The sequence below is a fragment of the Photorhabdus hainanensis genome (assembly GCF_018448965.1).
In the GTDB taxonomy this organism is placed as follows: Bacteria; Pseudomonadota; Gammaproteobacteria; order Enterobacterales; family Enterobacteriaceae; genus Photorhabdus; species Photorhabdus akhurstii.
This window is the reverse complement of sequence record NZ_RCWD01000006.1, coordinates 1-57671: the sequence shown is the minus strand read 5'-3', so window position 1 is coordinate 57671 and position 57671 is coordinate 1. Positions and strand designations below refer to the sequence as shown.

The 57671-nt window shown below is 43.4% G+C and carries 47 protein-coding genes and 2 pseudogenes (1 of these 49 running past the window's edge); 32 read left to right on the top strand and 17 right to left on the bottom strand.

Features of this window, described 5'->3' with window-relative positions; genetic code table 11:
• The 5 genes in view from EAE92_RS05385 to EAE92_RS05365 are tightly spaced (at most 43 nt apart) and all read right to left on the bottom strand, a layout consistent with a single transcriptional unit that may run on beyond the window.
• A protein-coding gene (locus EAE92_RS05385; protein ID WP_214067318.1) for a non-ribosomal peptide synthetase crosses the window boundary here: on the bottom strand, window positions 1-861 show its 5' portion. The gene continues 5271 nt to the left of window position 1, outside the view; only the first 861 of its 6132 coding nucleotides appear in the window; it begins with the start codon at window positions 859-861; the stop codon falls past the left edge of the window.
• Between the two features lie 43 nt (window positions 862-904).
• Window positions 905-2752 carry an ABC transporter ATP-binding protein gene (locus tag EAE92_RS05380; RefSeq protein ID WP_246545021.1) on the bottom strand — a complete coding sequence of 616 codons (1848 nt, stop codon included), beginning with the start codon at window positions 2750-2752 and terminating at the stop codon, window positions 905-907.
• Entirely contained in the window at window positions 2652-4451 is a 1800-nt protein-coding gene (locus EAE92_RS05375; RefSeq protein WP_246545020.1) for an ABC transporter ATP-binding protein, read from the bottom strand. The genes EAE92_RS05380 and EAE92_RS05375 overlap by 101 nt, the downstream gene beginning before the upstream one ends.
• A complete protein-coding gene (locus EAE92_RS05370) occupies window positions 4444-5691 on the bottom strand; it encodes an MFS transporter (RefSeq protein ID WP_214067317.1) in 1248 nt (415 codons plus the stop codon). Before EAE92_RS05370 ends, EAE92_RS05375 begins: the two co-directional genes overlap by 8 nt.
• A complete protein-coding gene (locus tag EAE92_RS05365; RefSeq protein WP_214067316.1) occupies window positions 5688-7694 on the bottom strand; it encodes a TonB-dependent receptor in 2007 nt (668 codons plus the stop codon). The genes EAE92_RS05370 and EAE92_RS05365 overlap by 4 nt, the downstream gene beginning before the upstream one ends.
• A gap of 297 nt (window positions 7695-7991) precedes the next feature.
• Here EAE92_RS05365 and EAE92_RS05360 point away from each other — a divergent pair, with 297 nt between their 5' ends.
• Window positions 7992-8969, top strand: coding sequence for a helix-turn-helix transcriptional regulator (locus tag EAE92_RS05360; protein WP_214067315.1), 978 nt, complete (start codon window positions 7992-7994; stop codon window positions 8967-8969).
• A gap of 79 nt (window positions 8970-9048) precedes the next feature.
• Here the strand turns inward: EAE92_RS05360 and EAE92_RS05355 are convergent, their stop codons facing one another.
• A complete protein-coding gene (locus EAE92_RS05355; protein WP_214067314.1) occupies window positions 9049-10902 on the bottom strand; it encodes a polyurethane esterase in 1854 nt (617 codons plus the stop codon).
• Between the two features lie 1013 nt (window positions 10903-11915).
• Between EAE92_RS05355 and bla the strand changes: the two genes are divergently transcribed.
• The 6 genes from bla to EAE92_RS05325 all read left to right on the top strand — a co-directional run bounded on the left by bla (window position 11916) and on the right by EAE92_RS05325 (window position 17892).
• Window positions 11916-12800, top strand: a complete 885-nt coding sequence (gene bla / locus EAE92_RS05350; RefSeq protein WP_214067313.1) for a class A beta-lactamase — start codon at window positions 11916-11918, stop codon at window positions 12798-12800.
• 101 nt (window positions 12801-12901) lie between these two features.
• Window positions 12902-13156 (top strand): type II toxin-antitoxin system prevent-host-death family antitoxin, encoded by a 255-nt coding sequence (locus EAE92_RS05345; RefSeq protein ID WP_214067312.1) that lies wholly within the window; start codon window positions 12902-12904, stop codon window positions 13154-13156.
• On the top strand, window positions 13156-13572 hold the full coding sequence (locus EAE92_RS05340) for a type II toxin-antitoxin system VapC family toxin (protein ID WP_105395527.1): 417 nt from the start codon (window positions 13156-13158) through the stop codon (window positions 13570-13572). Before EAE92_RS05345 ends, EAE92_RS05340 begins: the two co-directional genes overlap by 1 nt.
• Window positions 13573-14009: 437 nt before the next feature.
• Entirely contained in the window at window positions 14010-14738 is a 729-nt protein-coding gene (locus EAE92_RS05335) for a tail fiber protein (protein ID WP_214067311.1), read from the top strand.
• 679 nt (window positions 14739-15417) lie between these two features.
• Window positions 15418-17520: an amidase gene (locus EAE92_RS05330; RefSeq protein WP_214067310.1), complete on the top strand. Its 2103-nt coding sequence runs from the start codon at window positions 15418-15420 to the stop codon at window positions 17518-17520.
• A gap of 33 nt (window positions 17521-17553) precedes the next feature.
• Window positions 17554-17892, top strand: a complete 339-nt coding sequence (locus tag EAE92_RS05325; RefSeq protein WP_321192522.1) for a hypothetical protein — start codon at window positions 17554-17556, stop codon at window positions 17890-17892.
• Window positions 17893-18154: 262 nt separating this feature from the next.
• On the opposite strand, the gene EAE92_RS05320 is transcribed toward EAE92_RS05325, so the two are convergent.
• Window positions 18155-18409, bottom strand: a complete 255-nt coding sequence (locus EAE92_RS05320; protein ID WP_036806027.1) for a hypothetical protein — start codon at window positions 18407-18409, stop codon at window positions 18155-18157.
• 690 nt (window positions 18410-19099) lie between these two features.
• Here EAE92_RS05320 and tssB point away from each other — a divergent pair.
• The 18 genes from tssB to EAE92_RS05230 all read left to right on the top strand — a co-directional run bounded on the left by tssB (window position 19100) and on the right by EAE92_RS05230 (window position 43374).
• On the top strand, window positions 19100-19651 hold the full coding sequence (tssB, locus tag EAE92_RS05315; protein ID WP_214067309.1) for a type VI secretion system contractile sheath small subunit: 552 nt from the start codon (window positions 19100-19102) through the stop codon (window positions 19649-19651).
• 7 nt (window positions 19652-19658) lie between these two features.
• Window positions 19659-21140 (top strand): type VI secretion system contractile sheath large subunit, encoded by a 1482-nt coding sequence (gene tssC / locus EAE92_RS05310; RefSeq protein WP_214067385.1) that lies wholly within the window; start codon window positions 19659-19661, stop codon window positions 21138-21140.
• 56 nt (window positions 21141-21196) lie between these two features.
• Window positions 21197-21691 (top strand): Hcp family type VI secretion system effector, encoded by a 495-nt coding sequence (locus EAE92_RS05305; protein WP_214067308.1) that lies wholly within the window; start codon window positions 21197-21199, stop codon window positions 21689-21691.
• 51 nt (window positions 21692-21742) lie between these two features.
• Window positions 21743-22186, top strand: coding sequence for a type VI secretion system baseplate subunit TssE (gene tssE / locus EAE92_RS05300; protein ID WP_105398665.1), 444 nt, complete (start codon window positions 21743-21745; stop codon window positions 22184-22186).
• A 4-nt stretch (window positions 22187-22190) separates the two neighbouring features.
• Window positions 22191-24002, top strand: a complete 1812-nt coding sequence (gene tssF / locus EAE92_RS05295; RefSeq protein WP_214067307.1) for a type VI secretion system baseplate subunit TssF — start codon at window positions 22191-22193, stop codon at window positions 24000-24002.
• Window positions 23993-24949 carry a type VI secretion system baseplate subunit TssG gene (gene tssG / locus EAE92_RS05290; RefSeq protein ID WP_214067306.1) on the top strand — a complete coding sequence of 319 codons (957 nt, stop codon included), beginning with the start codon at window positions 23993-23995 and terminating at the stop codon, window positions 24947-24949. Before tssF ends, tssG begins: the two co-directional genes overlap by 10 nt.
• Window positions 24950-24973: 24 nt before the next feature.
• Window positions 24974-26980 carry a type VI secretion system Vgr family protein gene (locus EAE92_RS05285; protein WP_214067305.1) on the top strand — a complete coding sequence of 669 codons (2007 nt, stop codon included), beginning with the start codon at window positions 24974-24976 and terminating at the stop codon, window positions 26978-26980.
• 34 nt (window positions 26981-27014) lie between these two features.
• On the top strand, window positions 27015-27611 hold the full coding sequence (locus EAE92_RS05280; RefSeq protein ID WP_214067304.1) for a DUF6931 family protein: 597 nt from the start codon (window positions 27015-27017) through the stop codon (window positions 27609-27611).
• The gene (locus EAE92_RS05275; protein ID WP_214067384.1) at window positions 27611-27910 is read left to right on the top strand and encodes a PAAR domain-containing protein; all 300 of its coding nucleotides are present in this window, start codon (window positions 27611-27613) and stop codon (window positions 27908-27910) included. Before EAE92_RS05280 ends, EAE92_RS05275 begins: the two co-directional genes overlap by 1 nt.
• 16 nt (window positions 27911-27926) lie before the next feature.
• Window positions 27927-29006 carry a type VI secretion system protein TssA gene (tssA, locus tag EAE92_RS05270; RefSeq protein ID WP_214067303.1) on the top strand — a complete coding sequence of 360 codons (1080 nt, stop codon included), beginning with the start codon at window positions 27927-27929 and terminating at the stop codon, window positions 29004-29006.
• A 16-nt stretch (window positions 29007-29022) separates the two neighbouring features.
• Window positions 29023-29682 carry a type VI secretion lipoprotein TssJ gene (locus EAE92_RS05265; RefSeq protein ID WP_214067302.1) on the top strand — a complete coding sequence of 220 codons (660 nt, stop codon included), beginning with the start codon at window positions 29023-29025 and terminating at the stop codon, window positions 29680-29682.
• Window positions 29683-29685: 3 nt separating this feature from the next.
• Window positions 29686-31083 (top strand): type VI secretion system baseplate subunit TssK, encoded by a 1398-nt coding sequence (tssK, locus tag EAE92_RS05260; protein ID WP_214067301.1) that lies wholly within the window; start codon window positions 29686-29688, stop codon window positions 31081-31083.
• Window positions 31080-31703, top strand: a complete 624-nt coding sequence (locus EAE92_RS05255) for a DotU family type IV/VI secretion system protein (protein ID WP_246545018.1) — start codon at window positions 31080-31082, stop codon at window positions 31701-31703. Before tssK ends, EAE92_RS05255 begins: the two co-directional genes overlap by 4 nt.
• Window positions 31704-31718: 15 nt before the next feature.
• The gene (locus EAE92_RS05250; protein ID WP_214067300.1) at window positions 31719-35222 is read left to right on the top strand and encodes a type VI secretion protein IcmF/TssM N-terminal domain-containing protein; all 3504 of its coding nucleotides are present in this window, start codon (window positions 31719-31721) and stop codon (window positions 35220-35222) included.
• The gene (tssH, locus tag EAE92_RS05245) at window positions 35215-37797 is read left to right on the top strand and encodes a type VI secretion system ATPase TssH (protein ID WP_214067299.1); all 2583 of its coding nucleotides are present in this window, start codon (window positions 35215-35217) and stop codon (window positions 37795-37797) included. The genes EAE92_RS05250 and tssH overlap by 8 nt, the downstream gene beginning before the upstream one ends.
• A 71-nt stretch (window positions 37798-37868) precedes the next feature.
• Complete coding sequence (locus EAE92_RS05240; protein WP_246545017.1) at window positions 37869-39116, top strand: diguanylate cyclase family protein; 1248 nt, start codon at window positions 37869-37871, stop codon at window positions 39114-39116.
• A 16-nt stretch (window positions 39117-39132) separates the two neighbouring features.
• Window positions 39133-39759, top strand: coding sequence for a response regulator (locus tag EAE92_RS05235; protein WP_214067297.1), 627 nt, complete (start codon window positions 39133-39135; stop codon window positions 39757-39759).
• Window positions 39760-39762: 3 nt separating this feature from the next.
• The gene (locus EAE92_RS05230) at window positions 39763-43374 is read left to right on the top strand and encodes a transporter substrate-binding domain-containing protein (protein ID WP_214067296.1); all 3612 of its coding nucleotides are present in this window, start codon (window positions 39763-39765) and stop codon (window positions 43372-43374) included.
• 152 nt (window positions 43375-43526) lie between these two features.
• Here the strand turns inward: EAE92_RS05230 and EAE92_RS05225 are convergent, their stop codons facing one another.
• Window positions 43527-43832: a CcdB family protein gene (locus EAE92_RS05225; RefSeq protein ID WP_046395409.1), complete on the bottom strand. Its 306-nt coding sequence runs from the start codon at window positions 43830-43832 to the stop codon at window positions 43527-43529.
• 1 nt (window position 43833) lies between these two features.
• Complete coding sequence (locus tag EAE92_RS05220; RefSeq protein ID WP_040150771.1) at window positions 43834-44073, bottom strand: type II toxin-antitoxin system CcdA family antitoxin; 240 nt, start codon at window positions 44071-44073, stop codon at window positions 43834-43836.
• Between the two features lie 247 nt (window positions 44074-44320).
• Between EAE92_RS05220 and EAE92_RS05215 the strand changes: the two genes are divergently transcribed.
• The 3 genes and pseudogenes from EAE92_RS05215 to EAE92_RS05205 form a co-directional block, all read left to right on the top strand.
• Complete coding sequence (locus EAE92_RS05215; protein WP_052105690.1) at window positions 44321-44734, top strand: Exc2 family lipoprotein; 414 nt, start codon at window positions 44321-44323, stop codon at window positions 44732-44734.
• Between the two features lie 46 nt (window positions 44735-44780).
• Complete coding sequence (locus EAE92_RS05210; protein WP_214067295.1) at window positions 44781-45032, top strand: type II toxin-antitoxin system Phd/YefM family antitoxin; 252 nt, start codon at window positions 44781-44783, stop codon at window positions 45030-45032.
• A pseudogene (locus tag EAE92_RS05205) lies at window positions 45019-45120 on the top strand (type II toxin-antitoxin system YoeB family toxin); the annotation flags it as partial. The gene EAE92_RS05210 and the pseudogene EAE92_RS05205, both read left to right, overlap by 14 nt.
• Window positions 45121-45268: 148 nt before the next feature.
• On the opposite strand, the gene EAE92_RS05200 reads toward EAE92_RS05205, so the two are convergent.
• The 3 genes from EAE92_RS05200 to xylA all read right to left on the bottom strand — a co-directional run bounded on the left by EAE92_RS05200 (window position 45269) and on the right by xylA (window position 48161).
• A complete protein-coding gene (locus EAE92_RS05200) occupies window positions 45269-45640 on the bottom strand; it encodes a VOC family protein (RefSeq protein WP_214067294.1) in 372 nt (123 codons plus the stop codon).
• Window positions 45641-45863: 223 nt separating this feature from the next.
• On the bottom strand, window positions 45864-46412 hold the full coding sequence (locus tag EAE92_RS05195; protein ID WP_246545016.1) for a hypothetical protein: 549 nt from the start codon (window positions 46410-46412) through the stop codon (window positions 45864-45866).
• A gap of 429 nt (window positions 46413-46841) precedes the next feature.
• Complete coding sequence (xylA, locus tag EAE92_RS05190; protein ID WP_046395416.1) at window positions 46842-48161, bottom strand: xylose isomerase; 1320 nt, start codon at window positions 48159-48161, stop codon at window positions 46842-46844.
• A 329-nt stretch (window positions 48162-48490) separates the two neighbouring features.
• Here xylA and EAE92_RS05185 point away from each other — a divergent pair, with 329 nt between their 5' ends.
• Window positions 48491-49675, top strand: a complete 1185-nt coding sequence (locus EAE92_RS05185; RefSeq protein WP_214067293.1) for a XylR family transcriptional regulator — start codon at window positions 48491-48493, stop codon at window positions 49673-49675.
• 54 nt (window positions 49676-49729) lie between these two features.
• Here EAE92_RS05185 and EAE92_RS05180 read toward each other — a convergent pair whose 3' ends face one another.
• Both EAE92_RS05180 and EAE92_RS05175 read right to left on the bottom strand, forming a co-directional pair.
• Window positions 49730-51172, bottom strand: a complete 1443-nt coding sequence (locus EAE92_RS05180; protein WP_214067292.1) for a 6-phospho-beta-glucosidase — start codon at window positions 51170-51172, stop codon at window positions 49730-49732.
• A gap of 26 nt (window positions 51173-51198) precedes the next feature.
• Window positions 51199-52512: a glycoside hydrolase family 30 protein gene (locus tag EAE92_RS05175; RefSeq protein ID WP_214067291.1), complete on the bottom strand. Its 1314-nt coding sequence runs from the start codon at window positions 52510-52512 to the stop codon at window positions 51199-51201.
• Window positions 52513-52800: 288 nt separating this feature from the next.
• Here EAE92_RS05175 and EAE92_RS05170 point away from each other — a divergent pair, with 288 nt between their 5' ends.
• The gene (locus tag EAE92_RS05170; protein ID WP_214067290.1) at window positions 52801-53709 is read left to right on the top strand and encodes a PhzF family phenazine biosynthesis protein; all 909 of its coding nucleotides are present in this window, start codon (window positions 52801-52803) and stop codon (window positions 53707-53709) included.
• A 177-nt stretch (window positions 53710-53886) separates the two neighbouring features.
• Window positions 53887-54165, top strand: a complete 279-nt coding sequence (locus tag EAE92_RS05165) for an antitoxin of toxin-antitoxin stability system (RefSeq protein WP_214067289.1) — start codon at window positions 53887-53889, stop codon at window positions 54163-54165.
• 141 nt (window positions 54166-54306) lie between these two features.
• Here the strand turns inward: EAE92_RS05165 and EAE92_RS05160 are convergent, their stop codons facing one another.
• Complete coding sequence (locus EAE92_RS05160; protein WP_214067288.1) at window positions 54307-54768, bottom strand: helix-turn-helix domain-containing protein; 462 nt, start codon at window positions 54766-54768, stop codon at window positions 54307-54309.
• A 125-nt stretch (window positions 54769-54893) separates the two neighbouring features.
• Here EAE92_RS05160 and EAE92_RS05155 point away from each other — a divergent pair, with 125 nt between their 5' ends.
• A complete protein-coding gene (locus EAE92_RS05155; RefSeq protein ID WP_040150746.1) occupies window positions 54894-55802 on the top strand; it encodes a LysR family transcriptional regulator in 909 nt (302 codons plus the stop codon).
• 57 nt (window positions 55803-55859) lie between these two features.
• On the opposite strand, the gene nemA is transcribed toward EAE92_RS05155, so the two are convergent.
• Window positions 55860-56972: an alkene reductase gene (gene nemA / locus EAE92_RS05150; RefSeq protein WP_214067287.1), complete on the bottom strand. Its 1113-nt coding sequence runs from the start codon at window positions 56970-56972 to the stop codon at window positions 55860-55862.
• Between the two features lie 469 nt (window positions 56973-57441).
• A pseudogene (locus EAE92_RS05145) lies at window positions 57442-57671 on the bottom strand (hypothetical protein); the annotation flags it as partial.

Sequence of the window (57671 nt, the reverse complement as noted above, 5' to 3'; positions counted from 1 at the left end):
CCAGAATACCTCTGCTTCTTGTCGAGCCTGCGCAAATTGCGCCTGATATTGCGCCAAGTAGCTGCAAAAATCGTAATCAGAAGGGATAGCCGGCAGGTTACGTTTGACAATTAATGCCGCCAGTTCAGTAAAGAACAGGCTAAAACTGGCGGCATCCATGATCAGCAAATCAATATTCGCGTGCAACCGATGCTGATTCTCACCAAACAGACTGAGTTGAATATCGAACGTTTCCCCTTGTTCAACCTGTAATACCCGATGGCTTAGTTGTTCACGTACATTGTTCAGCGCTTGTTGCTGTTCGTCCGCTGTCAAGTCGCGCAGATCATGAACCGTTAGTTTTTTCCAATAAGCGTCGGTCATACCTTGCTGGCGACCATCTGGCAAAAACCGTACTCGTAACATCGGATGTCGCTGAATCAACCTATGGATTGCCGCTTCCAGTCGTTCAGGTTCCAGCCCGACACCGTCAAATTCTTGATATAAATGGCAACCGACTCCTCCCAACGTCTGTTCCGGCGAACGCCCAACAAAATAAGCATGTTGTACTGCGGTCAGTGGGAACGGACGCGCATCTGCAATCAGTGGTTGCGCCGCATCAGATTTAGGAGCTGTGTGAGTAACAGGCGCATGACGTTGCAGAAGTTGGCTCCAGGCATACAGTGTGGGTTTTTGATAAAGTTCACGAAGAGTGACGCGATATCCCTGACGTCTCAACTGGTTTAACAATGCCATCATTTGCATTGAATCCAGCCCCTTGCGAATTAAATCATCGTTATCATCCACCAGTGTATTTTTTGGAGTAAACAGGTCAGATATGATCTGACGCAGTGAATCTGGAGAGACAAGATCCGTGTGCATGAAGATATCCTATAAATAATGACGGTTACGAAGCGATGGGGGGTTACACCTTATTCGGCTTATTTGGATGTAGATGCCAGTACTCTTCTGAGCCGAGATGGTTTTCCCAAAGAGATTGATAAAGTGAACAACGTCCTAACAATTCGTCGTGGGTGCCGCTATCACAAAGAGTTCCATGATCCATCACCAATATTTGGTCAGCGCGGGTTATGGTGCTTAGCCGATGAGCGATAACAAAGACTGTTTTATTCTGGGTAAGAGAATCAAACGCCTGTTGTATCAACTGTTCGTTTTCGGGATCGAGAGAAGCCGTCGCTTCGTCGAGGAATAAAACCGGAGATTGCTTTAAGATAGCACGGGCAATGGCAAGACGTTGACGCTCGCCACCAGACAACGTACCGCCATCCACGCCTAGCGGTGTATCGTACCCTTGTGGCAATGCCATAATCGTATCGTGAATATTGGCAAGGCGAGCAGCCTGCTCCAGTTCTAACTGGGTCGCATTGGGATCACCTAACCGGAGATTGTTAGCGACGGTATCCTGAAATAGTGCGGTTTCCTGAAATACCATAGTCACGGTGTCATACAGTGCCTGAGTTTGGTAATGATGGATATCATTTCCACCCAGACGGATTTCCCCCTTATCCAGTTGATAGAAAGAGAGCAATAGATAAGCCAGTGTGGATTTCCCACTGCCACTGGGACCGACAATGGCGGTCATACTGCCTTGCGGCGCATAAAACGACACATTTTGAATAGCGGGTTGATTCGTACCTGGATAACTAAATGAGATGTTATTCACTTCAACATCATATTTGTCTGGCGCGGTTAATGGCCCGGAAGCTTGCGTGGCAACAGCTTCTATTTCTGCAATATGGGTTTCACCTACTTGCGTTAAAGCCGTGATATTGAGTAGGGGGATAATCCCACGTAGGGGGGTAATGGTGGCAAACAACAGCAGAATCGTGATAAGCATTTCCGAGAGTGTTAATGCTTCTGGTGAATTAAAGCGCAGGGCGCCAGCCAGAATACCAACAACCACGCTGGTATCAATGATGATGTAAAACAAGCTCAGTAGCGGAATACTTCTGAATACTCCACGGCGGAACGCGACCCGTAATTGGTCGATTTCGCGATCAAAACGCTGTTCTACCGTAGTGGTCGCCGCCGCGGCACGAATAAAGGACATACCTTGGGCGTACTCAACGATAGCTTCGGATACATCAGCCATCATAGCGGCACGCAAGCGCAATATTTCATTCAGTTTTTTACGGATAGCCCCCAGGATGAACATCCCAGCCATCAGCACCAATAATGCACTGCCGCCAACCACCCAATCGAACCAGAATAAAGCCAGATAGATAAGAGTCAGCATCATCACCTGACAGGCGATTTGCGGTGTGGTATAGGCTGATTGATTTTCCTGCCATTGCACATCTTCAGATAATGTCAGCGCTATTTTTCCGGCACTCAATCCTCGAATCGTGGCGACAGACATACTAACAAGGCGTTGTAGCAGAGCGCGACGGATTTCTATACCCAAACCATAGGCGGCAATGGTGAGTTTACGTAATGCGCGTGCCATAAAAGTAAATCGCAGCAACAGCAGAATAACCAGTAACCCCAAAGTGATAAGCGGCAGCATAGCATTGTCGCTTTCCCCCAGATGGGTAATAGCCCAGGCAGCAATAGCAAGTTGAGCCATAATCGCAACGGTATCAAGCTGTTTATATAGCAACCCCTTGAACCAAACTCTTTGCAGTTTTGGTGATAGATGTTGCTGGAGACGATTAAATAGCCCCATGATAATTTGCTCCTGTCCCGGTTTTTTCTCCCCGCCAGGCTGCCCACTGTCTGGCGTATGCACCTTGCTGTGCGACCAGCTCCTCATGGGCGCCTTGTTCGATAATCTGTCCTTTATCTAAAACCAGTATTCGATCAAGATGACGGATTGTCGGTAGGCGATGAGCAATGACAATCACTGTCTTATTGCGGCATAAGGCATTGAGCGCCTGTTGCATCTCTTTTTCACATTCTGGATCGGCATAGGCTGTAGCTTCATCCAATACAAGAATTGGTGCGTTTTTCAGAATAGCGGCAGCAACGGCAATACGCTGTTTCTCGCCTACCGATAAGCTCACGCCACCGTTCAGTACAGTGTCGTAGCCTTGTGGTAATTGCTGAATAAATTGATGGGCTTGCGCTGCGATAGCAACCGCTTCAACTTCTGCCTGTGAAGCATCAGGACGGGCTAACCGTATGTTATTAGCCACTGTATCATTGAACAGAAACACACGCTGGAAAACAAAAGAGACGTTATTGCGTAGCGTCGGTTCATCCATATTACGGATATCAACACCGCCAATCGTCACCTGACCCTGTTGAGGGTCCCAAAGACGTGCGATAAGACTCGCGACAGTCGATTTACCCGAGCCACTGGCGCCAACTAAGGCTAATGAACTTCCCGCCGGTATAGAAAATGAAATGTTATTCAATGCATTTTCCTGTTCATCCTGGTAGGAGAAACTGACATTGTGCAGAGCGACACTGCAATCCGTCGGTGTTTGGCTTTGGGTACAAGGCGCCAGCTCAGGTTGATTCATTAACCAACGATAACGTGTGATTAACGCCTCTTGCTGTTGCAAACGTGTCATCACAGCAAACATAGATGAGGCAATATTGCCGAATGCCATTGCCGCCAGAATAAAGAAAGTGAATTCGAATAAAGTGATCTCTTGTCGGTTTAATAACCAGACCGCCAAAGGGAGGACAAACAACAGGTTAGCACTGGATAACACAAAAAACCGGCTGGATTTGACCTGTACTTTCTCAACCCAGACATCAATAATCCGTGTCAGAGCGGTGAAAGCCTCCTCAGCGCGTTGCAACGCAACCTTGCCGCCTGAATAGGTTTTAACCACCGGAATCGCATTAATAACTTCACCCATTGTTGAAGCAATACGGTTTTGGGCGGCATAAAAACGCTGAGTTGTCGTTTGCACCTTCATCTGGATATAGACGAATAACAGGCAGGCCCCCAAAGTTGGAGCGAATGCCGCCAAGGCTAACCGCCAATCAATGGCCAGCATGACGCTCAATGCGATCAATGGCCCAAACAAAGTAGCAGACATCTCAGGAATGATATGGGCAATACCATCTTCAAGTTGCTCGACGTCATCTAGCATCATCTTTTTTATTTCGGTGCTGTCAGTCAGCATGAAAAAGCCCAAAGGCACAGACTTCAACTTGCTGCTGATATTGCGGCGAACATCAGCCTGTACATCAGCGGCAATCAAATGAGCAAAAAACGTTGAACCACTAAAGGTCAACATAGCGGCAAACGTGAATCCCAATAACATGACGCCATAATTCAATAGCGTGTCATATTGCCCATCATAGATAGACTGGGTGATAAGCCCGGCAACCGCCGCCGGTAACATTTGCAGACCGGCGGAAAGAATGGCAAGTGCGATAGCGACGTAACTCAGCGTACGGTATGGGCGCATCATACACCATAACTCTTTAATAACGCCGGCATCAGCCGCACGCTGCTCCGGTGAGTTCTGAACAGAAGAATCATGGCTATGCATGCACATTCTCCCTTTGGAAATCATGGAATTTATGCAATGTCCAGAACAGGGCAGTGAAGGTGAAAATAAGTGCTAGCATGAAAAGGGTAGCGTAACTTACTTTAGTCACTATCAATCCCCCCAACATGGAACAGATAATTGCAACGCCCATATCCGTGGATTGCATCAACGCAAAATCCACACCAGACTGAGCACCTGCTGCAAGCGACATCATCTGGGTATACAGCGCAACAAATTTGGCGGCAGTGATCAACGTGATGAAGACATATGCGGCTGAAAGCAGGGATAACGGCGCTTCTGGTTGCTTGGCAAGCCAAAAAATGCAGGCTAATACGATAGATTCAAGCAGCATAATAGCCAGTAATGTCTGGACAGCGCCGAATTTACGTACAATGACACCACCAAGCAGCACACCAGATAATCCAGCTAATGCACCACCACTGGCAGCAATGATACCGAGTTGAGTTAAATCCACACCGCGATCGATCAAAAAGGGCGACAGCATACCGAGTGAAAGGCGCGTACCGATCATACACAACAATATCAAAACCAGTGCTTGTCTAACCGGCGCCCGGCGGAGGGCATTTTTGAGAGAAGGAGCGGCAACCGGGGCTTTTAAAACCGTCGGCGCTTTTTCTACCTGTGTTTCCCGTAAAAATAGGGCAGGCAATGACATCAATAGAATCACTATGGCTAACACTCCGGCGCCAATGTGCCAACCATACAGTGAAACAAGGTATAGAAACAGACCGCTGCCAATGATGGAGCCCAAATAACCGCCGCCAACTTGCATAACATTACACCAAGGGCGGTGCTTTGGTGGTAACCGGTCAATAGCGTGACCATCGGTGGTGGTATCCACCACAGTCAGGCAAATTGTGATCAGAAACAGACCGACAATAATCAGCGGCATATGTTCGGCAGGTCTTGCCAATGACATTGAACAAAAAAGCAATGTAATTAGCAGATTACCGCAGATCATGATACGGCGGGGGTTTGTATCCCCCGAACCAGATTTACGATAGCGCTCTATAATAGGTGCCCAAAGGAATTTGAACGCCCAAGGCAACATCAGCAAGTAGAGCAAGCCGATTTTATCTGGGGTTACACCGTGGCTGCGTAAAAACGCCGGCATACTTTGTAACGTCAACATACCGATAGTACTTTGGAGGGTGTAAACCCCCGCCAAAGTTAGCAGTAATAACGATATATGACGGGGATGGGAGATATTATGCGTCATAATGCGACACTCACATCCAGCCCAACATTCAAGCCTTTATTGATCATACTGAGCGTATTTGGCCCCACGGTGAAACTGGAGACGCGATACTTTTTATCGCCCAGATTTTCGCCATAGAGTTTTACGTTAACCCCATGCGCCATCTCTAAACTTAATGAAGCGTCGTAAAGGGTATATCCTCCCTGTTCAAGGGTATTCGCTTCATTAAAATAGCTTTTTGAATAGTAACGGGCGCCGGCATTTAAATAGAGGTTACCGGGTAACAACGTTTGATCAATCAAGTAGTCAAAACTTGCATTGAGCATGACATCCGGCGCATAAGGCAGACGTTTATTGTCATAGCTTATGCCATTTTCTGTATCGGTCGCATCAGTGAAGTTTGATTTGCCTGCACTTCCCCCAAGAGAAAATTTCAGCCCTTTCATTGGCTTAATCTGGCTACTCAACTCAATGCCTTTGCTCTCTGCTTTACCCACATTGCGTATAAACTGCGCACCGATCGGACCAACATAAATTTGTTTATCTTTAGAACGAATGTAGTAAACAGCGCTGTCTAATGTCACTGCGTTATCAAAGAACGAGGTATGCCAACCAAGCTCATAATTATCTGAGGTTTCAGTATTGTAGGGTTTTCTATCATTGGCGGAGGAGACAATGTTATTGAATCCACCGGGTTTGTACCCTTTAGTAGCGGAGATATAGAAACGAGTATCTGGCGTCAATTGCCAGCCTAATGCAGCCTTAGGTGTGAACTCATTGCTGGAAACCTGGTTATCAAAAGCTTCGAGCGCCATCATGCCAGAACGGCCTGCATAATCTATCTGCGATTTTTCATGGGACAAACGACCGCCCAAAGTCAAATCCCACTGAGAAGCAAAGGGCAATTTCACCTCACCAAACAGTGCCAGCGATTTTGCTTTTATTGTGTTAGCCGCATCGCCATAGTAACCGGGATAACCACTGGTATGATGTTTATTCTTTTCATCTGAAAACCAGCCGCCGAGAACGCTGGTAATCCCATTTGAGAAATTGGAGTTCAAACGCAGCTCTTGCGTGGTGGCGTGGTGTTTCTCTTTCCATTTACCCCCGATGAAATCACGGTAAATATCGCGATCCTGATAAGAAGTCACACTGGTTAATACACTGTCGCCGAAATCATATTCAGCCTTGAATGCATAACTGTTAACCCGCCGGGTTAAATCCGGGATAGGGCCATCATATTCTTTCCGACGGAATTGTTCGTCGTTTAAATAGAGCTCTTCATGGGAATCGAGATCTTCATGAGCGAAGCTAAGTTCAGCACTGAATGAAGAATCTTCTGGGGCAAATGTCAGCTGCCCTCGACCAAGCCAAGTTTTGCTGGAATCAACATTTTTATTACCGCTATTAGGCGCATCAATTTGTCCAGGCTCTTTTACCCAACGCAAACTGGTACTTCCATAAAGGATATCTTCAATAAGCGGCATTGATCCGCTGAAAGAACCGCCTTGTTTCAGCTTGGAGTAATTACCGGAAAGGTTTAGCCAAGGGCCTTCTTGCGGCGAACGTGTGACGATATTGATAACACCCGCTTGCGCATTTCCGCCATATAAAGTCCCTTGCGGACCGCGTAATAATTCCACACGCTCCACGTTGATTAATTCTTGTGTTAAGAACTGGTGATCCTGAGGAACGCCATCGACATAAATTCGAACAGAAGGAGAATAGAAATCCGGCGAACTAATACCTCGAATGGTTGTTGCTGAATAAGTTCGGTTCCCCCGTGAACGAATTTGTAAGCCGGGAAAAGCCCGCTCAAGATCTTGCACCTGAGTGATACCGGCCTGAACAAGTTCTTCGCCCGTCTTAACCAGAACGCTACCATCCACTTTATTTAACGCTTCTTCTCGTTTATTGACCGTTACAATCAAAGAATCTTCTGTCGCGCCAGGCGAATGTTCTGCCCATACAACAGGCGAAATTAAACAACATAAGACAGACGCCTTAGCGTATTTTTTTTTCATATAAATAACTCGTTATGCACTGTTTAAGATCATGTTTTACAAAATTTAAACGTGGTAAAACAAAAAACATAACGGGAGATTATCGATAATATTCCACCAAGGCTAACGGAATAGGGACAAAAGTAGCGCATTACGCACTATTGATAATGATTATCATTAATGATAAAGTGAGTGACATTCACAATATGCATATATATATAAAATAAAAATATAATGTCTTTAATATGCAAAAAACACTGTTTTAAGTGAGAAAACACTTTTTAACCGGTATCCGATGCTAATTTTACAGGGGATCTCATGAAGACGATCTATAGCAAGAAATTAGGAGTTTTCACGGCTGACCATTGCAATTGCATGCATTCACAAGCGGAGAAAAATAACACAAATACTCCCTTATTGATTGAGGAATTATCTGACGGGATTCATATAAACCGAATTCGCTTTGAGCTCGACAAGGATGTCACAGAATATTGTGAAGGGCCGCCAACGGTATCAATTGCGTTTATTTTAAACGGGAAAGGGAAAATGGCGATTGAAAATGGTGATGTTTTAGATATCAATTCGGGAATGATGATATTTTTCCATTCACCTAAAAAGACGCGTGGCATGAACTTCTTTGGCTGCGGATCATGGCATATTCTCGATATTCGTTTTTCATTGAACGAAGTGGAAGCTCAGGAATTACCCCCTTTTACTCAATTAGCGGCAGGTTTCGAGAAGAACGCTAGCTACAGTGATGTATTGATGATGGCATGTCCCATTTATCCACCATTTATGCAGATAGTGAATCAAATAGAAGAGTGCCAATTAAGTGGTAATATCAGAAAGGTTTATTTAAAAGCAAAAGCGTTAGAAATACTCGCTTGTGTAGCATCTCAGGTTTATGATTGTCAATATAACGTGATCAGCGGGTCGCAACGCCGTGCTGTTTATAATGCAATAAAAATAATTAACAGTGATTATCATTCCCCTTGGACGATAAAATCATTATCAAGAGCAGTTGGTTTGAATGAACGGAAATTAAAAGAGGGATTTCGTGCGGTTGTTTTTCGTACTTTCCATCAATATCTGGAGAATGTCCGTATGACAACCGCAGAAGATTTACTCAAAAAAGGAATGAATGTCATTGATGTTTCTACCGCAGTAGGTTATTCCAGCCCAAGTCACTTTTCTAAACGCTTCCGGCAACATTATTTGATCAATCCTAAAGCATGGCAGGCGAAATATGCCGTTGGTCACACTTTATTAACAGAAAATATCGTAGCTGGGAATTAGTTATCCAATTGACTCCTAAACCAAGATGGCCATTTTAACATGGCCACTTTACAGGTAGGGATATCGCATAATTTATATGTTACGCCAGTATTATATTATCCACCAACAAACTGTCCATGCTGACGCCAACCAAAGTGACTGAGTTTTGACCGAAGGTAAATACCAAATCATTGTCCACCATAGAGGCATGATCCAGATAATTACTTTTATCACTGCTGCCTTCGGTACCCATGAACACGAGTTTATCAGTCTTATTGTAGCCATAGATGATATCTTGTCCAAAATCACCGTTGAACAGGAAGGTGTTGTTATTACCCTGACTTTTCATGACATCGTTACCTTCACCACCGACAAAAACATTATTATTGCCGAAGCCGATCAACGTATCATCACCATCCAGACCAAACAGCCAACTACCGGAAGTTTTAGACGTCAGTGTATCATTCCCATCATTGCCTGTTACTGAATTGGCATATTTCGTCTTCAATCCGTTGTTGGAATACAAACCATCGGCTCTGACTTGAGAATCCACCTGTTTAGTCAGAAACAGCCAGGTACTTTCCTTACTTCTTATAGTCGAGATATCCGTAGCAATGGTGATACCGCCTTGTGCATCACGCACATACAATGTACCTGCCTGGTCATAGGCTATTTCCGCATTTTTTAGTGACTTCTGTAAGTCAAAAGTATTATGGCCTTTCCCGCCGGCAATCATGTTAAATCCGCCGTCATCGCGGAATATATCATTGCCGTCGCGTCCTTCCAGATAATCGTTTCCTTTACCACCTTTAATCAAGTCGTTGCCGTCGGTACCAATAATAAAAGTACTGCCAGTGTGTTTTTCAGCATTCCGGTTTAAATCCTGTACCCAAGTCTTTTCTCGGGTGACATTGGAAAGGTTGCTGACAACAATAGTCGAATCTTTATGTGTTAGATCGTAGAACGTTGAATCCATAATACGTTGCATGCCGCTCTGGTAAAATGGCGTCACATGCGAAACCCAAGTTGACAGATTAGCAATAGAGAAGGGCAGTACATTCCACCAGTCTGATGCATAGTGATCGTTAAAATTAACAATATTATTTGTAGCCGAATCTCTTGGTACATCGTGCACGCCCGCAGAGTTCGCATCAACACTGGTGCCGTTGAGCACGCGGAACACAGGATCATTTTCATATCCTACATTCAGCACCTTGTTACCTTTCTCATACTGTGATGGCGAAGCGAAAGTGATATAGTTCGACTGGGAGTAGAATCCCCCCCATTTCGTATCGCTAGACTCCGCCATACTATTCACAGCCAACCCACCCAAACTATGGCCGCTGACCACAACGTCATTGCCCGTCAAACCGTGAGCTTTGGCATAATTGGCCACATGGTCCAGCAGCCGGCCAAAAGCGTTTGGCGCATAGTCATTCGAATAGTCTTTCTTACCTAAAGCCACCAGCACATTATTCATAATGTCGCCCAGTGTATCGGTAATAACTGATTCTCGAGGACCACTCGTACCGCGAAACGCAATGCCAATAGAAATCAAATTACCATCAGCATCATATTTTCCCATTACCTCTGCCTGAGCAGTGGAATGACTTGCTTTTTCGCCAAAAAAAGTACCGCGGGCATCAGTTCTACCCTGATAGCCTAACTCATCGGCACTGATAGTAAACCACCCTGATTCATTGAGTTTATCTTGTGCCTGTTTTTCCGCGTCCGGGTTCCAAGGCAATTTAGGCGTGATGCCCTGCGATGTCGTGCTGCCGAGAATTGCGGTCAGCAACGTTAATGGCATCCCTAAACCAAAACCATAATTGTAATATCCCTCGGCAAATCCGCTGCCCAGATTATGGTAAGCATACCCGGAGATCGTTTTTGCGTCGGAAAATAACTCTTTGGAAGTAGCGCTATCAAAGTCTTTGTACTGAAAAACACCCATGATGCATATCCTTGTTAAGTTAAAATAAGGTTAAAAAAGTGTTCTAAAAATATTAACCAGCTAGGTAAGTATAGATTGATGTAGATCATTTAAAGAGTAATTGTCTAAAAATTTATAAATTAGTGAGCCATAATGAAAATTTAATATTTTTACAAATCTTTAATTGAATAAATTAAGTTTATATGCTAATGATCTCGCGGGTGAGAATAAACATACTAAATATATCTATATCATTGTTGATAGTTTTTAAAAGTAACTAAATTAATAGATAGTTATAGTCCACAATATTATAAAGGGAGATCGGTTAGTTCCATTTAATACATATAAAATAAATATGGATATTTAAATTAAAGGAAAAAATTTATCGCTGGTTCACTTAATTGGTTGGAAAAATAAAATTAAAACCCATTCAAATTAATTCATAATACTGACATTTATTTCTTATTGATTAGAATAGTTGTTATTACTCTTTCAATATAATTTCTTTAATAATCAATTCACAAATACAATACATTGATTTTTTATTTAAAAACAAACTTTAAAATAAGATTATAATTGCATTGTGTTAATAATTATATTTATTAAATTGCAATGATAAATCTGTATTTATATTTTTAATACTTACTATTTTAAATTAGTTTTCTTTGATAAAATTTTAATTTTATATCCATACGCCAAATTAAATTAAAAACACTTAAAAATCAATAAAATATTACCATTTCATTGACGTAAAATCACAGCCATCAGTAATGTATATTATTCATAATAAGTTATTGAATTTAATTTTTTACACAAGGTATAAAATGAACCAAAGATAACCAAAATAATTTTAAATCTTCTGATTACAGTTACCACAGCATTAAATGAAATATTATTTAACATTATATCGCAGATTAAACACAATGCTTATCATGATAGAAATCGCCATAATAAAATATTATTAAAAATAGTGCGACATTACTTTTTTCTCTCTATAATGTACTTTTTTATTATCTATATTACGAGATCCAAATATGAAACACTCTCCATTGCGGCGTTCATTATTATTAGCCGGTATTACCATTCCATTGGTCAACTTTGCGTTTCCGGCATGGGCTGGCGTTATTCCCTCATCCCTGCATAAACAACTTACCGAACTGGAAAACAGCACAAAAGGCCGTTTAGGAGTGGCGCTGATTAATACGGAGAATGGTCAGGAAATTCAGTACCGAGGGGATGAACGTTTTCCTTTTTGTAGTACTTTCAAGCTGATACTTGCTGCGGCGGTGTTGCACAAAAGCATGTCCCAGCCAGAATTATTAGCAAAACATATTCATTATCTTGAGTCCGACTTACTCTCTTATGCTCCTATTGCGCACAAGAATTTAAATCAAGGGATGAGCATTGCACAATTATGTGCGGCAACAGTGCAATACAGCGATAACACCGCAGCAAATCTATTGATTAAAGAATTGGGGGGATTAGAGGCTGTAAATCGCTTTACTCAAGGTATAGGTGATCCTGCATTTCGACTCGATCGCAGGGAACCTGATTTGAACAGCGCCATTCCCGGTGACCTCAGAGATACCACAACACCCGCGGCAATGGCGGCTAGCGTGAAGAAAATCGTGCTTGGAGAGGTACTTGGAGCATCACAACGTGAACAATTAATCGTTTGGCTTAAAGGAAATACCACGGGAGATGCCAGTATTCGCGCCGGTGCTCCAGCCGGTTGGATAGTTGGTGATAAAACCGGTGCTGGCGATTATGGCACCACTAACGATGTCGCGGTACTTTGGCCGCCAAAGGGAGCTCCTGTGGTTCTGGCAGTTTACTTTACCCAACCTCAGCAAGATGCCGAATCACGCCGTGATGTACTTGCTGCGGCTACGCGGTTGGTGATGGCGCATTTAGCCTAATTTTTCCTGGGATGCTAAGAGGGTGAATGACTAAAATTTGCACCCCTTAGCAATATGTAGTAACGTACCTACATAAATTAGCTATTATATCGAGGTGCACCATGTCAATCACAACCTTATCGAGTCGGCAGCTCAATCAGGATGTCAGCGGGGCAAAAAAAGCAGCTAAAAGCGGTCCAGTGTTCATCACAGATCGAGGCAAACCGGCACATGTCCTGCTAACCATTGAGGAATACCAACGAATCACCAAGCAGAGTAGAAACATCGCTGATGCTTTAGCAATGCCCGGTGTTGAAGATATTGAATTCAATCCACCACGTGTCGCGATCAATAGCCGTCCAGCCAATTTTTCATGATGTATATTCTTGATACTAATATTGTCTCTGAACTTCGGAAAGTTCGAACGGGTAAAGCTAATGCCGGTGTGGCTGCATGGGCTGAAAGTGTTGATGCAACGGAGCTTTTCCTGTCAGCCATTACTATTATGGAGCTGGAAACCGGCATCTTACAGATTGAACGACGAGACATAACCCAAGGGGCATTATTGCGCTCATGGTTCAACCACCATGTAATACCGGAATTTACTGGTCGGATCTTGCCAGTAGATACGGCTGTAGCTCAGCGGTGTGCCCGGTTGCATGTCCCTGATCCATGCTCAGAGCGTGATGCACTAATCGCCGCCACCGCGCTGGTTCATGGTATGACTGTCATCACACGAAATGTGATTGATTTTGAATTGACCGGTGTACCAATATTAAATCCCTGGGTTTAAGGATGATGAAATATTTAAATATGCATGCTTATATTAAATAAGATAAGAAATGAACATGCATATTGATATATTTATTAAAAATAAAATCAAAGCAGAATATTGAAATATAATTTTGAAAATTCACAAAAACACTTACCAAAATCATTGCCATCTATTTCATCCTGTTTTTCTTTTCGTTATCACTCAAATAAAAAATTCATATTTTAACTTTATTATTTTATGGGTTTATTTTTCATTAAAATAGAAAGGCAATAGCTCACACACGTTAATCTGTTTACTCCCCACTTATATAAAAACAATTAACCCTGTAAGTTATAAAAACAATCCATTATTATTTTTTTGAACTAGACTATGATTGGCGCCAATGGTTAGAGTTATCTACACGATAATTTAATATATTGATTGCGTAATAAAATTATTTTATTTAAGAGGGACATATGAGTCAAAAAAATGATTTCAAAGCTTTTTCTATTAGTGATAATGCTAATGTGATAGTTCAAAAAAGATATGAAGAATATGAGCGTTTGCAGGAAGGATTTCTTCCAGATGACATCCCTACTCATGTATTAAATAAGGTATTACGCCAATCGTCAACAATATCATCTGTTGTAGCTGATTTTATTGCAACACAGTCTGGTGAGAACGTTTTGGATGATGGTGATCTAACTAAACTTACTTCCCAACTAAATCGAGCGTTAAAACAAATAACTCGAGAAGAAGTAGATAGACTGGTTAAAACAACCAATAACATTCCTGTTGGCGCTCCTATTCCCTGGCCGTTAGCGAATCCACCTATCGGTTATCTCACTTGCAACGGTTCCGTTTTTAGTAAATCACAGTACCCGAAATTAGGAGAAGCTTATCCTGATGGTAAATTACCCGATTTAAGAGGCGAGTTTATCCGTGGTTGGGACGATGGACGTGGTGTTGATAATGGGCGAAAACTATTATCCTGGCAGGAAAGCTCTACCATAGCTTCATTTGCTGGCCTTTACACAGATAAAATAGCACATGCCTTAACGGACACGGACGGTACAGCCTACCATGTAAAAGATTATTACCAATATCGCGCACCAGAAAAAGCACAAAGCGTTTCTGTTGAAATGGACTATTCACGGATCAGACCACGAAATATCGCATTTAACTACATCGTAAAAGCAGCATAATAATGACACAATATATTAGATACTGAAATATAATAGCGTTAAAGTTTTACCGATTTTAAATGTTGATAAAAATCTTTTTTTAATCAGTATTTTTACTTAATAAAAGCTCGTATAAAAACGAGCTTATCGCTATGCTATGAATAATTGGTATTTAATGATAGAGGTATTAACCCCGTTTAATGAGTGCAAAATATACCTGCTAACTGTACAGAATTGGTTACCGTGCTACAGATTTAAAGGAAAAATGGGTAAATTGGATAGGATAAATGGCAGTCATATTCATGACGCTAGTTGTGTGAAAATTTTTCAATAGATGAAATGCAATTGTCGCTTCATTTATCGAGCGGATAGGTGAAATTTATCGCGTGGCATCATCAGGTATGTGTCCTTAGCAAAAGAAGCCAAATAATGATTATATAAATCAAAATAAACATAACTTATTTATCTATTAAAAAATTAACGAATACTTGCGATCACCCATTATTGGAGATTAATTATGGACTTAGAAAGCATAACTGCCGTTCGGTCAGGTCGACCTATTACATGTAATGCATGGTTGTTCTGGTTAAGGAAGTTCACCGGGAACATACCCAACAGCGTGCTAGTAGTGATGGGCTCATTATTCATGAGCGTGGTATTTATGCCAACGACTGATGCATCCAACACGAGGATTTTTTCGTTGCAAGAAGCAACCATCAAACAGATGCAGCAAGCGATGGAGGCTGGTGCGTTGTCGAGTGTCGAATTGACGACAATGTACCTGAACCGTGTATATGCCTATGATCTCAATGGTATAAAACTGAACTCTATTCCTGTCTTAAATCCAAGAGTGCTTGAGGAGGCTGCGGAGGCAGACCGTCTGCGGTCTGAGGGCATAATACTCGGGCCTCTTCACGGAATCCCTTACACTGTTAAGGATAGCTATATGGTTGCTGGTCTCACCGTAGCCGCGGGTTCTCCCGCTTTCAAAAAGCTGATGGCAAAAGATGATGCCTTCACGGTTAAAAAGATTCGGGAGTCTGGTGGAATTCTCATCGGAAAGACTAACATGCCTCCGATGGCAGCCGGCGGCATGCAGCGAGGTGTTTATGGTCGTTCGGAAAGTCCCTACAACGCCGACTATCTCACGGCCGCATGGTCTTCCGGTTCATCGAACGGTTCGGCTACTGCGACGGCCGCAAATTTCGCGGCTTTCGGGATGGGGGAGGAAACCATATCGTCTGGCCGTTCACCTGCTTCTAATAATGCTCTGGCGGCCTATACTCCTTCACATGGATTGATCTCAACCCGAGGCAATTGGCCTCTGTACCCTATACGTGATGTGGTTGTCCCGCATACACGTACTGTTGAGGATATGCTTCGAGTCCTGGATGTGGTAGTGGTTGATGATCCAATCACAGAAGGAGACCTCTGGCGTCATCAGAAAGTTGTCAAACTACCTGCCGTGACTTCAGTACGCCCTAAAACCTATCTTGAACTCAGGGACCCAAATTCGTTGAAAGGACGAAGAGTTGGCGTTCCAAAGATGTACATTGGCAAAGATTTTGGCGGCAGTGATCCTGTTCGCGTCAGGCCGTCTATCATTGAACTTTGGGATAAGGCTGCTGCCGACCTTCGTACGCTTGGCGCTGACGTGATTGAAATCGATTTCCCACTCCAGAATAATTATGAAGGGGACCGTGTAGGTACTAGAACAATGGAAGAGCGCGGACTTATTCCGCTCAACTGGGTGGAATTGGAGTTTAACTACATAAATTCCTATGCGGCCGAAGAGTTCCTCAAGAGCGTAGGAGACCCGAATTTCTCTTCTTGGACTAATATTGACCCAGCGACAGTATTTCCGACCCCGCCAGCATCCGTCGATGCGTGTCGCGGGTTTAGTCGAAATTCAGATTATAAATTGCTCATCGACACAATCAAAGCTGGAGTCCAGCCCATCGAGAAACTACCGGGTTTTGCGACTATGCTCCGCGGCCTCGAAGAAATGCGAAAGATAGACCTTGAGAACTGGATGAAGGCGGAGAAACTTGATCTCATTGTTTTTCCCGCAAACGGCAACATCGGTAAGGCTAACGCAGATGTCAATGATGTCTCATACGAAGAAGCATTGCAGAACGGCAACCTGTACTCGAACACCAACTATATTCTCCGCCACTTGGGCATCCCAAGTGTTTCAGTGAGCATGGGGACCATGAAGGACACGGGTATTCCCGTTAACTTAACATTCATTGGCCCAGCTTACAGCGACAACGATCTGCTTCGGTACGCATACGCTTATGAATTCGCCACCAATAACAGAACCATAGCAACCCGGGTTCCCCCATTGGCCGACGAAATACTGGACTACTCAGACGGGAAAACAGTACCACCGGTGCAACGCACAGATAAGCTGCCCCCGGTGTTAGTATTGAATGCATCTCTTGCCGGTACTACGCTTACAATTTTTGGTACGGCGAAGGACACAAGTAAAATTGCGACAACGCGTATTTATGTCAATGGGATAAAGATACCATTTGATGGCGACTTGGTTAACTGGCAGGCGAAAGTTGACACCAAAAAATACTACAACATCACAGCGTTAGCCGCAGAAGCACTTTTCGTGGTTGTTATTTCTAAAGACGAATATGGTAATACTGCCGCGGCAACCAAAAGTATCAAATTGCCGGTAAGCGAGAGTAAAGCGACAATACAGATCGACAACGAGACTACGCCATCATCTGTACGTCCGCCAACAGTCATACCTGCGTGTATACCTGGCGGCGCTCCACAACATATTGGTTAAACAGACGGACACCTATACCCTATGGATTTCAAGATGGATCGCGACGGCAAGGGAGTGATTAGTAATAATGCTAATGTGGTAAGTCAAGAAAAATATGAAACAGATAAGAGTTTACAGGAAGGATTTCCACCAGAAAATATCTCTACTCATATATTAAATAAGGCATTACGCCAATCATCAACAATAGCCTCTGTGGTAGCTAATTTTATCGCGACACAATCTGGCGATGATGTTTTAGATGATGGTGATATAGCTAAACTTACCGCCAAATTAAATCAAGCGTTAAAACAAAAAGTCACCGCAGAAATTCCCAATGCCTCAACTTATTGCGTGGGAATCTTGATGGTAAAGTCTCCAATAGCCGTAAAATAAATGGTAAAGCGTTGACTGAGGATATTAATCTGAATGCGAGTGATGTAGGGGTTAGTTATGAATAATATCATCGTTCATCATGACACGTGGCTCTAGCAAAATCATTTTCACGGATAATAAAAGCTCATCAGGTAAGATGAGCTTTTATTGCTTTCTAGACACGCTCGAAGTTTGGATTGAGCATCGTCATCATTTTTGGAAAACCAGATGGACAAGAATACAGTTCCTATGTTCTGAAAAAGTAACTTTCCAGTTCAGTATGTTATCGATGAACAAGTTCATCATCAGTGCGAGGCGCTTCTCCACCTGTCCGGAATAGAATATCCCGGAATGCTTTTATATCAGCAGCTTTGGCACGGTCTGAAAAAAATTGCTCAGTTTCCAGAGCAGAAATTTTTTCCGCAACTGCGATAGCAATAAACTGGTTAACGCTGGTACGATCACGCTTTGCCACTCTGGTGACTTCCTCTCTTAGAGATTTCGGTAATCGCAATGGATAGGTTGATGTTTCACTCATTTCTCACTCTCCTAATGGCAATGGCCGGTGTCAGAACCTTCAGTATTAACCGTTCCAAATACAGTACCATAATAACCATCTCATATAATCCCTGAAAATCAAAGAGTTTGCTTAAAGTTAATGGTTAATATAAATCAGGTTGATATTTCATTAGCGACAAACTTAATTAGCCTAAAAAGACACAAAATCAAATATTAATAAAGCGCTGTTTCTTAATCAGCGCTTTGATGCAATAAAAACTCAAAAAGTATTTTATTTCCATAAAAAAGTTAACCACAAATTAAATCAAACTCTAATTCCATCTATATTTCTATTTTTCTGACTCGTCAGATTTTGATTATTAAAAACAGTGGCATGAAAAATAAGACAAGTATGAAAATGCATTTTGACCACAATGTTCTTTATTGATTTTTTACAATAAATACAATCAATTACAACATAACATAAAATCACATATATTATATTTCACCCTGACACTATTGCATTAAATTAATATCCATGAGAACTTATTCACCGCCGAAATACGGTGGGTTTTGAATATCATTAAATGTGTCACAGCATATTAACTTGCTATCAATAGTGTTAATTGATCTCTTCATCTATCTCTCATCTTATTCGGCTATTTAATCAGGTTTGGTGCGGTCTAATATAAATTTGCACTTCCTGTCATATATAAAGGTAAAAGGTGCCATGAATACTCAACGTAAGCTTGATAAAGTCAGACCGCCCCGAGTTCAGATTACTTATGATGTTGAATTAGGTGGCGCGGTCGAGAAAAAAGAATTGCCTTTGGTTATTGGTGTTGTTGGGCAATTTGCTGAGCAATCTATTCCGATGCGTGAACGTCGTTTCATGCATGTTGATAAAGATAATTTTAATGCGGTGATGGAAGGTTTGTCGCCTTCATTGGAATTACAGGTTGAAAGCGCGCTGCCGGGTCAGAGCGGATTTATGAATGTCGATTTGCAATTTAAATCAATGGCTGATTTTACCCCAGAGAATTTGGCGAAACAGATAGAACCGCTTCGTCATTTATTAGAGGTACGCAGCAAACTCAGTGATTTGAAAGGCCGTGCATTGAGCAATGAAAAATTGCGTGACCGTCTGGCGGAAATTCTGGCTGAACATGCGGATAAATTACCGCAGGTAAATGAAGAAGCGGAAACCGCCGCCACAGAAAATAGAGCAGATGACGTCACCCCGGAAAATAGCAATATCCCGGAAAATAACAATGCACAGTGAGGGCAGTATGGAACAGAGCGTTGTTGAACAACAAGAATTGAAAACGACGGAAACAAATGGTGATTTTCTTGATCAGATTATTGATAACACGCAAGCCATTCGTCGGGAAGCAGATCGTGATCGGGTAAAAGGCCAGCTCGACCAGTTTTTGGCCGAAGTCACCTCAGGTTCACTGGTGGTTTCCGGCGATTTGGTAAACAGCATTGACGAACGTATCGCAGCGATTGATGCGCTGATGTCCGCTCAACTGAGTCTGGTATTACACCACCCGAAATTTCAGCGTCTGGAATCCTCTTGGGTGGGACTTAAAGGATTACTTGACCAAAGCGAAACGGATAATACCCAAATCCGCATGTTGAACGCGACGAAAACCGATTTAATTAAAGATTTTAAATCGGCATCGGATTTCGATCAGTCAATGCTGTTTAAAAATGTGTATGAATATGAATACGGTACCTTTGGTGGTGAACCTTATTCCGCGTTTGTCGGTGATTTTGACTTTGATAACAGCCCGGAAGATCTCTATTTGCTAGAACAGATTTCTCATGTGGCCGCGGCAGCCCATGCGCCGTTTATCAGTTCAGTCAACGCGGGCATGTTAGGGCTGAATGATTTTAGTGAACTACCACGTCCACGTGATTTATCCAAACTGCTTGCAACATCCGATTATCTGCGTTGGAAACGCTTCCGGGAATCTGATGACTCCCGTTATGTCGGCTTGACTTTACCACGAGTGATTGGTCGTTTGCCTTATGGGGCAAAAACCATCCCGGTTGAGCAATTCTGCTTCGAAGAGCAGGTGAAGGAAGGGGATAGCGGCAGTTATCTGTGGATTAACGCCGCCTATGCACTGGCAGGTCGTATGGTGGCGGCATTTGAACAGTATGGTTGGTGTGCGGCGATCCGTGGTGTGGAAGGGGGCGGATTGGTCGAAGCATTGCCTGCGTATCATTATGTCTCTGTGTCCGGTGAAAATGTGCTGCAATGCCCGACTGAAGTGGCTATTTCTGATCGCCGTGAAAAAGAGTTAGCAGAATTAGGGTTCATTCCTCTGGTTTATTATAAAGGAACTGACTACGCCGCATTTTTCTCGGTACAGTCACCGAATAAACCAAGGAAATATAACTCTGACCTGGCAAACGCTAACGCAAAATTATCAACCCAATTGCAATACATTATGACAACTTCTCGTTTTGCACATTATCTGAAAATGATTGTGCGTGACAAAGTGGGTAGTTTTATGTCCCGTGAGGAATGTCAGTCTTATCTGCAAAATTGGATCAACCAATATATTGTCGGCTCTGATACCGTTGGCGCGGAAATTAAAGCGAGTCACCCATTACGTGAGGCAAGAGTTGATGTCGTTGAAGTCCCCGGCTCACCGGGAACATATCGGGCTGTGGCTTATTTAAGACCGCATTTCCAATTAGAAGGATTAAGTATGTCTTTACGGTTGGTTGCTGATTTACCACCGTCATCGGCTGCCTAATTTTTCTATTTATTAATATTTATCCTATTTATTACAACTAACTGGAGTAGTTAATTATGAGTTCTTCAATCTTTTTACAAATCGATGGTATTAAAGGTGAAAGTACCGACAGCAAACATAAACAGTGGATTGAGCTGAGTCATGTCAATTTTGGCGCGTTCAACCATGCGCGTATCGCAGACAGCGGTAAACGTAAAATTACCGTTGGCGCCGCGGATTTCCGTACCATTGACTGTGTGAAAGTGATGGATTCCAGTTCAATTGGTTTGCTGTCCGCTGTGGCGCAAGGTACCGCGATTAAGAAAGTGAAATTGGAAATTTGCACGATTTTCAAAGGCGAAATGCATCCTTATGCGGAAGTAGAAATGGACGAATGTATTATCTCTGACGTTCATGAAACGTGTTCACGTGGTGGTGAATTCCCACAAGAACAGATTTCTATCGCCTATTCCAAAATTAAGTGGACATTTACGCCACTCAAAGAAGATGGAACTAAAGGAGATAAGGTGGGGCCGGAAGGTTGGGATCTTATCGAGAACAAAAAACAGTAACAATTACCGTTTACTGCCGACCTTTGGTCGGCAGTTTCTAGCCGGAAAAATATGATGATTCAACCTTCATTTCTCCATCGCCTGAAAGATGATTATCCACAAGATGAAAAACGGGGTGTCGCACTGGTCTGGTCGCGTCAGGAAGTTGTACAAAGCCTAATTTCTGATTTGAATATGTTATTTTCATCAAGACCGATTTCTGAAATTTCCCCTTTGTTTAGTGAGTTACCGAAATCAGTTTTAAATTATGGCGTTTCCGATGTCATTAATGTGGATATTTCCGATGATGAACGGATTGATGCACTTAGCAATAATATTTACCAGGCTATTTCCTGGTTCGAACCGCGTTTAAAAAATGTCGTTATTACATTACAAAAAAATACGCCAGAAAATATAACTTTCTGGGTGAGTGGAATTTTCTTCAACGAACAAGTGGTGTTTTCTATCTCATGGAACAGTACCGCGTATACCTATTCAATTTCATGGGATAAATAACAACATGATGTTATTACCACAAAAAATACTGACTTATTACAACCGGGAATTAAGTTATTTAAGACAATATGGCGCTGCTTTCTCTCAGCGTTTTCCCAAAATTGCTAAACGTCTTGGGTTCGCGGAAGGTGTTTCGGAAGATCCGCATGTAGAACGTCTGGTGGAATCTTTTGCGTTTCTGACGGCAAAAATCCACCAGCGGATTGATGAAGATATGCCGGAGCTGAGTAATGCTATGTTGGAAGTACTGGCGCCACAATTTCTACGTCAAGTACCCTCGGTATCGTTGGTGCAGTTCCAACAAGACCCATTAGCATCCGGCGTGACCGGAATGATGACGGTGGCGCGGCATACCCCGTTGATTTCTCAACCGGTAGGTGATGTGACCTGTCGTTTCCGCACGGTATACCCGCTCGAGATGTTGCCATTGGATTTAACTCACGCAGCATTGATACCAGACCCTTACGATCGGGACTTTATCTTAACGCTAAATTTTACCCTGTGGCCGGGCGCCAGCTTTCAGGCGCAACATATCCGGTTGTACTTACATGGCGCACCGGTGTTAACCCATTGTTTGTATGAATTGTTGTCGGCGCAAGTTAAGCAGCTGGAATGTCGGTTAGGTGAGCGTACATTCAACCTGAATAGCCGAGATGTTCAGGTGGTGGGCTTCGATCCGCAAGATAACTTATGCGCCGATGATTCATTGATAAACCCGGTTCATCACCTGTTTCGTGATTATTTCAGTTTCCCGGAAAAATTCTTATTCCTGGATATTCCGCTACCGGATGCCGGTGTGATTACCAGTTCATTAGGTGAGCTGCAATACCGTTTTCGGCTTAAAGATTGTGTCGCATCGCGTCGGATTGAACGTATGAGCGATAAAGTCAGCAACGAAACTTTCCGACTGAATTGCGTGCCGATAATCAACCTGTTTCCTCATCAGGCGGAACCGATTATTCCACTGGAAACAGAACACGAATATCTGGTTCAACCGGATGCTCGTCGTCCACAAAGTATGGAAATCTATACCATCGATCAGGTCGAGATTGTCAGCCGTCAGCAGGAACAATTAAGTTCCAAACCAGTACCGTCATTATTTGGTATTGAACATACGCAGTCTGATGAACAGTTCCCGTTATTTTGGCAGGCAACGCCGCGCCCTTCAATGAGACATAACGATCTGGGGATGAATATGTTCATCGGTTTTTCTGATAGCGGCGGCGAACATCTGAAACCGGAAACCGATGTAGTGATCCTGAGCCTGACCTGTACTAACCGTGATATACCGCGGCAGTTGAACAACGGTCATCCTGATGGGGATTTCGAATCAGAAAGCGCACTTCCGGGCGTAAAAATTCTGGGCCTGATCCGTCCTCGTTTGCCGGTGCGTCCACAACCCAATAGCGCCTTGAACTGGCGGTTGGTATCGCAACTCAATTTGAACCAAATGCTACTGAGTGGTCCGCAGGGTGTTCAGTGCTTAAAAGAGACGCTAGAACTCTACAATTTGCTTGGTGATCCGGCCATATCGCGGTTGATTGCACAATTACAGCAGGTTGCTATCGCGCCGGTGAGTGCACGCTTGAATTCCGCCGATCCCTATTCTCTAGCGCGTGGGCTGGAAGTGACATTGACATTTCAAGCACAAGCGGGGGAATTTGTGGATTTTTATCTGTTTTGCAGCCTGTTAGAACGTTTTATCGCCATGTACGCGCCGATTAACAGCTTCACGCAGACCGTAACGCAGCTAGAGACGGTTAATAACAGTACCCGTCGTTGGCCGCGTCGCAGTGGGAGACTGACATGGCTTTAGAAAATAAGATACGTTTAGCTGGCGGCCGTTTTTATCAAAATGTACGTCGTCTGCTTAAACGTTGTCGCCAACGAGAAGAAACAACAATCGCCCCTGATGATGTGGTGCAATTTAGCTCTGTACTCACATTGGATGCGCCGGAAAGGGAAATCGAGTCTCTATTGCCACCGCAAGAGGGGTACGAGCAATATCGCATGGCGGTACATCACTTTGGCCTATTAGGAACCCTTGGCGCATTACCGTTGCGCTATACCGAATGGCTGATTGACAGACGTTACCGCTATGGCGACGAATCAGCTCAGGCATTTATTGATATCTTTACTCATCGTTTGCTTAGCCTGCGTTTTCAGGCATGGCAGAAATACCGGTTATATGTCAATGCCGAGTTACAAACCCATCGGGCTTTACCGGCGGTTATTCCAGCGGTTGCCGGCCAGTTGATGGCGGACACCACACAACGCTCTCATCCCGCCTGTGTCGGATTGCTGGCAACACCGGTCCGCTCAATGGTGAATTTGCAACACCTGTTGCAACGAGAATTTGGTATGGAGGTCAACATCCAGCCTTTTAAAGGGCGCTGGCAATATTCTGAACAGGCTCATCGTTGCTGTTTAGGTCGTAGTTTGTTAGGCGATAACCCGATGTTGGGACATGTTTATTGGGATATTCAATCAGGATTTCATGTTCAATTAGGACCGTTTGCCGCTCGGCAGCGCACCGCCTTTATGCCGGGAAATGAACAATATCGCAGACTGACACAATGGGTGTGGCAATTTGCCGGACCGATGCTCTCCTTTTCACTGGAATTATTGGTACAGCATAGTGGGCAAGGCAATGTACTAAATGGCAGCCGCCAATTGGGGTGGGATGGTTGTTTGGGCAATACCGGCGAGAACAATATTCAGCGTATCTATTTGGCTGAATGTACCGGTCCTTACGCAAGTTAAACAAAAAACGCAGGTAATAAAAAGATGCTGTTAGGGCAAAAGAATCGTTTTTTACAGGTTATCGGTAGCCTGTCAGATATTGTGGCATTGAACAAAATAGAGGGTGAAGAGCGCCTGTCGCGGCCTTATTCATTTTCTGCTCAGCTCTATTCCAACGCAGACTGGGATAAGCTGGAGTCTCATATCGGCAAGCCTTTGGCATTCCGTCTTGGTGAAGCGCCGAATCATCGCATTGTGCATGGCATATTGACCGAATTGCAGCAACAAGGTTTTAGCGACGGCCAGTTTTGTTATCAGGCACGTATTGAACCCTGGCTAAAAATGCTGACATTAACCCATAATTTGCGCGTCTATCAGCGCATCAGTGTGCCGGATATGGTATGTGATATCTTCCGTAAACGTGGGTTTAACGACGTTGAACTGGCGTTAAAAAGCCGTTATCCAAAGCTTGAATATTGTATGCAATACAAGGAATCAGATTTTGACTTTGTGACACGTCAGCTGGAACAAGCGGGGATTTTCTATTTCTTTCGCCATGAAGAGGGACGTCATGTACTGGTATTGGCGGATCACCCTTCGACGTTTATTAACGCGTCCTTAGCGGTATTGCCATATCAATCGAAGATAGGTGATCAACAGGGCTATGGACTACGCGCCTGGCAGATTCATCGCACAATGATTCCAGGTACCGCGGAAATGAATGGTTATAACGTTAAAAGTGCTGTGGCAATCAGTGCCAGCGCCAAAGCGAACAGCGGCTATTCCACCAATCCCAAGCTTTCTATCTATGATGATCGACGTCAGGAGGAGCGTAATCAACTGGAAGCACAGGCAACACTGTGCATGGAACAATGGGAATCACAGTCTTATTATGCACGTGCCGCTAACAGTTATCCCGGTTTACAAGTGGGGCATCAGTTCACCCTGAAAGGTCACACCAGTGCCGATGGCCGTTATGCCGTGGGCCACCAGCGATTAAAAGCGGAGAACAACCTGGAGGAAGGCGAATTACTGTTTTCGTCTCAAGTGACCTTATTCCCGGCGAATAAAGCGTTTCGCCCGCGTTCTTCTGTTACGCGCCCCTACATTTCCGGCGTATTGTCCGCGCTGGTGGTGGGGCCGAAGTCAGAAGAGATCCACACTGATCAACAAGGGCGCATCAAAATCCAGTTTCACTGGGATAAAGAACATAAAAAAGATGATGACAGCTCCTGCTGGATACGTGTCAGCCAGTTCTGGAATGGCGCAAAGTTTGGCGCACAATTTGTACCACGTGTGGGCAGCGAAGTATTGGTGAGTTTTATTGATGGCGACCCCGATAGCCCGCTAGTAACCGGAACGGTTTATAACGGGGTAAAAATGCCGCCATTCGCGCTACCGGGACAAAAAACCCAAAGTGGTATCGCTACGCGCAGCAGTGCAAAAGGCACAGTGGAGCAAGGACATCAATTATGTTTCGAAGATAGGAAAGGTGAAGAGTTTATTTTGCTTCACTCACAAAAAGATATGCGCCTGAAAGTGAAAAATGATTTTTCGGCGCAAATCGATCGCAACGTGTTATGGGAAATCCAAGAAAAGCGCGATACCCAAATTAAAAAGGGCAATGACACGTTAATTCTGAGCGAAGGCAATGCCTTAACTGAGGTGAAAAAAGGCGACAAGAAACAGACCTTGGATCGCGGCAATTTCACCACTACCGTCAGCGCCGGCAGTTATGAGCTGGAGGTATCCAGAGGTAACGCCAAAATCAATGTAGGTCAACAATGCACAATTACGGCAAATCAGGGCATTGAACTGAAAGTCGGCGCCAGCAAATTATCGATTACCCCGTCCGGGATTACCATCAAAGCGCCGTCCGTCACAGTAGAAGGATCGGGAAAACTGGCGTTGAAGAGCGGCGGCATGGCGGAGCTAACCGGCACCACAGTAAAAGTAGAAGGCAGTGCAATGGCACAATTAAAAGGCGGCATTGTTCAGGTGGATGCGACCGGTATTGCTATGGTGAAAGGAACTTTGACCAAGATTGGTTAATAGCAGGATCAACGAACAATAAGAGTTTGCAGTCATGGTTAAATTACGACACTGCCAGTTTTCGCCACAGGCGGAATTGGCACTACAACAACACGCGGCACATGAACAGAATCTATCGGCGCTCAATAAGGAAATGTTGTGGCAAGACGCGGTGTACTACACCATTTTTATGTTGCCTTACACTCAAGCCCTTGAGCTGGTACTGACATTTATCTCCTGCGTTTACGAACGCGATCTGATGCAAGGACAACGGTCGTTATTGCAACAGGTGCGGCGCTGGCGGGTTGATGGCGGCGATCCTTTGCGTCATGAACTGTTCGAACAGGCGCAAACAGTCGGGTTCGATAACCCAATCTCATGTCTGGTGCTTTCCGTCTTTTGGAGTGAAGGCAGCATGACCACGCCGGATCTGGAAGCGGTCTATCCACAACCGTGGCAGTCACCGACGGTATTAGCCGATACGTTGTGCCTGATATTGCACCTTTATAGTGAACAGCCGGAACAACAAACGCGGTACGTTGAGCAATTTTTTCAACTAGCGCACGGACAACTGAGGCAATTATCCCCGTCACAAGATCAGGGACGCAAAAACTATCTGTACCATGAAGCCACATTATCAGGAGAGCAATGATGCCAATGCCAGCCGCCCGTGTGGGTGATATGCATATTTGTCCAATGGTATCGCCTGCGATACCGCCGGCGCCACATGTAGGCGGACCGATTATGCCGCCAGGTGTACCGACAGTGCTGATTGGTGGATTGCCGGCGGCGACAATGGGTTCAATGTTGGTGTGCGTCGGGCCGCCGGATACAGTGGTCATGGGCAGTCCAACGGTATTGATTGGCGGACGGCCTGCGGCCAGACTCGGCGATCTGTGCGCACATGGCGGCACAATTACTACCGGTTATCCATTAGTGATTATTGCTTGAAATGGAAGTCGTCACCGTGAACTTAGCCCAGACAGATATCGCGCGTTTTTTACAGCCCATTACGGCTGACAAACCAGCGGGATGCGATATCGAATACGAACCTATTTTTGAGCAAATAAACGCCGCGCGGGAAACTGACGACGATTTTCTCCAGGACGATGCATGGGGTTATGAAACCCGTCAGGCTGATTGGATGAAGGTTTCAGCGTTGTGCCAGGAAGTACTGGAAAAACAGAGTAAAGACTTGCAGATAGCCTGCTGGTTAACCCAGGCACAAGGGGAACTGTATGGTCTGGAAGGTATTAGTGGCGGTATCACATTACTTTCTCGTCTACTGGAAACTTTTTGGCCGGTACTTTATCCGCCGCTGGATGATACAGAGGCAAACAGTGCAGATGCCCGTCTTGGACGATTGAGCTGGTTGGATAAACAATTGGTGAAACAATTGGACAATCTGACATTGACCGATGATAGCAAATTGAGTCTGGGCGTCTGGCAACGAGTGCAATATTTTGAACAACGGGTTGCTGTTAATAGTGAATTACGCAGCGCCTTGATCAGTGATGGTTATTTCGGTATTGCTGAATGTGACGGCAGTATTCGCACTACGCCAGTCGAACAATTTAACCAACTGCTGGTGCAAACTGGACAGGTCAGTAAGACGTTGGCGGAACTGCAACAGATCATGGCGAGCCTGTTGCCAGACGCTGGTAACAGCATGAGCGCCAGTACTCAGCGATTGCAAGATCTGGTGGCCTTAATCGAACGATTTCGTGAAATGGCGGCGCCAGGCTCAAGCCAGGAATCCAGCAATAGCAATGAAGCAGTAGCGGCAGGGGGAGATGCGCCAAACGGCATGAATACGACTTTTTTAACAGAAGATCGGGCGCACCATGAAATGCGCACTATCGCCATAGGACAAATGATCAATATCGCCAATTACTTTCGTCAAAATGAACCTACCAGTCCGGTGCCCTATTTAATTGAACGTGCAGCGCGTTGGGCAAATATGGGTATGGCCGAATGGCTGGAAGAAATGATGTCAGAAAACTCTTCCGCGCTACAGGAAATTATGCGCGTGATGAAAGGACCATAAATAAACAGAGAGCCAAATGAATAACATAAATTTTTATAGCGTCATTAAACGCCATTTTTTAATATTGACAGCAATTATTTTAATAAGTGGTTGCAGTCATTCTATCTCCAACGATGAAAAACGCTTGCAGGCAATTGAACAAGCCAAACCGGTTTATGCCAGCAATGCCATTCGGTTAAAAATAACCTCGGTTCCGCAACTGAATGTTTTTAATAATACGCCGAACAGTTGCACAATATTAATTGCTCAAGCGGAGAAACGTGAACAATTAGATAAATTACTGGCTAATCCGGTGTTATTACGCAATTTATTTGCCGGCACTGGTGCGACAGAGCAAATATTACAGTTGGATAATTACGTGATGATACCGGGACAATCCGTATCTTTACATATCGATAGAGCGGAACAGGCGCGTTATATCGCATTAATCGCCGGTTACTACCCAGCGCCGGATAGTACTCATACGCGAGTATTATCACTGCCGCTGCGCCTTGAGCAACACGGTTGGTGGAATAGTTCCTGGAGCGCTGAATTTGTTCCCGTGCGCATTAATCTGACGCTAGGACGTTACGCCATTACCCGCAGTGATTTCTCAGCAGGTAACACGGGAGATGAGGTAGTTTTCCCCGGACAAACGGCAGAATCCGGCAGTGACGAAAATGTGTTGAGGAAGTAACCCATGTTTGAACATAAACCGATGTATTGGTATTCAGGCTTGTATTTACAGCCGCAACACTTTCAGGCTCATGAATTGCAACAACAATACTGGCAAGGGCGCTATCAGTTACTGACTCAGCCTTATGCTTTTGGTGTGGTGAAACTCGCATTCAATCTGGCCGCACTAAGTGATGAAGTGCTAAGTGTTCATCACGCCGCGTTCATTTTTCCCGATGGTTGCTACGTGGATTGTGATGTCAATGGCGTGCTCAGTGCCCGATCATTACGGGATTGCTGGTTAGTGCGTGACAAACCGCAGCGCATCTATGTTGGCTTGCGTATGTTCAGTCACAATCAGAGTAACGTCACCGGTATCACGGACGCCAACAGTGTCGGTAATATCACCAGCCGTTGGGTAACATGGCCGCAAGAACAGCGTATGAGGGATGCCTTTGGCGAGGGCCCGGAAGCGGAAGTGCAACAACTGACCTATAACTTACGTTTCTTCTTGCACGATGAGATTGCTCAGGCAACGGGTTATACATTATTACCGGTGGGCCAACTGCATTGCACCAGTGACGGTATTGTGCTGGATAACCGTTATCTACCGCCATGTTTAACGCTCTATGCTGTGCCGCAACTGGGCCAGCGCATTGATCAACTGTGTCAGGAGTTAACCGGGCGAGTCCATCAATTGGAAGAGTTGAAACGCCCGCAAACGTTGGAAGGGGAAATTTATACCCAAGAAAAAAGCACATTATTGCTGACACTACGGACTCTGGCGCGTTATGTCGTGCAATTGCGCCATTTTCAGGAAGCGAGAGATGTTCATCCCTTACAGATTTTTGGGTTATTGCGCCAACTGATCAGCGAACTTGCCTGTTTTACCGACCGTTGCTCCTTTTTAGGCGAGTGGAACGGGCAGGAAACAGTACTGGAAAAATATCAGCATCTGGATCTGGCGCTAACTCTTGATAGTTGTGAACGAACAATTGCCGATTTGCTTAATGCACTGGTGCTGGAACCAAACACCGTGATCCCTCTGCAACAAGAAAGCTACGGTTATTATCATGCCGCCTTCAATAGAACCAGCATCAATGAACAACAACGGCTCTATTTGGTGCTGCGTTCTGACAGCTTTAGCCAGCGTGAGCGTGAAATTCCTGACGATCGCCTGATTAAACTGGCAGCGGCGGAACAGATCGACAACATTATTAACCGTGCTTTGCCCGGTGTGCGTCTGTACTACCAGGAAATTGCGCCACATGGTTTACCTAACCGGACAAATACCCGCTATTTCCGGGTAGAAAACCGTGGTGCGTTATGGCGGCAGGTAGAAGATAGTGAACGTGTGGCGGTGCACTGGGCAGATGCGCCAGACGATTTACAAATAGAAATCGTTATAGTGAGAGCATCATGATGCAGTTGTTGGATTGTTATATTCCGGTATTCACCTGCGTATTACGCATGATCCAGCAGCAGGTGAATCAAGCGGAAACACTGCGACAAACCTTATTATCTGAGTTGACTCAAGCGCAGAATAGGGCGCGTTTGCAAGGTTACGGGGAGCAAGATATCGAAGAGGCAAATTTCGCCGTGGTAGTTTGGGCAGACGAAGCCATTTTGTGCGCAGGTCAGAAAGAATTGAGTATTTGGCGCCAATCATCGTTACAGGCAGAGCTTTATGATGCCGAACTGGGCGGAAATACGTTTTTTGATCGCCTTGCCGCGTTAGTGCCGGATAATTATCAGGTTCGATTGGTCTATGTTTTTTGTCTGCTTGCTGGATTTTATGGTCGTTATGGCAAACGTGATAATCTGGAATTACACAATATTACCCAGCAGGAATTAGATAATCTTCCTGATACTTTGCGTGGTTATCTCGCTTTAGAAAATCACCGATTAATGAATAGATGCGATAATAAATTAGAAAATAAGCACTCCAATAATAAGTGGCGCAGAAAATTAATATTATTAATGTCATCTCTTACATTAATTTATATTTTTATTACCATCTATTTATTAAGTATTGGCCGGTAAACTCGGAAATTAAACATGAAAAAATTATTTTATGCCATTGGCTGGCTTAGCGTGATGGTTATCCTGTTATTACTCAGTTTAACTATTGCTGTGGTATTTTCGTGGCCGACAATAGGTGGCCTGTTACTATTTCTTTGCCTATTTCTGTTGTTATTACTGCTACGTGGGGCAATTGCATTCATACCGCAAATAATGAATAAACTGCGCTGGATAAATAAATTCTGGCGGAAAGGAGATAACCGTCTGGAATATTTACTATACCAGCACTGGTGGCAGGGAGGACATTTACAAAGTTGGCGTCGATTCCGTTCACTGTTACACCGTAACGGTCCTGTTCCACCGTGGTTTCTGGTGGTAGGAGAACGGGGCAATGGTAAACAGAAGCTGTTAACACGCTGCAATGTAGCGCCCATGACGGGGAAAAATCTGCCATCGCTGACAGAAAACACCTTTACCTGTCGCTGGTGGTTCTTCCGTCAGGCAATGTACATGGTCGTTTCCGGCCGTTATACCGAAGGTCAATCCCTGTACCGGCAAGCTTGGTTACGTCTGATACGCTGGATAGCGCAGGGACGTAAACCGGCTGGTGTACTCGTTTGCTTGTCAGTGGAACAGTTGCTAAACAACGACAATAGAGCGCTCTATATCGCCGCACGTCAGGTACGAGCGCAGTTGGAGCCATTACAGATACGTCTGGAACGTCGCTTGCCAATCTGGTTGATCCTTACCCACAGTGAAACATTGCCGGGGTTTGACCATTGGCGCGCCCAACTGTCAGTAGAACAACGTGCTGAATTGCTAGGCGATTTTATTGAGCATCACGCAGTGGGTAACGTCACCGACGTGCTGGATAAGAGTATGAGCATCATTGTTAACACATTGAAAATGATGCGTCTTAAGTTGCTCAATCAGCAACGTCAGCAACCCAACGCGGCAGTCTTAGCGTTACCAGAAACCGTCGCTCAACTGCAACCAGCGCTAGGTTGCTACCTGAACGCCTTGTTCGACCAAGACCATTATCTGGAGCATGGACTGTTGCGTGGCATGTTTTTTACCGCGGAACATCAAACCACGGGCGTTTTCAGCCACCGTTTATTGGGAGAATATCTGCCAGACCAAGTTAGCCTAGATAAAAGTAGCGATAGCGTATTGCTGGCAGGCTGGCGGACATTGACCAAACGCGTATTGGTTAGCTTACTCGGTTTGATGCTGGTATACGGCGCAGGCAATGCCTTGATGACTACCTGGCGTGGTGTTACGCAGCTTGAAAGCATTCATGAGGCAGACCCGCTTGAGCGGAGTTACTTGCGCTATCAAAAAGTTGAGTACTGGTTGCAGGAAACCTTGCCATCTCTGCTTTTCTATCCGGTCACCCATACGATGGAACAACGGATGGCGCGGCAATACCAGCAACAAGCGCCTGTTAACGCCTTCAACCCGGCATCGGTAGCAACACACTTGCTAGCACGTTTCCGTAACGCGGAAGCACCACAAAAAAGACTGTTTGCTTTACATTGGGCACGTTTTATTAACATCGAACAGGCAATGGCGCATGGCGCTACGCTGGAAACTTTACAGCACATGCCTGCTTATTCAGCCTCTCTGTTAAGCGGTGAAAACGATCCGTTATCCGCAGAGCAGCGCGTGGCACTCCGTCTGGCGCAATATCGCCAAGACAACGCACAGCAAGAATTTGATCAATGGCAGGACACATTACAGGCACTACTGGCAGATGACGGTAATTGGCAGTGGCTGTTAGCCGACGAACAACCGGCAGGAACCCATTCACTGACGCTGGCTGATTTCTGGCCATTGACCAGCGAGGATGCCGCCACAATTAACGCTCGTATCCGTGGTGTTTATACCCAAGCCGGTGAGCAAGATATTCAGGCAACCTTGGGTGAACTGGCACAAGCTCTTAACCGACCGGAATTTTTTGCTCCTTTACAGCGCTCGTTTTATCAACAGTATCAAAACCAGCGCCAATCAGAGTGGTTAGCATTCGCTCAGGCTATGCCTCAAGCAGAAACGTTAGTACGAGGCAAGAAAAACTGGCAAACGCTGATATTAGCAACGGGTCAATATAATAGTCCCTATATCACCTTTCTGACACAGTTAGAACGTGATTTATCCACGGTAGAGTCGACGGAGCAACAACCTTGGTTACAGACGCAACATCGTTTATGGCAACTGCATGGTTACGTGCAAAAAAGTAACGTGATGCAACGGGTCTCGCTAGGAAACCTCTCTTTACGCCAGCGCATCATGTCGTGGTTTGGTATTTCACCGCAGATCTCTGTACGGCTGGATGACAACGTATTGACACGCTATCGCGTCTACCGACAAGCAGTACAGTTAAATAGCCAACGCGAGTTGCTCAGTAATATGGAAACCGAAGTGTTGGTTAAAAATGCGTTAAACAATGGGAAAGGGGAACTGGACGATAGCGGCCTGCGTGCATTGTTCAGCCGCTTCACCTTGTGGCGCCATGAGGCTGAAAGCAAACAGAATGCCGGGGTAAATGAAACCCTATGGCGACTCTATCAGGGTGATGCTCATCTGGTACTGCGTTACGCCTTCTTAAGTGCCGCCAGTCGTTTGCAAACCCAGTGGGAAAGTAAAGTGATTTGGCCAATGGAGAAATTAAGCAGACAGGAACTGTTTGATGGCCGGGAATTGAATGCGCGTTTGTATGAATACAGCAACGCATTTGTACGGGATACCGCAGAGTATGCGCTGGATATTCGTCCCGAAGGGATTAAGCGTCAGGAAATGGAAGATGTGCTCTTTCCGTTTAACGATGATTTCATTTTCTATATTAATAACCTAATCCAACCGAATGACCTACTTTCAGCAACATCGGATATTCGTCGTCGCCTGCAAGAGAAACTCGCCTTACTGGAAAGCGAGCAACAACTGGCGACGGCACAACAGGAACCGAAGCAAGAACAGAAGCCATCGGCGGAAGTCACGATTGTCAGTCAGCCGGCGACTGCTAACCAAGGGGCAAAAGTATTGCCAGTAGGCAGTTCAGTGACGTTGAGTTGTGATGATGGCGTACAGCAGCTTAAAAGTATGAATTTCAATGACAGCCTGACGCTGCATTGGAGCCCCGGCACATGCGGTAAAGTACAAGTTGATGTCTATTTTCCCCGCTTTACATTAAGCAAAAGTTACGTAGGCCCCGATGGTTTGTTGCAATTTATGCACGCTTTTTCCCGCGGTGAACTGACACTGGCAGCACAAGCGTTTCCACAGCGGCGCGATGAATTAAGCGCATTGGGTATCAATAACATTACTGTGCGCTATCAAATCAGCGGAAGCAAAGCTGCTTCAACACTGTATCAACAGTGGCAGCAACATCAGCAACAACAAACGGCGTTATTGGAACAACGCAGCCGACTGGATAGCCAGTTGTTAAATCTAAGTGAGCCAACAGTGGCAAAAGGAACTCTCTCTACTTTGCCATCACAGATCACCACCCATTGGAACGAATTAAGGAAACCTAAAAGTGAGTAATTATCTTAAACAGATCGTCAGTAAATTAACGGCAGAAGCGCGTCAGTGCCTTGATGAAGCCGCGAATCTGGCGGTACGGCGCACCCATCATGAAGTGGAGATTGAACATCTATTATTGGCTTTGTTTGAAAAACAGCTTCCGACGATGGAACAAGTGTGTCGCCACGGTGGTATTGATGCCATGACGTTGCTCAATGCCTGCCAACGGTCACTGACGCTATTACGTAGTGGTAATCATCGTCCGCCGGTACTGGCTACCAACCTCACTGAATGGATGGAACAGACCTGGATGTATGCCAGTACTCACTGGGGAGCATCACAGATTACCGCTCAGGCGCTGATTGTGACACTGATCGTGAATCCGTCACTGCACCATTCGCTTACCTCAGAACTACAGCAGGCGTTACAGGGTAACAGAGAAGGGATAGAACAGTGGTTGCGTACGCAGGCACATACGGAACCACAACAAATTACGACGCCCGTCGGGGATAATACTCAATCCGCACTGGCACAATACACGCATCACCTGACACAGGCCGCTCGCGATAACAAACTAGACCCGGTTTTAGGACGTGAGCGGGAGATCCGTCAATTAATTGATGTGCTGTTACGTCGTCGCCAAAACAACCCGTTGTTAACCGGTGAAGCGGGCGTCGGCAAAACTGCGCTGATTGAAGGGCTTGCCCAACGAATCGTTGAGGGGCGTGTACCGAAAGTTTTGGCGCAAGCTGAATTATTTACTCTGGATCTGGGGCTGCTACAAGCGGGCGCTAGCGTAAAAGGCGAGTTTGAAAGCCGTTTGCAAAAATTATTGGATGAGGTGAAAAAGTATCCCACGCCGGTGATTCTGTTTATCGATGAAGCACACACGCTGATCGGCGCAGGCGGCCAAGCCGGGCAAAACGATGCGGCTAATCTGTTGAAACCCGCGTTGGCACGGGGTGAATTACGGGCAATTGCGGCAACCACTTGGTCTGAATATAAAAAGTACTTTGAAAAAGACGCGGCGTTAGCACGTCGTTTCCAAGTGATCAAAGTCGAAGAGCCTTCGTTAGAGCTGGCAATCGCCATGTTACGCGCCATGACGCCGGCAATGGAAAAACATCATGGCGTCAAAGTACTTGCAGAGGCGGTCACAGAAGCCGTTACATTAGCCAACCGTTATATCACTGGACGTCAGTTACCGGATAAATCGGTTAGCCTGTTAGATAGCGCCTGTGCCCGCGTTGCAGTTTCACAGACTGATGAACCGGCGCCGATTGAAGATCTACGTGCCATGCTGACAAACATCGCTACCGAGCAGGAAGCATTGTTACGTGAAGGCGGTCATGAAACCAAGTTACAGAAATTGGCGCAACGTCAGACTGAATTACAAGCATCACTAGCAGAAATTTTGCCGGAATATCACGCTCAACGTCAGTTGGTCAATGACATCCTCGCTTGTGAAGAACATGACGAACGGTTGCCTGTGCTACGGGCAGAACTGCATCAACGCCACCATCAGCACGCTTATGTCTTTGACTGTGTTGATGCCGCCTGTGTCGCAGACATTGTTGCCGGCTGGACAGGAATTCCCCTTGGCCGGATGGTAGAAAATGAGCGTGATGTGTTGCGTCAGTTAGAAACCCGCCTCGGTCAACGGGTCATGGGGCAAGATCATGCGCTCAGCCAGATAGCGCGTCAAATTCGGATCGCTAAAGCACAACTGGCCGATCCGGTGAAACCTACCGGAGTATTTATGCTCGCAGGTCCTTCCGGTGTGGGGAAAACTGAGACCGCCTTAGCGCTGGCCCATGAATTGTATGGCGGTGAGCATCATCTGATCACGATTAACATGTCGGAATATCAGGAAGCTCATTCAGTTTCCGGTTTGAAAGGTTCTCCTCCGGGCTACGTCGGTTATGGACAAGGCGGTGTATTGACGGAAGCGGTCCGACGTCAACCTTACAGCGTAGTGCTACTTGATGAAGTGGAGAAAGCTCACCCCGATGTGCTGGAGTTGTTCTTTCAAGTATTCGATAAAGGCATGATGGAAGATGCCGAGGGGCAACAGATTAACTTTCGCAATACGCTTATTATCTTGACTACCAATGCGGCATCAGATTTGGTGATGCGTGCAGCAACGCACGGAGTAAAAGAGCAGGGGGAAAATCGCCCGGCCACTCTGGAAGATATTCAGGAGATTATCCGGCCAGAACTGCAACGTATTTTTACGCCGGCATTTTTAGGTCGTTTACAGGTTATCCCTTATCTGCCGGTACATGGCGAAGTTCTGCATGCCATTGTGCGCCATAAACTGAATAAAATTGTCGTGCGTTATCGTCAATCAACCCAGAGTGAATTGCGCTATAGCGACGCGCTGGTGGCTTTTATCGCTGAAGAGTGCCGAATTGCGGAAAGCGGCGCCCGTGAAATTGATAACTTGTTAACTCAGTTCGTCCTGCCGCTGTTATCAGATCAATTGTTGCTCGGTGATGCGACGGTAAATCAAAATATCTGGATGGATGTTGCCGAAGGTCAGATACAGTTACGATCGGACAAAAAGAAACTATCACTATCCAATATTATCAACTAAAGGTAGTAAACGCTTATCTCTGCTATTATTATCTTACCAATGTAACATCAGTGTTACGGAATAAGATCCCGATGAAAATGAAAAAGATAGTGATCTTCTGGTTTATTTTTACCTTGGTCAATTTCGCGCTGGCACTGTTAAGCCTACAGGTACGGGATGTGTGGAGTCTGTCATCATTAGTGTGGTTTCCGGCAGGCTTGTTACAAGGCATATTTTGCGCCAGGGCGCCACGGTATTGGCCTGTCTGGTTAATAACGGGCGCCTTGATTGCACTGACCGCCAGCCAGTGGTATGGAAGACCGGTAAACGTATCGCTGATCTTCTCCATCATCAATGTGATGATGCTGGTGGTAACCGCGCTGATCTGGCAGTTTTTTTACGGTGTCATGCGGACCCCGAAACGGGCAATAGAGATTCTTAGCCTGACGGCGCTCTGTTCGTTAAGCGGCATCATTGAGCGATTTATCGCAAAGTGGATACTTCATCTCTTTGGTTATCCTACCGACATATCGGTTTCATTACCGATTGTCGTAGGCTCAGTATTGAGTTATCTGCCATTTACGCTGTTTGTTATCTCCTGTATCACCTATGAGAAAAATAGGGTTGAAAACTGGAAAATCTACGGTTTATGGCTGGCGGCCCTATTTGCCATGACAGCCTTGTTCATCAGTCCGCCACCGGAAACCGGGAAAATACACTGGCAAGGGATCGCACTGCTGTTTTCTTTTAGTTTACCAATGCTGCTAGCACTAAGCGGTAATCTGTTGGTATTAAGCAGCTTTTTATCCCTGTGTACGGTGGGGATCGTCAGCGCCACCATTTTTGGTCTTGGGCCATTCTCATCCCCGTCAACCAATCTCCAACAAAATGTGCAAATAGCGGCTTGGTACAGCACAGCGTTGACCTTGCCTGCGTTGTTATACTGTAGTTATTTATCTAATATAATCAATGCATTACATCAGCGTAAAGCGCGTCTTCTGTTAATGAGAGCCATGCTGGATCAAGAACAAGTTAATTGCTTTCGGTTAAGCGCCAACGGGCATCTATACTGGCATCATAATGGCTCTGCCTGGATGCGGTGTGGAAAAGCGCCTGCCTCCTGGTCGCAATTGATGGCTTGGGTACATCAGGAAGATCGACATAAAATCGAACAGCTTAAAAATTCCGTCTCGCAAATACCGCAGACACTAAAAATTCGGATTGCCGATGGCAAAGGCGAATTTAATCTGGTCATTATCGCCTTAATCATCCATGTGGGAGAAGATGCCGGTTTTATTGAAGGAACGATACGTGAAATAGTAAATATAAAAAGTAAATAATCTGGAGAAATAACTCATGCCCAGACGAGTCATTATTGCCGATGATCATCCGGTATTTTTATTAGGACTACGCACGATACTGGCAACATTGCCGGAGAATTACCAAATTGTGGGGGAAGCCCATGATGTCGCCACGCTTTTCTCTCTACTGGAGGAAAAAGAAGCGGATATGCTGATTACGGATTTCATTATGCCGGGTCATAACCAGATCGACGGTCTGAGGATGATTAACCGGATACGGGAACAGTATCCAAATCTGCCTATTGTGGTCATCACCATGATCAGCGACCGGAAAATCATTGCTTCATTGATTGATTACAGAGTAAAAGCGATTCTGAATAAGAACAGCTTATCCCATGAGCTGGTCAAAGGGTTATACAGTACAACCGGACATGATAAACCCTATTTAAGTGAACAATTTCTCGAATCACCGGACGAAGAGGTTGTAAAAACGCTAACCAGTAAAGAATTGGAAGTGATTAAATTGTTGGGGCAAGGATTGAGTGTGAATGATATCGCTGCGCGTTTGTACCGAACTAAGCAGACCATCAGCGCACAAAAAATCAGCGCGATGAGAAAGCTCGGATTAGACAGTGAAGCAGCGCTTTATAATTATTTGCATCAGATTGGACTGGGGCTATAAACCATGAGGCACCGGCGCAAAACACGGCGATGGATTACCCTATTGGTATTGCTGTTACCGCTATCTGGCTGGAGTCTCAACCTGTTTGAATACCGCAATGCGCAAGAGTTGCCCGCCAATGGACTACCGGTGGAGTTTTATTCAAATATCACGCAAGAATCACAGGAATTTCTGCCTTTTCCTGTCAAAGAACATGGAATTTTTCCTCCACGCTTTCCAACATTAAAAGTCGGCATTCTCTGTTGTATCGGCGCTCCATTAGTGATCCATCGTTGGGACGGCAAGCTGGAAGGGATCTATGCGGATTATCTGCGCTTGATTGAAACCGTGCTGAAAAGGCCGGTGGAAGTACGGCTGTTTGGCAACTGGGAATCAGCTTATAAAGCATTGCAACGTGGAGATATCCAACTGTTATCGAATTCCGCCTCATCACAATCAGGAAATGGAGTAAATGACACTTACCCGATTCTGGTACAACCACTCGCTCTGATTATGCGCAAAGAACAAGTGAATATGCCATTTGCCAAAATGAATATTATAGCGGCGCCTGGCAGTGATCCGGGTGTCATTAAGCAATTACGTCAACATTACCGTCGCATCGTGGTGGCGAAAAATCAGCAGCAGGGGATACAGGCCGTTGTGGATGGTGAAATGGATGCCTATCTGGACGGGCAAAGCCAGATTGCCTATTTGCTGGCTTTTCGCCCATTTACCGGATTGACTTACCGCCGGGATATTTCACTCGGAGAGCGATATGATTTTCTCGGTCACAATGGCGATGGCATGGTTGAAGCGGTAAATCTGATTCTGACATCCATTCCTCATGCCATCAGAAATAAAGTTTACGAACGTTGGATTTCTGGACTGGCGTTGGGCAACAATAACGACGCCGCAATCTTTTCCGCTCAGGAAAAAGCCTGGATTAAAAAAAATCCCGTCGTCAATGTGGCGCTGAATCGCAATGCGCCGCCTTATTCCTTTCTGGATAAAAACAGCCAGATCACCGGACTGGATGTGGACATTTTGCGTTTACTGGGAGAAAAAAGCGGCATCACCTTTAATTTCATCCCAACAGATGGCGCAGTAGGCATTAAAAAGCTGTTGGAAAATGGCGAAGCGCAAATGACCTCCATGCTCAACACGCCCGAACGTAACCGTTGGCTCTCTTTCAGTCATCCCTATGGTACCGTGGAATGGGTGATGATCACGCGCAATGAGCGTAATGCGCCTTATGAGTTTGAACAACTTAAACACCATCGGGTGGCGATTCAACGCGGTAACGCACTTTTATCACTATTAAAACCGTATCCAGAGATTTTCATCATCGAAGTTGACAGCGTGACACAAGGTATTGATATGGTGCTGGCCGGAGCGGCAGATGCAACTTTTGATAGCCTGATCAGTGCTGATTACCTACAAGCAAGCCGCTACGGTACCAACATTTCTATTCAGTTCTTTAAAGGCTCATTGCAACCGGAGCAATACGCCATCATACCGGCCTATCCTCAACTGGTTGATATATTAAATAAAAGCATTGACGCACTGCCTCCAAATGAACTGCGAGTATTGCGGTTGAAGTGGTTATCTATGGCGAACGTCACGCCTTATGATGACAATAAAATCTCTCCTTGGGTGAAGCTGTGGGGAGGGGCGTTACTTGTGATTGCGTTAAGTTCAATCTTTTGGGGCAGTTATCTTGCACATCAAATCAGACGACGTAAAACCGCAGAGAGCAACTTACAAGATTTGCTGGCGTACTGGGAAACACTCTTTAATAACATGCCTACGCCAATGTTTGTCTGCGATCCTACCATGTGCATCACGGCGGCTAACCTTTATTTCCGGCATGAAATGGGCGCTGTCGGATCTGAGGTGATTGGCCGCAGTCTTTTTTCTCTATGCTTTTTAAAACCGGTCGATGAGCAAGAGATTAGTCTAATCTTTCTACGCTGCTTGGAAGGGGCGCCGGTGCATTTCTCTGATCGCAACATTGTTATTCAGGGACAGGACAAAGACGTTTATTTATGGCTCGAAAGTTATAGCAATACCGAAGGCGTTGTTCAGGGAATCATTGGTGGTTGGTTTGACGTGACCGAACGTAAATTGCTGGCGCAAGAACTACGTCAGGAGCGTGATAAGGCGGAACTCGCCAGCCTGGAGAAATCTGACTTTCTGGCCCACATGAGCCATGAGATTCGAACACCGCTGCAAGCCATTATTGGTATTCTTGATCTGGAGGTAAAAAAGCAAACTCAGCCATCCACGCCATTACATATCGCCTGGCAGGCAGCAATATCTTTGCAAGGAATCATCGGTGATGTGCTGGATTTCTCCAAGATAGAATCCGGGCGAATGGTGCTGAATCTCAAGCCGGAATCACTGCAAGCGATTCTGGAAAATTGTGTGGCAACGTTTAACCATCGAGCAAAGGAAAAAGAACTGTGTTTCACCTATCAGTTTGATTTGCCGCCTGAACATTATCATCTACTGGACGCAACACGCGTAACCCAAATCATCAATAACCTGTTGGGCAATGCCATTAAATTTACCGAACAGGGCAGTGTGCAAATCAGCGCTAGCTATCAGCCTATTCCAGAAAGTCACCAAGATGAAATTACGCTGGTGGTTGCCGATACCGGTTGCGGCATCCCGGAAACCATGTATGAAGCCGTTTTGCTGCCCTATGTACAGGTGACGCAACATAATGGCGGTAAAACCGGAACAGGGTTGGGACTACCTATCTCTGTACAGTTAGTTGAATTAATGGGTGGCAGCTTAAAAATCACGGGTGCGCCCAGTGGCGGCGCACAAGTTACCGTGGTGTTACCGCTTACGCGCAGTGTTATTGAAAAGGAAGCGATAAGTGAAAAAGCCGAAAATATTGGGGTGGAACTTAATGAATCTTTGAATATCTTAGTAGTTGATGATCTACCTGCCAATTTACAAGTACTGTCATTACAGTTAGCGTCATCGGGCCATCGTATTGCACTTGCTGAAAGCGGCGAACAGGCCATGAATCTGGTGGAAAAGGGCTATTTCGATATCGTGCTGACAGATTGCCAGATGCCGGTGATGAACGGTTACGAACTGGCTCAGGTGCTGAGAAAGCATGAACGATCATGGCAACTACCGCCATTTATTATTCTGGGATGCACTGCGAACGCGTTTTCTACCGAACAGGCTCGTTGTTTGGAAGCCGGAATGAATGGTGTATTAACCAAACCACTGGTGCAAAGCAAATTGCTGGCAGAAATTACCCGTTACTACCGGCAAGTCAATGACAAAGCAACGTTAAAATTCGATGAGATTCAAGCATTAGCTCAACAAGATGTGGCGGTAGAACGTCAATTACTCAGTGCCATACAACAAGGGATGTCGGAAGATATTGCAGAATTGCAACAACAGGAAAACCAGCAATGTCATGAGAAAGTTGTGCATCACGCCCATCGTATGAAAGGCGCTTTTGCGCTGACGCAATATCAGCAAGGAATACGTGTCTGCCTGCGGATTGAAAAGAGTGAACATTGTGATGTGAAAACACTAGCCGTTTTATTAACTCGTGCGGAATATTTTCAACAGCAGATTGCGCAGAAATTGGGAGAATTACAGGGTTAAAAACCGGGTGAAACTATCCAGAAAAACCGTGAAGAGATGAGTGCAATTTATACTATCATAAAAAAACAAACCTCGTTATTTTCAACGAGGTTTGTCAGCAGTCTGGCATGGTCAGAGCATCTAACCATATTTTAAGTTGTTTTTTCGACTGGTCAGAATCCATCAATGAGAAAATCTAGAGCATCTCTAATTTTTTTCCGGTGGGATGTAACATCAATAACCTCATCACCAATCATAGATACTCTGATACTTGCCATTTCATGAGTCATCACAATGTAGTCACTTTCCTCAATTGTCAATATTGGACACAATCTTATAGGAACGTTGCCTTTAAAATTTCCTTTCAGAAACAGGGGGATCATTAATCTTGTATCCAGCACATCGATAATGTCACTCTGTACGTCAAGAAGATATGGGTAATCAGAATTGCCAATATTACGATAAACAACATACTGCATCTCAGAACACCTTGTACTTATCTGACAATAAACCGTGTTCGTTAGTGATACGATTAAGTTCCTCCATTCCTGCTTTATTCTCACGCTTCCAACGTTCAGATTCAATGGCTTTCAATTCCGAAGTTAGTGCCCTAGTCAATACTGCCGATAAGTTAAGCCCTACCTGTCTTGCTTGTTGATACAGTTCGGGTGCAACGGTCACACTCACTGTTTTCTTTAATCTGATTTGTGCTGATGGCATGTTAACCCCTGTATGAAACACGTTATTTTACACTTGTAATTATAGCAGGCTTTTTTATATATAAGAACAGCAGAGAAGCAAGCTAAAGAGGCAATTTGGGCGTTCGTATCCCAGCAACCTAGTTGTAAATCAGGCAGCTCAAGGCATGCCAGCATCTATTATTGATATGAAAACATCTTTAGGGTACGCTCTCTCGCTCAATGGAATATCCAACTGCCGATTAGAACAAAATTGCTAAGGATTTTGTATGCGCACTTTATATCTTTTACCTATTTTTTTATTTTTATCCTCTTGTTCAACAAATCTACCACCCTATGAACGGGAAGCCCGACATTATGTTTATCGTTCTAACAATGATTTTGATCCCAATTTCCAAACACATGTAAATAACTCTATTAAGTTAATGACTCCATTCTTTGAACAATTTTATAGAGAGGGAGTTAAGGATAAAATGAACAATATCAGTTCACATGAAATTGATCAAAAAATTAATTATTTTAAAAGTGATAGTTTAATTCAAGAAATCAATATGTCAGAAATATTTATTTCACCAAAAGTACATACAGAAAAAGTCAACAATAGTCAGATTTCAAATAAGAAGAAAAAAGCATTAATTGATGGAATCATCAACTCTTACGAGGCCGGTTACTATGGAAAGTAAGAGAATTAGCTATAACTTATAAGCACAATAAAGTAAGGGATTAGCAATGGACACAATAAGCTATTCAATATTTAAAACTCACTTTGCCAGCACCTTAGATAAGGTGAACGACGATCACAAGCCAATTTTGATTACTCACCAGAATGGAAAACCAGCGGTCATCCTAAGTTTGGAAAATTTTCAAGCCTACGAAGAAACAGCCTACTTAATGGCTAGCCCGAAAAACGCTGCACGTTTAAATCAGGCAATTGCTGAAGTAGAAGCAGAAAGAATAATTAAAAAAGGGTTATTGGTCTAAACGTATTCGTATTAATCGAGAGCATCGTCTGATTTACAAGGTAACAGATGATGCAATCATTATCGTACAATGTCGCTATCACTATTAAGTGACTACCTCTCAGAGGACCCCACAAACGAAGTCCTCTAGTCGTTATTTTAAGAAATCGTGATGACGACTATGCAATAAATCAAATACTCCCATTGCCGCTCACGCCCTACGCCCTACGCCATAAAGCGTAAAGAGAAAATATCTCTCTAATCCAAAGGACATACCCGAATAATATGACCATCGGGGTCTTCAACGAGGAAGGTACGACCAAAGACCTCAGTATGGGGTTCCTTCACAATCTTAATATCGGGTTTCTTTCGCCATTCCTCAAATAAACGATCTACTTCTTCACCGGATGGCAACATAATACCGATCTCAGAGAACCGTGGGGTAGAGGCATCCGGCGTTGTTCCGCCTGACCAAATAGCAAATAGTGCTTCACCATCGGCGGCAAATGCCACATAACGAGGACTCGAAAACAGCGGCTCAGAATTAAAAAGTGTCTTGTAAAAGGCTGTCGAACGTTCGATATCAGATACATAAACAAGTTGAAGGTTAGGTTTGCGGGATACTGTCATTATGTCATTCTCATGTAAATCAGATTCAAATAAGAGTAAAAACAAATTGTTATATAACTCAACAAGTAACATTTGTTATTGAGTTGCATTTATCATTCTATAGTGATGTTAATCATATGTATATACATACATATGTAAAGAGATGTCATAAATCTCACATATAAAAAATTCGCCCGCATTATTCGGGCGATGTTCCTTAAGTATGGTGAAAAAATCGTTCACCCTATATTGAGTTTCGTCTGGGTGGTTCGCTTCCCATACGTGGTTCATATGGGTGATCGCTCCCCGGTGAATGACTCTCTCTAGAATACCAATTTTTCGAACGTTCATTTTTTCCATCATATCGCTCTACATGAAGATATTTAAGCTCTTCAAATGGAATAACCATTTGCAGCCATTTATATCTCTCCAGAATATATTCTCCAGTAGATGGCATAAATCTAATAAATTCAATACTATCCGGATTCATAACTGACCATTTACAATGTATTAACGGCTTAGTTGAATATACTTTCAGAATAGCTGGTCTCTTATTTATTCCTATAAATGGATTGTAATTATAACCTGTTAGAATATTAACTATTTTTTGAAATGTTGACAGTGGTCCAGTTGCACAACCGGCTCCCCAATCTGGCAATGGCCCATTTACTTTAGCAATATAAAATCCACGTCCAATTTGTCCCATTGGAGGCAAGAATTTCGATTGGACGCCATTAATGAGAATATTTCTGGCAGAAGACTCATTAGTTCCATGATAACCTAGAAAATACATATTTATCCCCTTTTGCTGACTTTGTAGCACTAAAAAATAAGACATTTACTATATGTTTAAAATTATTTAAAAATAAGCAACAATGTACGCAGTATAAAATAATTCTCAATTATTTCTGATTTGTCAGAATCTATCTGAGATGTGCAGACTTATCTTATTATTTATAAATATCTCTTAATGTATTTAACAATTTTAATGAAAAGTTATCAGGCTCGCATCAATGCTATTATTCGGATGGAAAATGTTGTTATCCATATAGATATGCCAATATCTATTAACTCTTTGAATTATACAATATAAAAATTCCTTTTTATTACCGAATTTAACTACTTATTCTAGTAATAAATCTGTCAATAATACCCAGAAAGACTGAAATGGTTACGCTAATTTGGTTACTCTCAATACCGGACCTGTTAGCCAATAACTAATTTAATCATAAATATAGCGATTAATAAGATTTTCGAGTAATTCCTGTTGTCCACTTCGATGCTTAGGCTCCTGAACCAACGTTTCTGCATAGTGAGCTACTTCATTAAGTGTCATCTTTCCTTGAAGAATATTTCTACCTAGTTCACTATTCCAACCAGAATAACGTTGAGCGACATATTCATCTAATTTACCGTCGACTAATATTTTCACCGCACTTTTTAACGATAAAGCCATCGTATCAATGGCACCGATATGTCCATAAAACAGATCATCAATATCAATACTTTGACGGCGGACTTTTGCATCGAAATTTAAACCACCCGTAGTAAAACCACCGGCTTTTAAGATTTCATACATTACCAGAGAATTCTCCTCGACACTATTTGGAAATTGATCAGTATCCCAGCCAAGTTGGGCATCCCCGCGATTCGCATCAATAGAACCAAATATCCCCAATGCAATCGCTGTGGCGACTTCATGTTGAAATGAGTGTCCAGCTAATGTGGCATGGTTAGCTTCAATATTCACCTTAATTTCATTTTCTAAACCGAACTGCTTTAGGAAACCATAAACGGTAGCTACATCATAATCATATTGGTGTTTAGTCGGCTCCTGAGGTTTAGGTTCAATTAATAATGTCCCCTGAAAGCCAATTTTGTATTTGTAATCCACAACCATTTGCATAAAACGGCCGATTTGTTCTCTTTCTTGACGTAAATCTGTATTGAGCAAACTTTCATAACCTTCACGTCCGCCCCACAGTACATAATTTTCACCACCCAGTTTTTTGGTCATTTGCATAACTTGACATACTTGTGCCGATGCATAAGCGAAAATATTGAGATCTGGATTAGTTGACGCACCAGCAGCATAGCGAGGGTGCGTAAAACAGTTTGCCGTTCCCCATAATAATTTAACGCCAGTCTCTGCTTGTTTATCAGCAAGAATATCGGACATAACGCCCAAATTATAAATATATTCTTTTAAGGAACAACCTTCGGGAGCGACATCAATATCATGGAAACAATAAAAAGGAATATTTAGCTTGTAGAAAAACTCAAAAGCAACATCAGCTTTGAGCTTAGCCAGTTCTAAAGCATCATTGCCTTTTTGCCAAAAACGTTCAAACGCTCCAGCACCAAACATATCAGTACCATTCCAACAGAAATTGTGCCAATAGCAGACGGCAAAACGCAGATGATCTTTCATCTTTTTGCCTAGAATAATCTCTTCGGGATTGTAGTGACGGAAAGCTAATGGATTATTACTTTGCCTACCTTCGTAACTGATTCTATTTACTCTCTCAAAGTATCGATGCATATCAACCTCTATCTAATATACCCGTTATCTTTCAAGTTGCCTCTTTGTTGGCTGCACTCGTGCACTCGCTCACCCCGGTCACATAGTTTGCTATGCTCCCGGGGATTCACTCCCTTGCCGCCGCGATCCATCTTGAAATCTATAAGGTATAGACATACGTGTGTGTATAAAATTCTGTTCATCAACGTCACTATTTTCAATTGTGTTATTTTATTTCTTCATTAAGATTATTGTTAATTGTGTGATTTATCTCATAATTTGGCATTAATTCAATTCTGAAAACAGAAAAATAATTATGATTAATATTGTATAAATCAATAAGGATACCAATGATGAACAGACGATACCATATAACACTATTATTTAATGCCAATAAAGCTTATGATCGTCAGGTGATAGAAGGGATAGGTGAATATTTACAAGCATGCCAATGTAATTGGGATATTTTTATTGAAGAAGATTTCACCACAAAATTAAATAGTTTGAAAACTTTGCAGAGTGATGGAATTATTGCTGATTTTGATGATATAGAAATTCAGCGTATTTTCAGTCAGTTAGACATTCCTGTTATTGGTGTCGGCGGCTCTTATCATCAAGAAAATCATTATCCTGCGGCTCATTATATTGCGACAAATAACTTTGCTTTAATAGAAAGTGCATTTAATCATTTAAAAGATAAAGGTATTAAACGCTTTGCATTTTATGGTTTACCTCAGACAAGCGGTAAACGATGGGCAATAGAGCGTGAATACGCTTTCCGACAATTAGTTGAAAAAGAAAAATATCAAGGTGTGGTGTATCAAGGAATGGAGACGACGCCAGAAAACTGGTTTTACGCACAAAATAGATTAAAAGATTGGCTCCAAACTTTACCGCCAAATACCGGCATTATCGCGGTAACGGATGCCAGAGCTCGACATATTTTAGCCGCATGTGAACATTTAAATATTCCTATTCCCGATAAAATCTGTGTTATAGGCATAGATAATGAAGAAATAGCCCGTTTTCTTTCGCGTACCGAGCTTTCTTCCGTTGTACAAGGTACACAACAAATGGGCTATCAGGCAGCAAAATTACTTCATCAACTTCTTAGAGGTTACGTTCCTAAAAAATACCACCGCCAATTAATTCCACCTTTAAAAGTTATTGCAAGGCAATCGACAGATTTTCGGGCATTAAATGATCCCGCAGTTATTCAAGCAATGCATTATATTCGTCATAACGCCTGTAAAGGGATAAGAGTTGAACAAGTTATTGATGCTGTTGGTATGTCACGTTCTAATCTTGAAAACCGTTTTAAAAATGAATTTGGACAAACAATTCATACTATTATTCATAATGAGAAATTAGATAAAGTAAAAAATCTTTTAATCCATACCTCTATTTCAATCAGTGAAATTGTTACTGTTTGTGGCTACTCTTCTTTACATTATTTTTACTCCATGTTTAAACGAAACTATAATATGACACCTAAAGAGTATCGAGACAAATATCAAATCACTAAAAAAACTTAATTATTTCAAATTAATAAGCCATCCTAAAGACAAATAGGATAGCTTTTAATTTAATTAAATATCTTCACCGTTTGTTTCTATAACTTCTTTATACCAATAAAAACTCTTTTTCTTATAACGCGCAAAGTCTCCATTGCCGTTATCATCAACATTGACATAGATAAACCCATATCGCTTACGGTATTCACCAGTTGAGAAAGAGACACAATCGATACATCCCCATGCAGTATAACCGAGGATATCAACACCATCGAAAAAAATAGATTTTTTAATCTCAGATAGATGCGATGCTAAATATTCAATACGATAATCATCATTGATAACGCCATCTTGAGATAATTTATCAACGGAACCCAACCCATTTTCAACAATAAACATCGGTTTTTGATAACGCTCATATAATTCAGATAAGCTGTATCGAATCCCTATAGGATCAATTTGCCACTCCCACTCAGAGGATTTTAAATAAGGATTGAGCTTTCCTTTCTCAAAGAAGGAGAGGGATTGGCTATCTTTTTCTAACATTTTCGGAGATGAAGAGACGATATTACTCATATAATAACTTATTGCTAGATAATCAGCGCAACCTTCTCGTAACCAAATTAAATCACCATCTTCAATATGAAGTTCTATGTTTTTTCTTTCCCATTCTTTAATAAGATAAGATGGATAATATCCACGAAGCTGAACATCGCTAAAAAGATATTTCTGGCGCATGGCTTGTTGTGCATATAAAACATCTTCTGGCTTACAGCTCTCTGGATATAATGGCGACATATGGATCATGCAGCCAATTTTGAAATTAGGATTTATTTCATGGCCTAATTTGACAACTTTCGCACTAGCAACAAATTGATGATGAATAGTTTGATACATGACTTGCTCTGGATTGTCATGATCCTGAAAAATCACGCCTGAATTACAATAACCAAATAGTGGATATTGCCAATTTATTTGGTTATTAATTTCATTAAATGTAATCCAGTATTTGACTCTGTTTTTATATCTTTCCATAACCGTCAAACTAAAATTCATGAAAAAGTCTATTAATTTTCGGTTATACCAACCGCCATATTTTTTAACCAAATGATAAGGAGTTTCAAAGTGAGATAAAGTAATAATGGGTTCAATATTATATTTCAATAATTCATCAATAAGATCATCGTAAAATTTTAAGCCTGCCTCGTTAGGTTGTAATTCATCACCTAGAGGAAAAATTCTCGCCCAGGCAATTGATGTCCTAAAACATTTGAATCCCATTTCTGCAAATAGTGCAATGTCATCTTTATAATGGGAATAAAATTTCACACCTTGATGATTAGGATAGATTTTATTTCCCTCAATACCATTAGTTATGACACGATCAACGCCGTGCTCTCCTTTTGTCATAACATCAGCAATACTCATTCCTTTGCCATCCTGATTCCAATAACCTTCAACTTGGTTAGCGGCAACCGCGCCGCCCCATAAAAAACCGGTAGGAAATTTATTCTTCATAGATAACTCCAGATTGTCATGTTCTCTTAGTTAAATATAATAGAATTAATCGAATCAGGTTCCAAATAAATAGACAAAATATCATTGTTATAACCAATATTTAATTTTTTCTTTTCTTTATAAGAGTTATTTATATTCACCACTAAGGAACCCGATTTATTCTCGAAAGCAACGGCATTTCCTGACATATTACCTTCTAACTCAACATGTTGCGCATCAGGTAAAATTAAACCCGAAAAATGGCGCATGACATAATACTCTGGATTATATACCACTTTATTTATTCCTTTTGGAATACTTATCATACTATTCTGTTTCCAACCCCAACTACTTTCCCCCCCTGAATTCAGCACCATATTCCAGTAAAAATAACCATTAGCGCCATTAGTTAAATAGTGCCTGAAAAGTGTAAACACATAATGAGCATATTCCCAACTATTATGACCATCACCACATTCATTTTCAGTTTGATAATATTTTAATTCTGGATAGCTTTGTACCGTTCTTTGAATGGCATTTTTCCCTTGCCATTGATAACCAACGCCTTTTATATATTTATAGGCGGCCATATCACGTAATACACAGTTTGCGTAATCGTCATAATCTTGCCCAATTTCTTTAAAGAATTCAGGGGCATTAATAGTACCTAACCAAATCTCAGTTTTTACATTATTTTGTTCGAATTTCGGTCCGAGATAGTTTCTTATAAAATCTCTTAATTGCTCACCGCTCCATACACAAGAGGGAAATTTTTGATCCGCAGCAACTTCATTCTGAATATGAATTTGATCAATTGAAATGCCTTCTTTCTGATACTCTTCGATAAATTTTAAAAAATATAAAGCATATGCATTCTGACTTTGAGCATCACGCTTTAATCTGCCAAAATTACAGACTTGATGAGTTTTAAGCCATACCGGAGGACTCCACGGTGAAGCAGATATTTTTAAATTTGGTTGCCTTTCTAAAGCTTCTTTTATATAGGGAATGAGTAAGCGTTTATCTCTTTTAATGGAGAAATTAGCCATACCATAATCATCTTCAATATCGTTTAAACTATACCAAGAAACCGCATAATCACTGGCGCCAATAGGCATCCTGGCTAATGTTAATTTACACTCTCCATCCGGTGAAAATAATTTATCTAGCACTACTTTTCTATTTTCTTTATCCAGATCTAATAAAGCCTTCATGCCAAGCTCATTGAAACAACCACCAAAGCCATCTAATCTACGACCTCGTTTATTGGTGATAATTAAATTGGCTTTTTCATCTGTTTTTATGATCGACAATCCTTCTTTCCATTGCTCTTTATTATTTGTATAGATAAATCTAACCATGTCTTATTATTTCCCGTAAAAGTATGAATTTATTGAAATTAATTAAGCATAGTTATCTTAATATTGACATTAAGTTATTTCACAAAGAATTTAACTTAATTCGTTTCTTTGAGTTTAATCACATATATTTTATCGAAATTATTCTTTTATTATAAATTACCGTATTAATAATATAGATGTTTAAATTAAAGGATAGGGCAAAAGCTACTTTTGAGAAACCATGATAGTCCTGATATATTTTTCCAGATACACTGCTAAACCACTTTTACATCATAAAAAGGAAATTTTATGTCTCTCGCACCATTTAAGCAGGTTGATGTATTCACCCACCGGCCTTTTAAAGGAAATCCCGTTGCCGTTGTCATGGATGCCAAAGGACTATCACCGATACAAATGCAGGCTATTGCTAACTGGACCAATCTCTCCGAGACCACTTTTGTTCTTCCGGTAGAAAACCCTCTAGCAGATTACCGTGTACGGATTTTCACTCCCGGTAGTGAACTTCCTTTTGCCGGTCATCCCACGATCGGTACCGCACATGCTCTGCTTGAAGCCGGATTAATTCAGGCGAAAGAAGGACGTATTGTGCAAGAATGTGGAGCAGGGCTAATTACGCTGAACGTTACCGAAATGCAACCCGGTCAACAATTAATTACCTTTGAACTGCCAGAACCGACTATCACATTGCTTAGCACCGAACAGATAGATCGCCTTGAAAGCATTCTGGGTTGCCCGTTAGATCGCGCGTTAACACCGGCACTTATTGACGTGGGAGCTCGCTGGATTGTCGCTCATACTATTGTCGGTCATACTATTGTCGGTCATACTACGGGAGCAGAAGCCGTGCTGGCAGCGGAACCTGATTATGCCAAATTGTGCGAGCATGACACGCAAATGAACGTCACCGGAGTTTGTCTGTATGGCGCCTATTGCGAGGGGGCGGAAGCTGATATTGAAGTACGCTCTTTTGCCCCTTCATGCGGTGTCAATGAAGACCCAGTTTGCGGCAGTGGAAACGGCAGCGTTGCCGCATTCATGCACTACCACAAAGTAGCAATGATTGACAATAAAATCGTTCATTCATCACAAGGCAAAAAACTTGGCCGTCAGGGAAGCGTATGGCTCAGCCATTCTGACGGTAAGATTTTTGTCGGCGGTGGTGCTGTGACTTGTATTAATGGCGCCATTACAATCTGAAAAAAGTTATCAGCCCTATATATAGTTCAGAAAGGGCGCTTGTTTTGTCGGAAAACAGATGTTTTCCGACAAGTGATATTGATTTCAATTCTCCCTAATTATGCTAGAAAATCGCGCAAAGTAATGAGATTATACATACTTTATTAGTATAGAATAATAATGTTAGGGGGTTAGCTCATGACGAAACAAGCTGTTTTTACGATGAAATTAGAACCTGAACTACGTGCCGAATTTATGGCTGAAGCCGAAGCTGCTCACCGCCCAGCCTCACAGGTGCTACGCGAACTTATGCGCGAGTTTATTCAACGTCAACGTGAGGAACGAGAATACGATAAATTTCTGTGTCACAAGGTAGAAGCCGGGCGAACCTCAATGCGTGCTGGTTTGGGCCAATCTAATGATGAAGTCGAAGCCGAGTTTGCCGCACGGCGTGCCAATGTGATGGACCAAGCGTGAAAGTTATCTGGACACCAGAAGCGAAGCAAGACCGCGCTGACGTGTGGGAGTAGGAGAGCCAGACTGTAGCGCATATTCAAAAAATAAAGTTATATACCCTATGGATTTCAAGATGCATCACGACGGCAAGGGAATGAATCATTAATATATCCCTAATTCCTGAGCCTGATTAGCTAGTTCCCTCATAGCCCCCATACTTTCAGCGTTACGCTGCTTTTTATATTCCATCAGATCAGCAAAACGAATACGCCTGTGCCGACCTGTTTTATGGAAAGGAAGACAACCATCTTCCAGAAGTTTAACCATATGAGGTCGCGATACATTCAATATGTTTGCAGCTTCTTGAGTTGTTAGTTCAGCATGAACAGGAACGATTTGCACTGCATTACCTGAAGCGAGTTCACTCAAGATTTGCACTAGCATAGTAAGCGCAGATGTAGGCACTTCAATTTGATGAGATTCATGGTCATCACTCATAATTGAAATCTGCTGAGTTTCAAGTTTTGTTGAAAGGAACGCAGCAAATTCACGCAACCCTTTTTCGGCTATTTCACTTTCGTGTTTAGCCGGAAGATTTACATCAGAGAAAGTAGAAGTAATCATGTTTAGCACCTGTTAGTCATTTCACTTTAAAACACTAAACGAAATAAACGAAATAAACGAAAAACGCAATAAACGCAACGTGACTGTTTTAAGCAGCCTATCCTCAGAACATTTTAGGAGCACAAATGGAATTAAACCGAATCGGTGATATTGCGGCTTTTGTTGCTGCGGTACGGGCAGGAAGTTATACGCAAGCGGCGGGGTCTTTGGGGCTTACTCGATCCGCTATTGGTAAGAGCATTGTGCGCCTGGAGACTCGCTTAGGCGTAAGATTGCTGAACCGAACAACGCGGCAGCTTGGCCTGACAGATGAAGGACGCATTATGTTCGAACGCTGTCGTCAGATTCTTGAAGACCTCGAAGAGGTGGATAACACGATGGCGATGCGCAGGGTAAACCCAACCGGGACGCTGAAATTAACCGCACCGATCTCCTTAGGAAAGCGCCATATTCTTTCCTTGCTGGAAACTTTCCTGAAACGCTGGCCTGATCTACGGGCAGATATTGCCTTTACTGATCGTTATGTTGATTTGATCGAGGAAGGGTTCGATATCGCCATCCGCATTGGTAAACCAAAAGATGATTCTCGTATTCTTACACGTACTATCGCTACTCAGTGGATGATTACTTGTGCGTCACCGGATTATTTGGCCCGACGAGGCGTACCTGAAACACCACAGGCGCTACATGAACATGACACTATTTTCTTCCTGAGTGCGGATAAACGCCGTACTTGGCGTTTTGAGACTGCGGAAGGAACCTACGTTTTCGAAGGGCCGGGACGCCTAAACATAGATAGCGCGGAAGCCATGCTCGAATCGGCGCTGGCAGGGTTCGGTATCATTCATCTGCCTAGCTATGTTGTTGGTCGGGATCTTAATAACGGTAAGCTTGTCCCCTTGTTGGAAAATTATCATGTTGAACCTGAACCCATTCGAATCATTTATCCAAGTAAAAAACATCTTTCCCCCCGCATCCGGGGATTTATCGACCTACTAGTAGAGAACTGGGAAGATGGTATGCCTTGGGAGTAGCAGGTGAAAGCGCTTTAATGGCGGTGATCATCACCGTCATTAAAGCGCACAGTATGATTACGCGCTTAACTGCTTTAAGGTAGGATAATCGATGTACCCTTCAGGGCCATTAGCATAGAAGAATTCTGGACGTAGCTCATTCAAGGGTGCATCAATTCGCAGGCGCTCAACTAAGTCAGGATTGGCGATAAAGTTTCGCCCGAATGCCACTGCATCAATTAATCCTTTCTCAATCAGTTTCTCCGCTTTCTCGGCAGTATAAGCGCCTGCCGCAACAATAACACCGGGGTAAGCCTCGCGAATAGTTCGACGAAATGCTTCGCTGAAAGGTTCTCCTCCAGCCCAATCAGGCTCGGAAATATGCAGATAAGACAGATTACGCTTTGCCAACTCCCGGATCAGATAAATAGCTGCTTTCTCCTCATCTTCGTAGTGATCCAGACCATTGTATGGCCCTAACGGATAGATACGGATGCCAATCCGATCAGAACTCCAACTTTCAATAGCCGCATCCACCACCTCCAGTGCGAAACGCGCACGATTTTCAATACTGCCACCATATTCATCATCACGTTGATTAGCAGAAGGAGACAAAAACTGATGAATAAGGTAACCATGTGCAGCATGGATTTCCATCATGTCAAAGTTAGCTTCTTGTGCATTGATGGCTGCCTGACGGAAGTCATTGACAATTTGGTGAATTTCATCTCTCTCCAGAGCACGCGGCTTAGAGGTGTCAATTCGAATCACATTACCTTCCGCGTCTCGCACCGAAGTCCGCGCGTTAGCCGATATCGCAGAAGGTGCCACAGGGGCCAGTTGCTCCGGCTGGAGAGAAGTGTGAGATATTCGCCCCGTATGCCATAGTTGCACGTTGCTAAGACCACCAGCCTGATGAATTCCTTCATTGATTTTCTTCCAAGCGCTTATCTGTTCAGGAGTATGCAGCCCCGGCGCGCCTGAATAACCTTTCGCCTGAAATGAAACCTGCGTCGCCTCAGTGATGATCAATCCAGCGCTAGCACGTTGACGATAATATTCAGCCATCATTGGCGTGGGAATATCGCCGGGTTCAGTATTTCGTAAGCGAGTAAGCGGCGCCATAAAAATACGATTGGGCGTAGTAATAGCACCTATTTTTAGTGGATTGAACAGATGGGGAACTTTCATAAATCCTCCTTTATATGAAACTACGAGATCCAAATAAGAAAACGTAATTGCATTATTTTTTGGTGAGAAGAAGGGTAATTGGTAGGAAAGTTAGGTTCAATAGTTTTAATTTGAGGCACAAATTCGGCGAATTCATAATTCATTGTTTTAATTAATTTTAATTTCAATTAGGGAGAATATGTACCTTAATATGGGAGCGATATTCCCCAAGTTACCAATAATCAAACCTCAGCATTGACTGAATGGCATTAAGTAACATCGGAAGAACTTAATATGAAATTAATCTGATTTAACTGAATAATGAAGGGAAGGAGAATTAAGAGTAGATATATTGAGATAAAGTCAAAGACTGTTTATTATGAAAAATCTAATTTGCTAATATTTTCGAAATGCCATTAATCAAGTCCTGGGAAGCAAAAGCGGCCATCATTCATATTGATATTATTGTAGAGGCGATTACCAATTGCCCTTATCCTGATGATTCCAGAGCGCCATCGGGCCAATTTTTATCAAATTGACCCGATAACAGATGATGTTTTTCAACAAAAGCGGGACTTTTTATAGAATATTTCGGGAGTGTTAGAAATTCTGTGTCATTCCAGTAATATATCTCAAAAAGGAATGACAAATGACTCAATCTTTCGATTTCGACAAAGCCCTGAAAGCGCTTCAGGAGGGTCAGGCACTGACCGGTAAGAA

Coding starts and splice junctions, on each gene's coding strand:
- EAE92_RS05180 (WP_214067292.1), bottom strand. CDS start 51,172: ATGAAGAATAAATTTCCTACCGGTTTTTTATGGGGCGGCGCGGTTGCC.
- EAE92_RS05275 (WP_214067384.1), top strand. CDS start 27,611: ATGCCAATGCCAGCCGCCCGTGTGGGTGATATGCATATTTGTCCAATG.
- tssC (WP_214067385.1), top strand. CDS start 19,659: ATGGAACAGAGCGTTGTTGAACAACAAGAATTGAAAACGACGGAAACA.
- xylA (WP_046395416.1), bottom strand. CDS start 48,161: ATGCATCGATACTTTGAGAGAGTAAATAGAATCAGTTACGAAGGTAGG.
- EAE92_RS05230 (WP_214067296.1), top strand. CDS start 39,763: ATGAGGCACCGGCGCAAAACACGGCGATGGATTACCCTATTGGTATTG.
- EAE92_RS05185 (WP_214067293.1), top strand. CDS start 48,491: ATGATGAACAGACGATACCATATAACACTATTATTTAATGCCAATAAA.
- EAE92_RS05365 (WP_214067316.1), bottom strand. CDS start 7,694: ATGAAAAAAAAATACGCTAAGGCGTCTGTCTTATGTTGTTTAATTTCG.
- EAE92_RS05280 (WP_214067304.1), top strand. CDS start 27,015: ATGGTTAAATTACGACACTGCCAGTTTTCGCCACAGGCGGAATTGGCA.
- EAE92_RS05175 (WP_214067291.1), bottom strand. CDS start 52,512: ATGGTTAGATTTATCTATACAAATAATAAAGAGCAATGGAAAGAAGGA.
- EAE92_RS05195 (WP_246545016.1), bottom strand. CDS start 46,412: ATGTATTTTCTAGGTTATCATGGAACTAATGAGTCTTCTGCCAGAAAT.
- EAE92_RS05345 (WP_214067312.1), top strand. CDS start 12,902: ATGTCAATCACAACCTTATCGAGTCGGCAGCTCAATCAGGATGTCAGC.
- EAE92_RS05380 (WP_246545021.1), bottom strand. CDS start 2,752: ATGAGGAGCTGGTCGCACAGCAAGGTGCATACGCCAGACAGTGGGCAG.
- EAE92_RS05370 (WP_214067317.1), bottom strand. CDS start 5,691: ATGACGCATAATATCTCCCATCCCCGTCATATATCGTTATTACTGCTA.
- EAE92_RS05335 (WP_214067311.1), top strand. CDS start 14,010: ATGAGTCAAAAAAATGATTTCAAAGCTTTTTCTATTAGTGATAATGCT.
- EAE92_RS05225 (WP_046395409.1), bottom strand. CDS start 43,832: ATGCAGTATGTTGTTTATCGTAATATTGGCAATTCTGATTACCCATAT.
- EAE92_RS05255 (WP_246545018.1), top strand. CDS start 31,080: ATGATGCAGTTGTTGGATTGTTATATTCCGGTATTCACCTGCGTATTA.
- tssG (WP_214067306.1), top strand. CDS start 23,993: ATGGCTTTAGAAAATAAGATACGTTTAGCTGGCGGCCGTTTTTATCAA.
- EAE92_RS05200 (WP_214067294.1), bottom strand. CDS start 45,640: ATGACAGTATCCCGCAAACCTAACCTTCAACTTGTTTATGTATCTGAT.
- EAE92_RS05220 (WP_040150771.1), bottom strand. CDS start 44,073: ATGCCATCAGCACAAATCAGATTAAAGAAAACAGTGAGTGTGACCGTT.
- EAE92_RS05285 (WP_214067305.1), top strand. CDS start 24,974: ATGCTGTTAGGGCAAAAGAATCGTTTTTTACAGGTTATCGGTAGCCTG.
- tssF (WP_214067307.1), top strand. CDS start 22,191: ATGATGTTATTACCACAAAAAATACTGACTTATTACAACCGGGAATTA.
- EAE92_RS05305 (WP_214067308.1), top strand. CDS start 21,197: ATGAGTTCTTCAATCTTTTTACAAATCGATGGTATTAAAGGTGAAAGT.
- tssE (WP_105398665.1), top strand. CDS start 21,743: ATGATGATTCAACCTTCATTTCTCCATCGCCTGAAAGATGATTATCCA.
- EAE92_RS05355 (WP_214067314.1), bottom strand. CDS start 10,902: ATGGGTGTTTTTCAGTACAAAGACTTTGATAGCGCTACTTCCAAAGAG.
- EAE92_RS05210 (WP_214067295.1), top strand. CDS start 44,781: ATGGACACAATAAGCTATTCAATATTTAAAACTCACTTTGCCAGCACC.
- EAE92_RS05265 (WP_214067302.1), top strand. CDS start 29,023: ATGAATAACATAAATTTTTATAGCGTCATTAAACGCCATTTTTTAATA.
- EAE92_RS05160 (WP_214067288.1), bottom strand. CDS start 54,768: ATGATTACTTCTACTTTCTCTGATGTAAATCTTCCGGCTAAACACGAA.
- EAE92_RS05375 (WP_246545020.1), bottom strand. CDS start 4,451: ATGCATAGCCATGATTCTTCTGTTCAGAACTCACCGGAGCAGCGTGCG.
- bla (WP_214067313.1), top strand. CDS start 11,916: ATGAAACACTCTCCATTGCGGCGTTCATTATTATTAGCCGGTATTACC.
- EAE92_RS05360 (WP_214067315.1), top strand. CDS start 7,992: ATGAAGACGATCTATAGCAAGAAATTAGGAGTTTTCACGGCTGACCAT.
- EAE92_RS05340 (WP_105395527.1), top strand. CDS start 13,156: ATGTATATTCTTGATACTAATATTGTCTCTGAACTTCGGAAAGTTCGA.
- EAE92_RS05170 (WP_214067290.1), top strand. CDS start 52,801: ATGTCTCTCGCACCATTTAAGCAGGTTGATGTATTCACCCACCGGCCT.
- EAE92_RS05165 (WP_214067289.1), top strand. CDS start 53,887: ATGACGAAACAAGCTGTTTTTACGATGAAATTAGAACCTGAACTACGT.
- nemA (WP_214067287.1), bottom strand. CDS start 56,972: ATGAAAGTTCCCCATCTGTTCAATCCACTAAAAATAGGTGCTATTACT.
- EAE92_RS05325 (WP_321192522.1), top strand. CDS start 17,554: ATGGATCGCGACGGCAAGGGAGTGATTAGTAATAATGCTAATGTGGTA.
- EAE92_RS05155 (WP_040150746.1), top strand. CDS start 54,894: ATGGAATTAAACCGAATCGGTGATATTGCGGCTTTTGTTGCTGCGGTA.
- tssK (WP_214067301.1), top strand. CDS start 29,686: ATGTTTGAACATAAACCGATGTATTGGTATTCAGGCTTGTATTTACAG.
- EAE92_RS05320 (WP_036806027.1), bottom strand. CDS start 18,409: ATGAGTGAAACATCAACCTATCCATTGCGATTACCGAAATCTCTAAGA.
- EAE92_RS05240 (WP_246545017.1), top strand. CDS start 37,869: ATGAAAATGAAAAAGATAGTGATCTTCTGGTTTATTTTTACCTTGGTC.
- EAE92_RS05250 (WP_214067300.1), top strand. CDS start 31,719: ATGAAAAAATTATTTTATGCCATTGGCTGGCTTAGCGTGATGGTTATC.
- EAE92_RS05235 (WP_214067297.1), top strand. CDS start 39,133: ATGCCCAGACGAGTCATTATTGCCGATGATCATCCGGTATTTTTATTA.
- EAE92_RS05215 (WP_052105690.1), top strand. CDS start 44,321: ATGCGCACTTTATATCTTTTACCTATTTTTTTATTTTTATCCTCTTGT.
- tssB (WP_214067309.1), top strand. CDS start 19,100: ATGAATACTCAACGTAAGCTTGATAAAGTCAGACCGCCCCGAGTTCAG.